Genomic DNA, 55611 nt, shown 5'->3' with positions numbered 1-55611 from the left:
CAAAGCTTCTCGCATCAGCATTTCTTCTGGGGAGATGCTGTCGGTTTCTAGCAAGTCGCCCAACTCTGTATCTTTTTCGTTGCCCACTTTAGTTTCCAAAGAAACAGAACGGGGTACTCGCAACAAAACTTCTCGGACTTGGGGCGCTGTCATGTCCAACTCGACAGCGATGTCTTCGATCGTAGCTGTCCGACCTTTTTCTTGAGAAATTTTGCGCTGGGCTTTTTTGATTTTGTTAAGTTTTTCGGTGATGTGGACGGGGAGGCGAATGGTGCGGCTTTGAGTGGCGATAGCCCGCGTAATTCCCTGCCGAATCCACCAGTAGGCATAGGTGCTAAACCTATAGCCCCGCGTCGGGTCAAACTTTTCTACAGCTCGCTCCAGTCCCAGAGTACCTTCTTGTATTAAGTCGAGCAATTCTAAACCGCGATTTTGATATTTTTTCGCTACCGAAACCACCAGGCGCAGGTTCGCCTTAATCATGTGGTCTTTAGCTTCGACGCCTTCAGCTTGAATTCTTTCGATCGTCTCGACCGTCATCTCGGCTAACTCGGCCCACTGGCGCTTGCCTTCAGACATAATTCGCTTGAGTTCTGGCACGTCACTGACACCGGCGGTTAATGCCCAGCGTTCCAGGGAAGGTTTATGTCCCAACTGTGCTGCTAACCGATCGCGCACCTCAATTAAATGCACGAAGCGCCCAATTAGCCCTTCTTCCTGGGAGGCGACGGTGTTGCGTAATTCCAGCAATTTGATATAGCGCTGAACTTTTTGAGCTTCCGAGACTTCTTCGTCTCTACCCAAGAGACGAACCCGACCTATTTCTTGGAGGTACAGGCGCACTAAATCTGTAGTGCGACGGCTGGCATTTTTTTGCAATTTGGCTGCTGGGTCTGCATCTTCTGTCTCTGCTGGGTCTTGGTCGAGCAGTTCGTCTCCAGCTTCTTCAGCATCTTCATCCAACACATCACCTTGCAAGGGATTGACTCGCAGTTGTTCGTCGAATTCAGCTTCAGCGTAAAAAGAGGTGGCTGGCATAGTGATTTTCTCAGTTGCTCCGGGTGAAAAGATGCTACGCTTAGCGGTTATTTATAATTAAGATGCCCATTTGGTTAAGACGAAGCATCACCGCTTTGTGTTTCTTTAGTAACTTTTCTGACTTTTCTGCTGTTGTTCGATAGAACTTTTGCTGCCCCACTTGTTTTACCAAGATTCTGGAAAACGCTAAGAACTTTCTGATGTAACAGGTTGAAGGCCCGAAAAGTGTGTTGTACTTCTTTGTTTATGTAGCTAGTATAGATAGTGACTGGCTAGAAACAAGTGACGTTAGTCAGAAGTTAAGTTAATCTTCATCACCAATAACCTGGTTCCCGATCACTTCGGAAAATTAGCCATTTTTTTAATAAAACTTTATATAACTCGGCGCTCTTGATTAAATACGCTGTTGTGAGCGCAGAAGTTTAATCCATTACAGCATATGAGCTTCAGAGTTGCTATAGTCCGCAGTACCGAGTTATTGACTGACGCAAAAACCGGGTTTCTTCCTCAAATTTCTGGATTAAAACCTAGAAGTTTGAGCAAGAAACCCGGTTTCTGGATCTCTTTTGCCTAAGTCGCGACTTTGAGGCGGCGATCGGCTGATATTTTTTTTGCTGTTGGCCATTGGTAACAAGTTAAGCTAAGAAAGCATTTGCCAATCAGCAACTAGGCTCAACATTTACTCGGATTTTGGGCATAAAACTGAGATGTGGGCGATCGAGGAATCATGCCTCCCATGATGTTTATACCTACTCCCTCTCAAATCGTAAATTTTCCACTCCTAAAAAAGCTGTTTTTTTGAGTAGTATTACTGATTGACAAATGCAATTAAGTCTTAACTTGTCACCAATGGCTGTTGGCTACTGCTTCCCGCTTAACATCACGCCCCGAACACCAGCATCTGAAACCGGGTTTTTGGCCCTGGGTCTGCATATCAAGCGCAAGTTTTTCCTCGCTGTTACCCGGTTGATCGGGTTTTAGTGAGAATGGTGCGATCCTCTTCGAGGGCTTCGCTAACGGGCGCGAGTCAACTCAAATTAAAATTGCTAGCGTGGGTAAAGTTTCATCAGTTCTCTTACCTGTTCGGCGTGATAGGAACTGCGAGTTAAGGGAGAAGCGACAACCTGCAAGAATCCCAAAGATTCGCCAAACTTTCTCCAAGCATCAAACTGTTCTGGAGGCACAAAGTTTTCTACGTTCAAGTGCTTTTGAGTCGGTTGCAGGTACTGTCCAACTGTTAAAATATCGCAGCCGACAGCCCGCAAGTCTTGCATTGCCTCCCGAATTTCGGCGTCTGTTTCTCCGAGTCCCACCATGATGCCGGATTTGGTGTAAACCCCAGGTGCGAGTTCGCGGCTTCGCTGCAATAGTTCCAAGGTGCGATCGTATTTTCCTTGCGGTCGCACCTTCCGGTAAAGTCGCTTTACGGTTTCGGTATTGTGGTTGAGTACCTCTGGTCGGGCTGCGAGAATGATTTCTAAAGCTTGCCAGTTGCCGCACAAGTCGGGAATCAAAACTTCTATAGTTGTATCGGGCATCGTCGATCGCACTGCTTGAATGCACTCGACAAATTGAGACGCCCCCCCATCCGGCAAATCGTCCCGGTTGACAGAGGTAATCACGACGTGGTTGAGTTTGAGCCGCTGAACCGCTTGCGCCAATCTTTGGGGTTCTGTGGGATCTAAAGATTGAGGCTTTTTCTCAAAATCGATGTCGCAGTAAGGACAGGCGCGGGTACAAGCCGGCCCCATAATCAAAAATGTCGCAGTACCTGCGTTGAAGCATTCGCCGATGTTCGGACACGACGCCTCCTCGCAAACCGTATTTAGGGATAAATCCCGCAAAATTTCTTTGACGTTGCCGACGCGCTCCCACTGGGGGGCTTTAACTCGCAACCACTGGGGCTTAACTGTCACGTCTGTCTCCGCCTGAGTAGTATTTTACAAATAATTATAAAATAATTATATACGAGCTTGCTCAATTTTGACTTGAGTATGATAGGGTAAAAATATAGTGACTAATTTCGGGATGTAGCGCAGCTTGGTAGCGCACCTCGTTCGGGACGAGGGGGTCGCAGGTTCAAATCCTGTCATCCCGATTTACTTTGACTCTTTACAGGTAACGGGTTTCAGATTTATTACCGCGTTGCTGAATCAGTTTATGATGGGCTGAGGAATGGGCACCTCTGGGAACTTGAGGTAGTGAAGTAACAATCGAATTGAATGCGCCAACATTTCTACTGATTTGGAATAACACAATGTCTTCCGATGTAATCGAGCCAGATAATGGCGTAAGCGAGTGTTTTCCCCCTTGCACTCGGGTCATGTAAGTTTTACTCACAATCTGGTCGCCTTCAGGGATAAAACCCGGATAAACAGACCACCCATCGGTGACATAGAAGTAGCACTGCCAGGTTGCCACAACTGTCCACAAAGGCTTGAAGATCTCAGCACGCACGATCGCCTAAAACTCAGCCTAAGATCCCTGGCTTAAAGTGGTCAAACGCCGTCCACAGCCAGATTTTGTTTTTTTTGACTTCACAAAAGTTTCCAGTTCATAGAGTTCACCGACTTCAAGAGCATAGGCATCAGGAAGTAATTCACCCACTTGCTTGACCCAAGTAATCACGGTCGTATGATGAACCCCTTTGACCCGTTCAATCCCTCGAAACCCTAAGCCATTGACGTACATTCTGAGGCACTCACGCTTAAACTCATCCGAGTATCCTGCAGGCGGAGAATAGGTATCAAAGAAATGCCGTCTGCACTCCTTGCAGAGGTGATGAGTGTTTACCTTTCTGTTTCTCATTTTTACTGATATTAGTCGAGCCACATTCTGAACACTGCATCGTTTCTCCCCTGATTTCATAGCTCCATTATGCAACGCCACTACCGCACTAAAATTATTAAAGCCTTTCACAACAGCAGGCAAATTCACCGCATACTGTTTGATTTTTACCGACAAGTGGAGGATAATGTTAATTGGTTGCAGCAGCGAATAGATGAACTAGACAGCACTTTGACTACCGACAATTTACAGGAATTTAAGGACGAGTTGAAAAAGCTACTGAAAACAGCATTGACTTACACTCAAAGGCTGACAAAATTAGAAGATTACAGTAATACAATTGCGATAAATCTTAACAATTATGTTAAGAACTTATATCAAATCTATGCTAAAGTTGAAAGCGATGAGGAAGAACTATCTATATTAAATCACTTCAGTAGAAAAACTGCTCCATATATGCGATCGCAAATAGCAGGCGACTTAGGATATTTCCGACACGGCACAGGCTTAATCGAACAAGCGATCGCCTCATCCGAGGGAGAGTAGAAATAGAACAAGCCCGGAGCGATCGCGCCAATCAAATAGAACTCCGCAAGAGCGAATTAGCAGAGAAAAACCGAGACGATCGCCTAGAAAGCACAATACAGGCGATCGGTGTCGGTTTAGCAGCCGGAGGAATTGCAGCATCAAGCGGCACAGACAAACTCTTCGAGACGCTGCGACAAAACCACGTCCCCGCACCCTTAATCCTGTGGTATCCGTTTGTATTTTCCTTTGTTTTGAGTTGTGCGATCGCCCTTGGATCTGCTGCGATCGTCTTGTGGCGCACTCGGCCAAAGAATTAGCCATTAACCATTAGTTCGCGTAGGCAGACTTCGTTTGTTTTCCCGTAAACTCAGCGATTTCAATCGCCCATTCCTACAAAAAAAACCGACACCAACAACTTATTTAAAGTTATCAGTGTCGGGCACAAATTCAACAAATTACCAGCAAAAGTTTAGGACTTTTTGCCGAAAACTTGTTCTTTCAATGCTTGAATTTCTTGAGCTAATTGTTGCCGGTTGGACGATCGCAGCAAATAGCGGTAGATAAACCACCCCGCGTATCCGATACCAATTAGCTCGAATGTGGGTGCTAGCAGGGGGATGTCGTTGAGTTCGTCTATTACGCCCAAGAGCACTTTCAAAGAGACAATCGAGGCTAAAATTACACCGACAACAGTCAGGGGACTTTTGTACTGTTCGTAAAAGCTGCCGATGTAAGCGGGAAACTCAGACAAAATTGCGATAATTTGTTCTTTGATCTGCTGGGTCTGACTTGGCGGTTCGTCGGTAATTATGACTTTTGTGGTATTGCTGGAACTGTCTGCTTCATTTCCGGCAGGAATTTCGGTGATGATAACGGTTGTTTCTGGTTCGTTTGATGAAGTCATTTCTCCACTCGCAATAGTTTTTTGCTGGTTGGCGGCAGGTATTTCAACTGCTGCTGCGGCTGTTTCAAGAGCCGGTATTTCGACTGCTGCAACCTCCCCGTCGGTTGGTTCAAGAGCCGACACTTCGCCTGTTTCTGAAGTCGGTATTTCGACTGCTGTAACTTCCACTGCTTGTTCGACAGTCGGCGTTTCGACTGTTTCGATCGCAAGTTTTTCCACTTCTGAAACCTCTGCTGCTGATGGTTCAACAACCGGGGTTTCGACTGTTTCAATAGTCGGTGTTTCGACTTTTGAAACCTCCACTGCTGACTGTTCTGTAGCAGAACTTTCGGCGACTGTTTCTGCGTGTGGTTGTTCTGGGGTAGGAGTTTCGTCCGCGACACCAACACCAGGCAAATTCAAGTTGCTAATGGCATCAAGCAAACGGGTTTTAGCCGTTCCTCGCTGGTGAAGGATTACCCAAGATTCTATCAGGTCGGGGCCGTGCATTGCACCTGTCAGAGCGGCTCTGAGCGATCGCATAATTAGCCCTTTGTTAAGATTTTTCTCTTTACTGAGCTTTTTAGTGATTTTCTGAGCTTCCGCTGATGTCAGGGACGAATGACTTTCCATCGCTTCTACAACTGCTTGTAAAGCCTGTGCAGCCCCTGTTTGCTGCAACTGTGCGAGTGCTTCTTCTTCGTATTCCACGGTGGTGGAGAAGAAAACCTTACACATATCCACAGCATCGGTTAAGCGAACGAGACTCGGGCCGATTAAAGCAGCTATTTGTTCGAGCCAGGGGCGGTCTGCCTCCAAGTCAAACTCATAACCGCCTTTCTGCCACCAATAAGGTATCAGCAAATCTGTCAATTGCGGCACTGGCATTTTGTGCAGATATTGACTGTTCAGCCAATTGAGTTTATCCCAATCAAATTTTGCACCGGCTTTGTTGACTCGATAAAATGTAAATAATTCTGCTGCTTCCGACAGTGTAAATATTTCCTGCGTTGAATCCGGCGGAGTCCAACCGAGCAAAGTCATGTAATTAACTAAAGCTTCGGGCAGGTAGCCCATATCTTTGAAGTCAGAAATCGAGGTTACGCCGTCGCGTTTAGAAAGCTTTTGTCCTTGGGAGTTTAAAATCAGTGGCGTGTGGGCAAATTCTGGGATTGTCGCGCCCAAAGCTTCGTAGAGCAATATTTGTTTCGGAGTATTGCCGATGTGATCTTCGCCGCGGATGACGTGGGTGATGCCCATGTCTATGTCATCGACAACTACGGCGAGGTTGTAGAGGGGTTGGCCGATGACGCCGCCGCTGGATGCCCGGGCAATCACCATATCGCCGCCGAGGTCGCTACCTTTCCAGGTTACGGTGTCGCGCACCATGTCGTTCCAAGAAATCGTGCGATCGTCGTCGATGATAAACCGAATCACAGCTTGTCGCCCTTCGCCTTCAAAAGCTGCGCGCTCTTTGCTTGTCAAGTTGCGGTGCCGGTTGTCGTAGCGGGGGGCTTGTTTGTTGGCTTTTTGTGCTTCCCGCATTTCGTCGAGTTCTTCCGACGTGGTGTAGCAGCGGTAGGCGAGTCCATTGTCGAGAAGGGTTTGGACTGCTTGGCGGTATATTTCCAGACGTTGGGACTGAAAACTCGGGCCTTCGTCCCACTCCATACCCAGCCAGGTGAGTCCTTCGAGGATGTTATCGGTGTATTCGCTTTTAGAACGTTCTACGTCTGTGTCTTCTACCCGCAGGATGAATTTTCCCCCTTGGTTGCGGGCAAACAGCCAGTTAAATACGGCGGTTCTGGCGGTACCGATGTGTAGGTTTCCGGTGGGACTGGGGGCTAGACGGACTCTGACATTCATGTAGATTTTTGCTTTTAGATTGGGCGATTTGCTGGTTGGGGAAAGAGCTGATGTTTAAGACTTTAAATTTTATTATATTTTGTTGCCGAATTAACAGTTGTGCTTGGCAGGTGCTTTGCCTCGAATTGTTTGATCATAGGCGATCGTCTTCGAGGGCTTTCCTTCGGATCGCGGAGCTAACGAGCGATCGGGCGAAAGTCTCCGGCAAGGCAAGAAAGGGCATCTTGATGATAATAGCTTGCGGGTGGCCAAGACTGGATTGACCTTTGGGACTATTTTTCACACCACAAATAACTGCTTTAGGAGTACCGAAGCCGCACCTGATAACTATGGATGCTTGTAAAATGTTTGTGTGCGATCGATGACATTAAAATATATTTCCCTATGTCTGCTGCTAAAACTGAGTTTTCCGAATCTGTTGCGCCTTCACCCGAGTCTGTTGCGCCTGCTTGGCAGATTGAGTTACTGTACGACGGTGAATGTCCTCTGTGCGTGCGGGAGGTTAATTTCTTAAAAAAACGCGACGCGGGGCGAGGTTTAGTGTCGTTTGTGGATATTGCGGAGGATGGCTACAACCCGGATGCCCACGGCGGAATCGACTACGAAACGGCGATGGGGCGGATTCACGCGGTGTTACCCGACGGTACGGCAATTAAAAATGTGGAGGTTTTTCGCCGCACCTACGAGATTCTAGGTATGGGATGGATTTATGCAGTTACTAAGTTACCAGTGCTCGGGGCGATCGCCAATTGGCTGTACGGAATTTGGGCAGACTGGCGGCTGAAGCTGACGGGAAGGCCGGATTTAGCAACTATTATGAGCGATCGAACTCAGCGGATCGAGTGCGAAAGTCAGGGCCGCTGCCAACCCAACTCGAAATGAGTCATATTTAATAAGTTCGATCGCCCTATCAGAAGATGTCCGCAGAAACAGACTGCAACTAACATTAAAGATGGACTGCTATTAAAGGTCAAAAAAAATGCAAGATGCAGGCTATACAGTCTTCATGGGCTTCGGTGGTCTCTGGATACTTATGGGAATTGCCGCTGTGATTTTCCTGTTCAAATCGGACGGTCAAAAACTTAGGTTTGGCAAATGGGGATTGCTAGTTGCTATTCCGATTCTCGTCCCCATCGTCCTGGTTTTGACATATCAGATCGCCCGACCCTTTCTTTCCTCGCACCTTTGAGCGCTGCTGGGAGTCGATCGTCGGTGGGAGAAAGGAATTAGTTAAATTAAGTTAAATATTATTGCTCATTTTCGGGCGATCGCAACTGCTCGTTCGCCCATTGACGCAAAGACCGAATTATGGCATTGTCATCTTGAGTTTCTGCCATCTGCAAGAATTGATTGAGCATTGCTACAGAAAGGATGGGAAATGTCGGACTGCGATCGCAGGTAATATATTCCCGATTTTGCAATTGATAAATTTGTACAGTTTGTCCCCGATACCGCCAAACTTCAGGGATTTCTAGCTGTGTGTAAACTACAAATCGATTAGAAGAAGGACTGGTAATATCAACTTCAATTACCAAGTCTGGGGGAGGAGCAGTTGAGATGTCAAGCCTTCTCCCTAGAATGCGATCAACATTTTGGATATAAAAACAGGAATCCGGTTCTGCACCTTGTTCTAAATCTTCACGGTTGAGAGTCGTTGAACCAAATCCCTTAATCTTCAAGTCCAACTCTTCAGTCAAAGCTGTAACAATCCGTTTGAGCAAACAGTTAATAGTTTCATGCAAGTCGGATGGCATGAGAATTTCTAAGACTCCTTGAGAGTATGAAAATCGCGAGGCTCTCTTGTCTCCTGCTTCTGCTAATAAGCTTTCGTAAGTCTGCCAACTGATATTAGATAATACTACCCGTTGTGTAGTTTTTTCCGGTGAGAGGTTAATGAGCGTAACAGTCATATTTCGCTCCTCCTTACTCAATTAATAAAATACTAAAAGCTTAAACTTTGTATTTTAAACTTTCGATTTACGAGAGAACGGGACAGACGGGGCTCGAACCCGCAACTTCCGCCGTGACAGGGCGACACTTCCCGATCAAGTGTCCCTCTGCACTTAGTTGTCCCTGTTAATTTCTCACGCATGAGATCATGATATCTCAATCATCCAGAAAAAATGTGGGGCGATTCCTACTGGCAGTTCCAAGAACAGCGGCGTAGGGGTTGTCGGAAGGACTATGCCACATAGGCCACTCTTTTGCCCTCCAGAGCACTTCATCCTCAAACAACTCTGGGCGGCGCTCATAATACCAAGCCCACGCATCGGGCCACCACTTCCAAGCTTGCCAAAATCCATAGGGAATAATGGATCTGGTTACATAGTAGCCGTTTGTTTCCGTGTGAACTCGATTGTCTACTCGCTCCCACTGAAGCTTGCAAGGAGAAGCATACCCATGCTCGCAGTAAAATTGCAATTCCTCTACAGGAACTTCAACGTCGTAACCGCAAATGAAAGGTAACTGGACGGCTTCAACAAAACCCTTTGCTTCCCATGTTTCCCCCCAACCCAAAACTTTACAGTATCGTTCCTCATCCCATCGCTGATAATAAAGTGCTAGTGGCAAAGATTCAGCTTCAAATTGCTCAACGTCGTACCAACCCAGTACAGTGTCTCCAGACTTGTTGCTACTGGACTCTAGCCAGTAACTACCTAAAACGCAAGTAAATCTTCGATGAATCCAATTAGCCCACTTAGGTATGTCAAGTGAAGTAAGTATCGCGTTTATAGTTTCCTTGATATTACCTTTCTCCTCTTTCTCCCATTGATTCAATATCTTTGTAATTTGGGCTTTACCTACACTCTCGTTATATTCTTGAGCAAGTATTTTGTTTATAGCTACTTGGAACTTGTCTGGGCTGTTTAACGCTTTTTTCACGATCGTACAATGAAGCGAGAAGCGACCTCGCAATGCTACGCTATCAATTTAAATCTTCATTCCCTAAATTATCCACTTCGTCATCATCCGGGTCATCTTCGTCGTAGCCCCAACAATGCTCGCAATGTAAACACTTGTAAAACCCAAAATCCTCATCATACCTAATTTCTTGTGAATCACATTGCGGACAAAATTCATCCAGCACTTTTTGAGCTTGTGTTTTCATTTTTAACCTCATTTTTGACGCGCAATTGCCACCATCATCCCCGCACCCGCTCCACCACACCCTACAGCCAAGACTGCCAAATCTGGCTTAAGAATTTTCCCCGCAGCGCAACCCACAAATAAAGCCACAATAACGGCAATAGGTAAATGTTTGGTTTGCCGTTCAAGGCGGGAAACGCGATCGGTAATTGAAAGTAAAGATACTTCAATTTCATCATGCTGCCAAGCCAACTGCTGTTTGAGCACGGCTTGTTTGGCGGCGCCGTACAAGGGCTTTCCGTTCTTGCTTAAAACTTCCACAATTGCCTCCTAGTTTAACTTTTTTAATTCTTCGTACCAGAATTTTGCCTGATTGAATTTAGCTCCGCCTGTGCCTGTATTAAAAATATCTCGGCTCACGGCGGTTACGCTTTTTCCTAGTAATTGAATGCCCCGCCAAACTGCCATATCTGGATTTACGGGTATCAACCTAATCACTTCGTCTGAAGCGCTTCCCACTTCGCTCAAAAGCCTCAAAATGTTCGATAATGCGGTCGATCGTACATCCTCTGGAAGTATTGAAGTATTACTACTGAAATCGCCGGATTCCTTGCAACGTGGTACTTCTCGCACTTCCGGCTCCACTTCGGATCGTACTTCCGGCACTTCATCCCAAGGCGTAGTATCTGAAGTGTTTTCTACTTCCACTTCGTACACATCATTGAGCCACTTCCTCGCTAATTCGAGAAATTCTCCTCGGTTGTTTGGTCTGGCGAATTGCTGTTCTTGTTTCGCAGCACAATCAAGTGCTTGTACACTTTCTTCGCCACTATTGAACAGGTTGTAAACCCACTCTGGACGAATCCACTCCGCAGCAATAGATACTTTTTGAGCATCGATAAACTCGCCATCAGCATTTTTAATTCCAGATAAAGTCCCCTTGAACAAAGGCTTGTTTTCAGAATCAGAGTAAAGCTCAAGCTGAATGATTCCCCGGTCACGAGATTTACTGAACCCTTCACTGCCACCGAGAGAGGCTAGAGTGTTGGCGTGACCAATAAGGATGGGGCATTCGTTAGCTTTTCTAGGATCGGCTATAACTTTCTGGATTAATTTCTTGGCCGGCTCTTTAGTCCCTTCCTCAAAGGCATACCCCGTAACCTCATCCCAAATTGATGTATAAGGCTTATCTTTCAAAGTCCGAGTCGCAAATCGAGCATACATCGCTTCTAGCTGTTCTCCAACGGCTTTATAATTGTGATGTGCACCATATCCGGGGACGCCTAACTTGAGCAAGTATTTCCAACACGCACCTTCATTTTGATGGAAGTGAGGGTCGGCGATTGAGAAGATTTGATGTCCCCTCAAATAATACCGGCAGAGGCTCAGAAACCCTACAAAATGACCTTTAAAACTGCCCATGTCGCCATAAACAAGTAGTGGCTTCTGCATTAATTGACCGATCCAGCTGCCCTCGTGTCCTTCAATTAACTTAATCAATTTTGCTTTTTTCGCAGCAAACGATTCGCCTTCATCTATAACTTTGGGTTCTTCGACATCTCCCGCCTCAGTCTCTTCAGTTTCGTCGTCATCAGGAGAAGGTTGATTGACATCGGGAGAACGTTGTTGACTAAGCGAGCATCTATCGAGCCGTCCTTTGCCATCTTGAACAGCAATATAGGCATCGCGAACATCGTCAACATAGTCAGCAATCGCGACTTGGATGCGGGCTGCTTCTTTTTGCTTAGCTTCAATCACCAATACTTCCCTCTGAGATTCGGCGATCGCCAATTTGTCTTTAAAAGCTTGCTCTCTCTCAAACTCCGCATCTTCCTCGATTTTTGCCTTTTCTGTGGCAATTTCCTGTTCGCGCTTCTCATCAGCCTTCGCAACACAATACCCGGCTGTAAAGACTCCGCCCCCGATACCAGCGGCCACAGTTCGTAGTAAAGCAAAGTGTTTAGTTGGAATTGGGGCGATCGACAGCAGCAGAAAAACCATGCCACCGACGATCGCGAATGACTTAGCCATTTTCCCCTCCGATCGCCCCAATAACTGCAATCGAAACTCCAACTATCGCAACAATCGCTATCGCGCCAATCCCAAACTGAACCGCTGACAGTTTCCCCAGTAATTCCCAGTTGTTTGTCAGCATCCCGCCCAAAACCCCCACGGCTGACCACCGCCGCAAAATCTCAGTTTTACCGGGAAAACACAGCCCGATCGCAATAACAACGCCCGATATCGTACACAACCAGAAATATTGCGGGATGAGATAGGTGAAATTGCTGAGAAACAATCCCGCGCAAAACCAGCCAGTAAGGAAACAGAAATCACTTTTCACTGTTTACCTCCAATTCCGAAGAATCGGCCAACCTTTCCCAGACCGCGCCCAAAATTAGAAACAGCATTGTTTACAGTTCGCGCCACATTTCTATTTACGGTATCCGTAGCACGTGTGGCGCGCTGCCCCCAAGTCCAAGTAGAGCTCGTCCCTCCAAAAGATGGTTGCTGTTTACCGACACCCGCAAACTTTGGATGAGCTAACCCGTGCGCTCCGCCTTTTAATGCGGCCGTTGCCCAGGCTAATTCCTGAGATTTAGAGGCTTTCCATTCTTCAATCGCCGCTTGAAACTGTGGATTACCTTCTAAAGCGGCAATCTCTTGGTCAATTTTCGCTTTGTAGGCATCGATTGAATGTTGAATTTGAGCGTCTATACCGCGATTAAATTCGGTAGTTTCAGCAGTCCCCCGTTCCTTTTCTTTTTCTAATAAGTATCCCTGTTGCTTTACCGCCTCGGTATGATCATTTTCAGCGATCAAGGCTTTGATTTCGGCTTCCTTCATTTTGGAAGCACCTTTAAAGCCTTTCTCGTTAAGCCAGCCTTGAAATTGCCGAAATTTTACCTGCCCATTAATTACTAATTCAAATTTGCTCTTGATTTCGTCATAGTTGTCAATGAACCATTTTGCTTTCACCGAGCGATCGTGCAGGTCTGCCCATTGCTCGATCGTGTAGGTGGTTATGTCATCGTTGATATTGTATTTTTCCTGCATCAACGATCCGCCAGACTCAATCAACGAGCCACCAACGAAAAAGTCTAAAACCTGGGCGTTTTCCATCACATATCCCCTCTCAAACTTTTAACTTGACCAATTACTTCAATCCCCCGTGCATCTGTGACGCCTTCCGCTCTCAAGTCGGCAGCCGCTGCGCGGATAGCTTGCTGAGAGTTTTTGGCGGTCACCATTAGGATTTTTGGGCTGTTGTAGCAGCGTAAAATCTTGACTTTGTAGTAAGCCATAATTACGATTCCTGAAGTTTCTTAATACCGGCCGCCACTTCTTCAGTGAATCCGAGTTGCAACTCGGCCGCAGCTTGCCTTCCCCATGCCCGCCCCGCTTCTCGGTAATTGCTTAACAACCCCGATTTTAAGGAAGAAATGTGGGACAAATTAGCATCGGCAGCGGTAGCAGCGGTAGCAGCAATTTGGTCATGTGGGGCGACGAATACGATCGCCGCTGATGTCAAAGTAGAAGGTTCAGACACTTTGTCTACTAACTTGCGGAGTTCTGCAAATTTTTGAGCATTTAGCAATTTGATGGCGTCCACAGCGATTTGAGAGTATTCAGTGGCACGAGCCCCCCCACGTCGCAGAATCTTGATATCTAGGGAGTAAATGCTTGTTAGTTTGGCGATCGCCTTCTGTAATGCTGCCTTGTTGTTCAAATCTAGAAGGCGTTGAATTTGTGATGCTGAGTACCAAGCAATCGATTCTGGTTCACTACAATCGATTTGCTCGGAGTCAACATCAATCACATACTCGGTTTCAGGTTCCATCTAGTCCTCTTGTTAAGTGAATCGATTCTGAATCGATTTGAATCGATAACCCAAGATTAGAAGGGATTCAATACCAAGGGTACTAGCCACAGACCAACAATTAGTCACTGACCAAAATCGATTTAAATCGATTCAAATTCACACAAAAAAGCCCCCTCCACAAGGGAGAGGGCTGCAACTATTTAACAGGGTGTAACCGTGAGTATATCTCACCGAATAGTCTTTTTATGTAAATCTTAGGCTCCCGGTATTTCGGATCGGTGGGTTCCTTTAAATAGTTATAAATGCTGTGCACGGGGATTCCAGTTTCCCTTGACATTTTGTAGACAGACCACTTGGTTAACTCTCTAAAAGTTCTTGGATCTATTTGCGGATTTTTTGCTACGGTAAACATATCATCCTTCCTTGTTAAGGTGATCGGCTCCTGGTTGTTGTCGCAACCGAGGAGCATTTTATTTTCTATTTTGTGAAAGCAAGAGCGGCATATCCTTCAACGATCGCCACCTGGAGCACTGCCAACAGCTTAAGCCCTTCATTCCTCTGAATTTTGGCGGGGGTATAGATGCTCATCGGCAGATTGGGATAGGTGCCGAATATCAACGCTAAGCCCTCGTTAAATTCGCAATCAACCCGCAAACAAAAGGCGATCGCCTCTATAAACAAAAGGCGCTCTTTCTGGCTGGCGCGCTCAAACTCCGCACCATAGACATCAGCCAAAACCGTAGAGACAGAATTCGGGACAGTCACGACCATAATAAAAACCTCTAAAAAATAGCGATCGCCCTTGCGAACAAACACGATCGCACAACTAAATGAATGGGGAGAAACACCCGTCTGCCCGGATTGCCGCGCCACTAAGGCAGGTGCCGCCATGAATTTAGAAGGGAATGGGGTCATAAACCTCAGAATCAGAATTCGTAAAATCTTTTTCTGAGTCTGGAGACTTTGGGCTTGTCGTTTCTTCCACCTCACGCCTCACTTCGTTGTGGAAGCGAACTGCCAAAATAGTTGTTAGCTTGACGGCTGCTTCGGCGAGCCTAGGATATTCATCGAGGTCGTATTTGCCCGATGCAATCATTGCGGATAACAACTGCGTCGCCACAACTTCACCGTGAGGTTGATGGCAATCAGGTTCACGAAAATAGTCGCGGATTGTCAGTAACTGTTCCGGCGTGAGCCCTTCCATTTCGATTGAAACTCCCAATTTTTACTATTAACGTCGTACCGATACCCGTGATACTTGAGTTCGGCGAATAACTGGTAAACCCGAATCTGATACTTGGTAGGGTAAATCTCTAGGCTCGTAGAATTTTGACTTTGGTATTTGAAGTCAGACGCCGCCCGATCGTGACAATATTGACTGGCAGTGGGAGATTTTTCGGATCGTCTTCATCCATGCAGGACTGGGAGCGATAATCGGCCGAGTAAATCAGACGCAGATATCGTTTAGCACCGAGTTTCCGGCATTGTAAGTCGGGGTACTCATCATCGCTCTCGAAAAAATCCGGGCATCGAGGAGGGAAATCTGCCATATTTCACCTCATAAGCGACCATTTACGATCGCCCGTACTCCAGCGGTATCCCAATATTCTGAGATTGTTGTAGAGCACTAATTTATCCAAGCCCCTGCATCCAGGGAGGAGTGCCAGAGCCTGTTCATACTTCTTCAGTTTGATTGCCATACGGTATACTGAATAACAACTGGTGAAGGAAGGGTGATCGCAGGATCTACTTTGCGATCACCCGGTGTGCTTGGTTAGAGCGTGATCTTGCCGGCGTCACCCGGCAAGCTTGGAGGCTGAAGCGTTGCCTCAAAATCTAAAATCTAAAATCTGAATTCCAAAACAAAAGTGTCCGAAATTTCGGACACTTTTTGCATGGATGGGATTATTTTCGCTCTGGCCAAGTGGAAAATCAGCCAGGGATTCATCCAACTGTCATCACCTAGTAAAGACCTATTTCTACTTCAAAACCTTGATCATTTACCCAAGGACTAAATTCATCGTCCCCCAAACCAAGACAAATGCAAGCTTCGGTAACAGCTTCACCGATCGAATCTACATCCCAAATAACATAAGACTTGTAGACGAGCTTCGATCCGACTTCATTCTCAATCATTTCTTTCACAACTTGTGAAATGTTTTGAGCATCGCTATTAGTTCCGTATTCACCAGCATCAAGCAATTTCGCATGAGTTGCAACTCTTTCATTAGCCTGGTTTTCGAGTATTTGCCCTTGACTTTTATCTCTAGCTAAAGCAATGTCATCCCTGTCCCCAAAGCCATCAACACTCGCTACTCTAAAGTTCGTCATCTCTATTGCCCCTTGCTTATTTGATTTCAACTATGGCACAATCAAATAGAATATGCAATAGGCAAAATCAAAATAAATGACAAAACCCTCAAAACTCTTAACCAGCAAAGAATCCAAGACGCCCAGAGGACGGAAAGGGGGTCGAACACCGCTCCCAGAAGCCGAAAAAAGGGAACTCGCACAATTTTATCTACCTCGGTGGCTGCTGGCTGCTTTTAAAGAGTTGATACCGGTAGCGGCCGATCGCTCCAATCTGGTCACTAAATGGGTGCGAGCTTACGCAATTAGCAATGGGGAGAGCGATCGCCTATTGGCACAATCTCCAATTGCAAGCGAAGTGCTCGAATATCTTGAGGCAACGAGCGCACCTCAAGAGTTGATAGACAAATTAGAGTCTTTGATAGTGACCAGGGCTTCTGATGAGGAAAGGATTGACAAAGGGGTCACTAAGGCTGGCAACTCCTGGATTGTATAAGAAACCAAAAGTGTCCGAAATTTCGGACACTTTTTAGGCTCCACTGGGATTATTTTCGCTCTGGCCAAGTGGAAAATCAGACCAAAGAAACACACTTAATGCACCGCTTGCTTGTTCCATTGCTCTTTTGCCACTCGATCGCACGTAACTAACTCAGGGGTTGAATTCCGAGGCTTCCATACCCAAGTCACAGGAAAAGTGCAAACAAGAGCATCTAGCAATTCCCACAGATCAAGATTGGCTCTGCGTTTCCAACCTTTCGTCATAGTGTGACAAAGGTATGTGGAATCGGAAACAATTTCAACCTCACAGAGTGAGTGCAATGCTTTCAAGCCTTCAATGGCTGCGGCCAGTTCCATGCGGTTGTTAGTCGTTTGAGCGACACCACCGCTAACAATCTTGGTGTTGGGTCTTCCTGGAACGGTCAGGACAGCAGCCCAACCACCAGGGCCCGGATTTCCCGAGCAAGAGCCATCGCAGAAAATACGAACTAAAGCCATACTCTTTGCCAGAAGGTAGGAGAAAGTGTCCGAAATTTCGGACACTTTTGCAAAAACTTCGGTGGTTGCCCGGTTTCGCCGACGGCTAAAATCGCTTAAAGTCTAGGAAAACCAGGTTTAACATATGAACTTCAAACGGCGAATCGACTGGCGCAAGTGGCTGGGAGTGGCGGGATGTGTGGCACTGGGCTACTTTATGGGCAGGCCTGACCAGTTAGAGCGGCTGGCACGGAATTTCAACAACCAGATGGCTACCCAACGGTTCATAATTCCTGCGACCGTAACGACTATCCATCAACCGGTGTTGATCCAGAGGCAGCCAATCATAGTGGCGGCGCCGCAACCCATCCCCCAGATTCAGACTCAAGGTTGGAGCCAGCTTTCAGACCCACAAGCGCGGTTTTCTGTTCTGGTGCCGGGTGCCGTCGAGAAAAAAGGAAACTCCCAAGAGCAGACTTTCTCCGTGACAACAGCGAATGAGTTTTACAACATCAGACGCCAATTGAGTTTTCAGAATTCCGAACTCATTAGCGATAAAGGGAAACAGATATTCCTAGAAAATGTTGCCGACAGTCTTAACCTTCAAGAGTTTAGAGTTGTCGGCAAGCGAAGTTTTGGGCTAAATGGGGATCCAGGAGTGGAGATCCACTTACAGCATAGAGATGCCAATGTACCACCCACGGTAATGAGGCAAATCATTGTTGGTGATCGCTTTTACTCACTTTGGGTGACAACTCCCTACCCCCAGAATGCTCAAACGTTTTTGAGTTCGTTCCGCCCGCACTAGACAATACTAGGCAACAGCACTAGACAATACTAGACAGCAGCACTAGACAACAGCACTAGACAATACTAGGTGTAATATCAGCCTCTCCGATCGCGCCGATCAGGGAGGCTGAACTATTTAATTTTCAAGGTTCTGTTCAGCAGGCAAAAACTTTTCAGGTGCCTTAACAAACTCATGGAGCTTTTCAGGTGGAACCCCACATATCTGACACAAGGCAAGCCACTGCATTCCACTAAGTGCCAGTTTTTCCCAGCCTTCCCTCCCCTCTCTAGCTCTTCTCCGAAGCGTACTAGCTGACACTTCTTGCCCAGAAATATGGGAAATAGCGCCCGCCAGCCGTTCATGAGAAAAACCTGTTTTTTGAAGAAAGGTTGTCAAAGGGAAATCTCCTACTGTCGGTTGACTTTTTATCTCGTTAGACATACCATAGCAATATCTCGTCAAATTGACAAGCAAATTGACTGCCAATTTGACTAGACCCAGAAACAACAAAAACAGCAGGCCGGTGATTAGCGTCCACGGCCTGCTGACTCAAATATAAGTTTCAAACCCACGAGATCGATCGGACTGAGCGATATAAGTCCTGCGGGCATTCGTTCGCCGAAAAATCCGGGGTTGCCACCCTTGTATCTTGAGTCGCCCCAACTGAGGGCAAAGTATCTCACCCCCCATTTACCAAGCAACGAGGCCAAAAGCCTTTGCGCTGGTTTTGATTGTCGGCTACAGCCTACATTTGGCCGCCACTACACCAGATACTCCGCCACCACCGGGAAGCGGTCGGCGCGAGCCTCACATTCAGGAGGTGGTTCCCATGTAAAGCAGTTCGAGCGCTGAGATTTTCATTGCATTTGACTAATGGCTTCAGCGATCGCTTTTACAGAGGGGCGATCGCTTCCTTCCCCACTCATCCCGGAGGTAATTTCCATGTAGAAGCGATATCGAACTGAGATTTTTCATTTACCTGTAATTGATTCATTGTTGGTTTCGGCGATCTCTCATGGTGGGCGATCGCTTCCCTCCCCCTACCTCACACACAGAAGGATGCCCACTATGGTCATGGCAACCACGAACAGTACCAAACCAATATCAGCACCAGTGTCACCCCCAGTTCGCCTAGCCGATTTGACGCGAGAGGAGGCTAACACCCTCACCGAACAGATTAAGGAAAACTTCGACAGCCTCGGTAATATGCTGATTGCCGCGCGCGATCGTAAAGCTTACAAAGCGCTCGGTTATCGCTCCTTTGAAAGTTATTGTCAAAGTGAGTTTGGGAAGTCCAGCAGCACCGCTTATCAGGCGATTGAAGATGCAAAAGTGCGATCGCAATTAGAGGCCCGCATCTCGGAAAATTATGGCGAAGAAGTAACCCTCAAATTCCCATCTTCACACCTGCGATCTTTGAAAGCTGTAGAAGACATTGATGATAAATTGAGAGCGATTGAGTACGCTCAAAAACTAGCAGAAGGCGAAGGGAAAAAGCCTACCAAGCAACATTTAGAGATAGCAGTATTTGAGATTTCAGGCAAGCGTTCAGAGGATTTCAGAAGTGCTATTCAAAAGCTGGGATTCATTAAAGGGGTACAAGTCGAAACAATATCGCCCATCAAGAAAGACAGAGGCATTATAACCAATCTTGATAAGGCTGGGCTAATTTATGTAGAGCATTATTACGGAAGTAATAAATCCGTGCCCTACCGTCCAACAGAATTAAGAATCTTAACTGACAAAGAGAAACCTGCCAACCCATTAGAAGGCAGCGTCGCCGCCAAGGGTGACAGAGTATTGATTTATGCAGAAGGCTTGCAAGGCAAAAAAGGAAATATTTATTCCTGGAAGGAAGGCAAAACCGCACTGGTAAAAATTGACGGAAGGGAGAAAGATAGCCCGGTTAATATTGCCTATGCAGAAATGGAATTGCTCAAAGAAATTGAACCAAAGAACGCCACATGGGATTCCGATTTGATTTGGAACTCCGGGAAAAATACTTATTACTATTTCCCACAAGAAAAGAGGATAACGTCTAACTTGTGGCCGCTTGGATTATATCTTGAGCCTTCTACACTGGATACAGCATCAGGAAGCCCAATTAATCTCATGCACCAGTGGGAAAGAGATGTTGCGGGCAAAGTCCTTGAGAGTCTGGCAAATCCTGCGAGAACGAAGACACTGGCACTCGCACAGGCGATAGATTTGCCAGAGGAAGAAGGAAAGGAATTCGCCACAGATTTGATCGCAAGCCTACTGCAATTATTCCCCGGTGCCGCCCCCTCACCTATCACTCAAAAAGCACTGGGAATTAGCTTTTCCAAAACTATTACCGAGCTAAAATCTGGCAAAAAAACACAAACTCGACGCGCTTGGCAGGATGATTACGCCAAAAGCTTTATTCGATACTTTGAAGAAGGTATCGCCATCCCAGCACTAGATAAAGGCCGCCATCGTGGCGGGAGTGAACTAGGATTTATCAAGCTTACTCAACGCCCATACCAACAGTATTTGTCAGAAATATCCCCCGCCGACCTGCAAGAAGAGGGCGGCATGGTTGCAACCGCACAAGAGTTTATCGATACATTCTTTGATGGTCAGGACAAATTAGTTTGGGTGCTACATTTTGAATTTCGGCTGACACCTGTAAACCAAGATACAGAGGAAGCAATAGCAGAAAACCACCGACTACGCGAACAACTCGCAGAAGCTGAAACCGTTATCCAGCAAATGATTGCAGCATCCGAACCCTCAGTCCTGGCGTCTCTTGAATTAGTAGAAAATAGCCCCGAAACTTCAACGCCAGGTGAAACCGCAGCGCACCCAGACTTCTTGGCAGAGAATATCTCCGAAACTTCAACGCCAGGTGAAACCGTAGCGCACCCAGACTTCTTACTAGAAAAAACCCTACCGCCCGGAATGGAAGCGCAAGTAGGTTTGCTTGTCAGCATTTATGGATATCCAGAAACGGTGTATGAAATCATAAAGATAGGCCGAGTGCAACACCTTTGCAAAGACATTAAAACCGGTTTAACGGAATGGATCGACAAAACTCCACTCCGCATCAAAGTAGATCAGCCAATGGTTGCCGAATTCTTATCACACGCAGAAAATCCAACCCCAGCGGATACCGCAGCGCACTCCGATTTCTCACTAGAAAATAGCCCCGAAATCGCAAGCCCAGGGGAGACCGCAGACGAATGGAAGTCGATATTAATATCAAATAACTTCAGTCGCAACTATCACTACACCGACGACTGCACAGAAAAGTACCGGGGATGGACTATATACCTAGATCCAAATGGAGGATATAGCTACATTGGCTTAAATCACCCCGAAAAAGGTGCATATTGCTGCGACACCCATTTTCTAGGTTTCAAGTTAGAGGAGGAAAACGAAATAATTAAATGGGCAAAAGGAATTATCAACCAAGTAGAAGATTTTTGTCCTGGTCAGCTAGCACTCGATCTCGACCTCGACATTGAAACAAATACAGAACTACCGCAGTTACCGCTAGCGATTCAACCTGTTAAACCTCCACAGCAAGATATTAACGCGGCTATTGCAACAAAAAGAGCAAATATTAAAGAGGAGTTGGAGCAATTAACGCAGGAATTATTGCAAACCAAAAACGAGAAAAAGACAAATAAAATAAGAGCAAACATTAGACAACTAGAAGCTAGGCTCGAAGATGTCGATAAATTTGAAATCAGCCGAATTGGCGACTCGGTAATTAGGAGCAAATTCCCCGACAAAAAAGGAATCATTGAAAGGCTAGAGGTTTCCGCAACAGGACTACCAACTGCATGGGTAATCTGGCCCCAAGAATATGAAGGGGAACCCAACTCCCCAGAAGAACACAATATCGGAACTTTGACAAATCTTAGTAGCGCTAGCCGTGGTGAGAAATAGCCGCCATGCAGCAAGCTTTGACCGCCAGTGCATCCCTACTAACCTACCCCGCCGATTGGATTGTAGAGCCAGTTGTAGGCAAAAGACCTATTCGCAAAAACTGGACAAAGACGAACCTCGATCGCCTCGAAAGCCTCCGACAATTGGAGAGTGGCAAAGCCACAGGCTTGGGATTGAAGCTGGGAAATGGATTACTGGCGATCGATATTGATGGCCCATCCGCTGCTAAATTACTCGAAAAATTGGCGGGCGAAAATGACCTCTCCGATTTCACGAGAACAACCGCATGGACTAGCGGCCGTCCTGGTAGAAAGCAATGTCTTTTTTCAGTACCCGAAGCTGCTTGGCATCGCATCAAATATCGAAAAATTCTCACCGGCATAACAGGCGATGACGGCAAAGAAGAGTGCCTAGAATTCCGCTGGGTAGGGCGTCAAAGTGTACTGCCGCCAAGCATCCATCCCAGCACCGGCAAACCGTACACATGGATCAATAATCCGCTGCAATCCCCACAGATTCAAGCCCCTGAATGGCTGATTGAACTTTGCGAAAATTGGCATAGCGATGCGACTATCAGTGACTCACAGGCGCAGAAGAGCAAACATATTGCCACCAACCGTGAACCGCACAGCGAGGTCAATGATAACGGGTTGGATCTGGTAAGATTCCCTGCACGATTGTTCGCCCATTTTGGCCGCCAGATGTCGATTTGGCTGTTAGCGCGTCGCTTCGATTTATCGCGCCACAGCCACGCCGGGAAATCCAAAGGATCTGGGATTGGAACCTTCACACTGTTAGCCGCTAGCAGGATACTTGATCGCTCAAAACATCGAGTACGCCGCTTGCTGTGTGAAGCCAAGAAATCAGGCCTTATCCGCAACTTTCATCAGAAAGGGGACTGGGTAAAAGTTTACTACACAAGTTTTGAAAAAGCCGTCGCGCTTACCGACCTGGAAAAAGTCGGACCGATCGCGGCTATCGACATAGATGATCTGAGCTGGCTGCACATCCTCGCCACAGAAATCGAAGCTCAATATCAGCAAAAGCTTGCACTTTATTGTAAACGTCAGGAGGAAATCAAAACACTCAAAGCTCAGGGCTTAGACCCTGACAAAATTCCGAGTTGCATCGTACAACCGGGAGCCCTTCACACCTGCGAATTACCGGCGCGGGTACTGGCACGGGGTTCCCGTTTTTTGTATTGCAGAGGGGAATTTCTATTTTACGGGGGCAAACAGGAGACGATCGCTAACAATCGGAAAGTATCTCCGGGAACTGTTGGCCGCCATCTGTCGAATTCCTACCGTATGAAATCCACACCAGTCCGCCACCAGCGGTCTGACGTCCCACCAATCCTGAAAAAGCAATTATTAGAAAAGTTGCCAGGCCTGGAAGAAATGCCAGCCCGTTTGTTGTCACAGGCGGGGTTGATATTTCTTCAAGATAATTGGTGGGAGCCTCACCCGAACATCTATTTATTGGAGCATCGGCTAATCTCAGCCCGTAGGCGAAGAAGCCGAATCGCTCGCAAAAATAGATAAGAGGAAATTATCTTTGAAATTTCCGAGGCCAAGATTTTTAGACAATAAGTTTTTCTTATTAGAATGTCGTTTTAAAGAATTTTAGATTCTTGAGTTAAAGAAGTTTAAAAAGATTTAAACACACTAATAGTCGCCCAACAAAAAAAACAAACCGGATAAAGGCAAACCAAAAACGATCAGAGTCTAAAAACGTCCGATTTTTCGGACACTTTTGACAGAGTTTTACCATGTCAAAAAAACATGAATTCAACTGCTTTCGCCAAAGTAACTCCTGACGGTATACCTAATCCCCGCAGCATACCCGTTCAATGTCTAAGTTGCTGTTACTACTTCAAGGCTGAGATCCTCTTTGACGGTCAACCTTGGCGGTGTCCACATTGCCAGAGAAAAAATTATTGGTTCCCCAAAGACGAGTAACGGCTGATTAGTTTATCATAAGCTCGCTGTTGTTCGCGCTCATTCAGTGCCAAATGATAAGTCTGCGTGTGAGTCGCGAGGCTATGCCCCATCTGCTTAGCGGCCAGCGTTGCATCTAGGTCAAAACTCATCGCCCGAATTGCCCAAGCGTGGCGCAAAGCATAAGCGCAAAAATCAGCAGGCGATCTAGCGAAAAACTTACAAACGCGATCGCAAAAACCCAAGGCAGATGGCGGGATTTGAACCCACGACCGTTCGATTAAGAAAAGCCTAGCACGAGCAATCTTCCCGAAAAAGCGGGGAGATCGATCGCGTTAGCAGAAAGATTATGAAAATAAATCGTAGCAACGCCCGCTGCCGAAACTATGGCTTGAATATTGAAGAAAGGTAAATTTGTGGGCATCGCCAAAGGAGTGAAGAGCGCGAGGTCGCCAGTGATAGCGCCAGCAATACTTTGAGTGGTTTGCCCAATAGCCCCAGTGGCGATTGATGGCATATCAATAGTAGTAACTACACTAAGTAAGCGCACAATCTGTGCGCCACCACCAACAGAAATATTGGAATTGAATTGAATTAACCCTGCTTGAAACAGCAGAAATCCCATCCCGCTCGACATCCCCCCACCACTGATGCGGAGTCGTACATCAAAATCTTTGATGGTTTCATGGGTGTGAAAATCGAGGTAGTTCACCCCTCCCGGTTGCTCAGCAAATTCTATTCCTATGGGCCTTAAAGGTACGTATCGGGTATCGTGGCTGGAGCTAGCTTCGTGTGCAGCGATCGCGGCAGCCACTTCGGTATCGCTAGCCATCGCCGAATCTATTTGTGAAGCGGGTATGATTCCGCTTAGATCAGTGATTGGCATATTAAATAATTACTACGGATTCTGAGACTTGTAATGTTGCCGCGCCAGCCGCTGTAATAGCCTGAATACCACCTAAAAAACGAAAATTTGCATCGGGTTCCCAAAGCCTATTAGGTGGTAGCGGGTAATTATAATTAGTCGCAGTTACAGCGGGAGTGGTGCCTTCCCTTAGAAACACCGTTGTAGTCCCGCTATTAAAAATAGAGGCACTTGCTCGTGAGGGATTTGCCGGCAAAACTATCGCTGCCGTAGTGGTCACAGTGAAAGGGCTACCTGTTACCGGAGTTAGGTTTCCCCTCACATCTTCAGTAATATTTACATTGGTGATTGGTGTGGCAGCGAGACTTAGATCGTAAATTGCCATAAATTTTCTTTGTTTTTCTAAATTATAATCGCCATTAGCATCCTCCAACAGGTGGCACGAAGCATTGCACTATTTCCGCCAATCCTTCCCCATTTAATTGTGAGATCGCAGCTCGGACACATCTCACGGGTCGCACTGCCGGATCGAGTTTGACGCCGCCCCCTTTAGTGAAGCGCTTTTTCCCCGTCGCCGTGCTCAATTCAGCAATTAAGTCGAGAATGCGATCGGCTTCATCCTCATCCACACATCGCATACCCGATTTAATTTTTGAGTTGCCCCACAACAATCGCCCATAAACATTTCCCTTGATGTAGTTCAGCTTGTCGAAATCGCGACACCACTCCAAATCTTCACGGGGATTAGGAATTTGAGTATGCCATAAGGAGCCTGTTTGTGTGGGATAATTCTCGCCCCATGTCAAAACTAGCTGGCGTGGCACATCGAACTCTGCAAATTCATCTCCCGGCTGCACAGGTACACAAATAGGCGTTTCACAAGTCTTAGCGTAAGTTAGTTTGGCTAGGTGTGTTAGGGCGTCAATTTGGCTGGACAATCCAAGCGAACCGTCACCGCTATAAAGCAAAATTTGGGTGTTGCCTTCACAATCTAAAAAATCAACCCGACCATTAATATCCTCGCTGTCACACACCTCAGCTAAAATCTTGGTATTAACCTTTGTCAACTCCCCAAGTTGATTGCTCAACCCAATCAGCCCAGGACCCGAATATTCGTAATTAGTGATACTCCCGTCACAGATGTAAGTTCCTCCCCCAAAAATGTCAGGAAACGAGAAAGATGGTACCTCTAAATCACAGACTTCACTGAGGATTTTTTTATTGAAATCGAGCACTCTGTCGAGTTGACTTTGCAATCCCAACAAGCCAACCCCAGAATAATTGTATGTGCCGAATGTTTCGTCACACACATAAGTCCCTCCCCCGAAAATGTCAGGAAAAGAAACGGAACTCGTGTCGATGTCACAGACTTTCTTGAGCATCATCTTACTGATACCTAGAATAATATTTTGCTGCTGGTGAATTCCCTTCAATCCCTCTCCAGCGTATGCGTAAGGAATAGTAGCACCATCACACTCGATTAAACCATCGCTCTTGAATTCTGGAAAACGGTCATCGTCATCCTTCTTTTTCTTTTTCATTTTATCCTGAATATCTTTGCAGCATTTAGCTAAATCCTCTGCTGTTTTCTGCAAAGCTTTAATCTCTGTTATATCCGCTGTGGCCGTAAGAGTTTGAGGGAGTTCTGCCAATACAGTTTGGGTTAAGGGAATCTGTGCGGCAGCAGCCATTCCCAGTGGGATTTGTGCCGTAGCAGCCATGCCTACTGGAATTTGTGCAGCCGCTGCCATCCCTATCGGGATTTGCGCTGTAGCAGCCATGCTCATCGGAATTTGCGCGCCCATTACCATGCCTTGAGGGATTTGGATTCCTGTTTTTAGAGTCAGTCCGCTAATGGCTTTACCGATGCCATCCAAAGCCGTGCCAAGCAAAGTGATCAGCAAGAATATTGGCGCGACAAATTCTGCCACGGTCTCACTCGTTGTGCGGGGATTTTTTGCGGAGACTTCGATGCTGGTCGCTGTCAAATTTGCGATCGGTGTCAACAATTCCACAAATCCTTCGAGGATTGGTTTGGTTATTTCGGAATAAGTTTCCGGGATTGCGGAGATTGCCTCCATGATGGGATTTATCATTGTAGATATCCCCTCAAGTAATGGCGAAAAATCAAGCTGGAAATCTTGCAGGCTGAGTTTGATTTGTTGAATATCGATGTCAAGTTTTTTCAGGAAGGTGACAATGGGTGTCAGCAAGTTAACGCCGCCCGTTTGTACTTGATCCAACGAAGAAGGGGTTGTCAGAATTTTGCTGTTGGGGTTTATCGGGGCAAGGATAATTTCTCCTGTGCCCGGATTGGCTACAAAATCGATCGCCCCCATTGGTTCTGGAGCGGGAATGGGGCGCGGCTTGAAAGGTGCAGGCGCTGGTGCAGGCGCTGGCGACGTGATTGGCGCTGGTGCGGGTTTAGGGGCGTAGGGTTCCTCAAAGTCAAAGATTGGAGCGAATGGATCTTCCCGCCCAGAAGTAGTGGGTGATCGCACTTCAGTTTTTGTTTGAGCCTGCGGCTTGGGCTGTGGCGCGGTAGCCACTGGTTTTGCTGGCTGGCTGTAAGGTTGGATGGGTTTTCCTCCCACCATGTCCGAGCCGACACCGGCCGGTCGTGCAAAAATCCCATCTAGCCCCAAAAATCCCGCTGTAGCAGCGAGCAGAGGGGCTGCGCCAGCAACAGCACTAGCAATGGGGGCAACTTTAGAGCCAATATTTGTACCAAATTTGGCAGCAGCGGCAGCCCTTGGTGAGATGGGAGCGGCACTTCTTAAGTTTGTGGGGGTGCTATTGACAACTTGAACTCTCGGCCCGCCCGAATAAGGCCTCGTTGTGGGTGCGCTGAGTTTTCCTCCCGCAGACATATCTACCCCTAGTTTAGGGGTAACAGTTGCCTCGGCGACGGTCGCCGTGACTGTTATGGGTTGAGCTTGAAAATTCAGCGCTGCCATATCAACTCCCTGCTTTTAATAAGCCATTCCAAAGGTTGGCTTCGAGTTCGTTGAGGCGGTCAATTATTGGCTGCAAGTTTAAATCTATTTGCATATTTTGGAGCATTTCGTTGATTTCTCGCAAACCTTCAATCGTCCGCCGATCGATTAATTCTCTTGTCGCCTCGTGTTGTTTTGCTTCGGCTATTATTTGTTCGGCTAAAATAGTAGAGATGGTATTACAGTCGCAACAGTTCATATCTAACGGGGGTGGAGGTGGAGGAGCGGCAATGCCTAGGTATTTAGGTTGTGGTTTATTAACTGAGTTTGGCGGTTCAATATTGCCGTTAGCATAACAAATACCATCTCCAGATGGTCTGTATGAAGCAAAACCTTCATACGTGTGACTCCAGTATTGCCACCAACCATTAAAGTTTGGTAGCGGTATAGCTTCATTCATTTCTCCAATGAAGCCGTAAATTACATCTTCTCTGCCGCTAAGTCCTACTGCACACTGAATTATCCATGTTCCGTTTCCACCATCGTATTGATTGGTAATACCAATGTAACGCCCGCTCCTATCTCGGTAGTCAAAGGCGTATGTAGGCGTCCCTTTTCTTACAATTATCCCAGTATCATACTGAATGGCGCCACTATTTTTATTGATTTCGCGGTAGCGATAAGTTTGTGTGAAGTTCCAAGCAGGGTATTGAGTGTTGAAATTGGTGGCTCTTCCAGTAACTGTGTTGCTCCACTCTCGATATTCATAAAAAGACCATCGTGGGAAAGTAGATTTAGTCCATCCTTCCGAATTTAAAGGAATTTCGCAGTATCTATCGCTTCCTGGTGGAAGTATTACCACATTGTTACTTGTGTTGTTCATCTGCTTATTAATATCCTCCCCATCCTTGGCGAGTCATCCCAGTAAAAACTTTTCGATTATTGTCATTCAAAAAATTAATCAATCCCATATCGGGACTTTCAAACTTAACCGATTTCACTCCAAAAATTTGCTTGAACCCCTCTTCTTTCCCAGTTTGTAGATTGTTATACTTACAGGCCAGATCAAAATTAAGTTGCTCTGAATATCTAACAGTATCTAATCCCGATGAAGGATTCCACACGCCAAAGTTATAGTTACCACCAATACTCATGATTTATTAACTACGGTAAATTTAATTAACGCCGTTCCCTCGGAACACATTACTGACAAAGGTCGCGATGCTTGGGATGTGTTCACGTATAAATGATTATTAGGGATTGCTAACGTAAAATTGCTTTGACTGATACCAGTACCGTGCCGTACCCACAAAACAGCCAAAGGATTTGAATATTCCGATGTATAGATTTTGATGATTTTTCTATTAATATTTGCACTTGATAGGAGTGTGACTGGCGTATCTCCAATGATTATTTCACTGGTAATATCATCTCCGAGTGCTTCGTCAATAGTATTGTTTTTCTGATTAAGATTGGTGTAACAGCAATTGATTATCCGCACCATATCTACACCACGAAATTATAAATCGTATCATTATCACCTTGTAAAAAGCTTGATGTTTCGTCGGCAAACCCAGTGATTGATATATAATCGTTTTGTTGGTTTTCTCCTGTGTTTGTTTGTAGTAGCCCATGCCCCCGATCCACTACCACAACGACTATTTTCCAGCCAAATTGAATCCCGAAGATTCGTAAATCGCTAAAAAATTCATTAACTCCTGTTAGGAAATTTGGTTTAACATTGTACAAATCAATTAATCCCGCTTCATACCTTTCGCTACCCGTTGGACTTTCTAGATAAGCCATTAGCCCTTTTTTTGGTGCACTTCTGAAGAATTGATTTTTCTGTTCTTTCTGTGCCAAAGTATCTGTCGGGAGAATTACTGGCGCGTGAGTTTCGGGGATTGAATCTAAAAATGCACACACCCTGATTCTGGCCATCCCACCGTTGTAATTTACCGTAGTTCCCAATACTGACGCGCTACTTGGAGTGTAGATAGTTGCCGATTGGGGATTACTGGTGGCAAAAATTTTGCCCACAATTTGCCGAGTGCGATCGGGCATCAAGATAGCCACAGATTAATATCTCCTGGTCCCAGAAAAAGCAGCGCGATCGCCAGTAACAGTAGTCGAAGCGGAAGTCATTCCACCACTATAAGCTCCTCCGCTGGAGGGACTGCCACTACCGAACAATCTAGCGCCTTGTTGAGTAGCGGCCTGCCCAGCTTGTCTCAACACTTGCGGAGCTTGATTAATTACTTGTTGGCCCGTTTGACTGGCTTGTTCCTGAAGATTTTTCAGAGTTTTATTGTCCTTGCCGTACAAGTTTTGCGCTGTCTGTCCCGCTAACTTATTCGCAGCCGTGTTCAAATCTCGCATAAATCCTTGAGTGGCTTCTGCCGCTGCTTCTTCCCCAGGGCGGACGAGAGTTTCGATCGCCTGCCTCTTTCCTTCAGCTAATTCCGCATTTGCTAGTTCCATTGTTTCCGCCCAAGATTGGCCGGGAGTCCATTGTTCCCAGGTGTTCGGATCTTGAATTGTCGGGATATATCCAGGCGGGTAAGGTTTGCCCGTTTTTGGATCGAGAATAATTGGCTGACCCGACTCGACAACGGCATAAATTGTGGTGTGTCCGAATTGTTGCCCTAGTGGATAAATGTTTCCATTCATCCCACCCGGTTGCCCCCCAAATCCCTGCATTCCTGGTTGCATCCCCGGCTGCATTGATGCAAAATTGCCTTGCCCTAACTGCGTTGCCTGTTGTTGATTGTAGATTGGTGTCGTTCGTGGCTGGTTAGTAAAAACTGCTGCCATAATTACTCCTTAAATTTGCCTCTTAAATTAGATTAGGATTCGGGTATTCTTGCCCGCGAGGAATCAGCATTCGCACAGTAAATAAATACTGATCGAATGGCTTTAGAATACCATCCGACACCACAGAAACAATAGAAGATTCGGGTGAAAACACGAAAAACTGAGAATCTTGGCTAGTATCCTGATTCTCTGCCGCCTTCATCAGAAGTGCAGAAATAATGCTTTCTGAGCTATTTTCTGCCTGTGGCAGTAAACCTATAAAAGCTGGTGGCGTTTTCGTGCTCACTAAATCGGCTTTTGCAAAAGTTATAGTCGTTGCATCCTGGGTTGCGCCAGGGCCGAAAAAAGCAGTTAATGGTTTGTCGATCGACATAATTATATTAGATTGGGATTGGGAAGTGTAGAAACTGAATCATCTTGCCAAATTTCAATTTCGCTGACATATCTTCGTTGCCACTTATTGAACCTGAATTCTAAACTTTGCTCAAATGGCTTGATAATAAATTGAGAGTCTGTACTCGCATCTTGATTTCGCAGCCAGCGTAATATGAAAGCCAAAGCCGTCTGTTCCGTTCCGTTACTGAGAGCAGGTATAAAATCGTAGGTAGGAGTCAAGCCGACTGGTGCCACCAAGTCGTTTTTCAGAATGATAATCTGAGTCTCGTTCTGTGTTGCACCCACTCCAAAAAAGCTAGTAAATAAAGGTTCGCTTGGCATTTATGTCGCGGGCTGTTCGTCCATAATGAATAATTTTTTCTTGAAACTGACTCCACACAGTTGTCCTTTTTTGAGTCTGTTGAGCACTTGGTATTTACTCAGATAATATTTATCGCAGTAAATTTTGAGGGGGATGCAATTGGATGGATTTACGGGTAATCCCGCAGTTCCATACCAGGTGCGATAATAAGCCCTCGCTCGAATCTTATTCCTCATTTTCTCAATATGATTCATATCTTGCAAAAAACCTAGATAAACACCCGTTCGTAACAAATATTTATCTAGGCTTCTAAACACTTAGCTAACTATTTACTTAGTTAAGTATTTTTGTAGTAATTCTTCAACAATCTTAGACATGGTTTTATGTTCTTCTACGGCTTGTCGCTTCAATTGTCGGTGTAATGTTTCAGGTATTTTTGTCGCCAAGGTCGTGTAAGTCATTTGCGTTTAGCTAGTTATTTAGTTATCTATAATAATACATTGTTATTTTTGTGGTCGCAACCTTCAAGGCCTTTCTGCGAGCTGGTCGTCGAACGCTTTTACCTTTAAATCCGACGAGTGAGTTTTTTTGTGTTTTCGGGTGATTTTCGGCGTGACGCAGCTAAGCTAAGGCCATCACCCACTACAAATACATTCAAAAAAAATGCAGGTATCACCAAGCGAAATTTTCGATGGATACACCTCTGATGGCACTAACATCACTATCCCTTTAGCAGCCCTGCCCGGTTTAACCGCCGCAGAGGCAAATGCAACGACAGGCAACGTAATGGAAGTATCGCGCCAAATTCTCGATCGACTGCACTCAGGTGTGACAGCATTGGCGCCGACAGCTCGGCCGACAAAAGCAACAGTTACCAAACAAAATCCATCAATTGCCACAGGGGCTAATACTACTCCAGGTACATTGCGGCAAGGCTACACCCTGACATTTGACCTGACGCCGACAGCACTTGAATTAGCTTCCGAAGCATAAGAACAGCCAAGCTTAGAGGAATAGTTTTCCTCTCTTAATAAACCTTATCAACCCTGCTAAAAATGGGAATTAAATAGAGATGGCTAGACCTGAAGGAATAATGTTCCGAGGGACTAATTACGTCCCTGATTTTGGCGACCCAGCCGATCCACTTCGATATAGCTATATTTTCCGAGTGCCTGACGGATTGACCGACGACGATATTGAGACGGTTATTACCGCTGTAGGCGGGACGATCGTCAACGAAGTGGGCAAAGGTATCCCCTGCGACGATGAGGATGGATTTCCGTGGACACCACGCAAATTAAGATTTTGGTTTGAAGGGGGTAAAACCGTTTCGATTCCAGTGCCGGTGAAAGACAACATAGTTGCGACTTCAAACGCAATCGCAACTACACTCCAACTCGTTGCCCCGGTAGTGTGTGTAAGCCTCGAAGGGGAAACCTGGAGGAATATGATAGACAAGTTGCCAGAGCCTGCAACTCCTATAACCACGCAAGCGGTCACTATTGCGAATACTCCTGCTGGCCAAAAAGAACAGTCCTATAGTGGCGCGATGACTTACGAGACTGATGGCACAAGGGAAGTTAACAAAGCTTTCCGAATGGCTACAAACGTAGAAAATGCACCCTACGCAGAATATGCCGGAGCGATCGAAGCTTGCCTTGTTGCCGGAGGTGCGCTAAATACTACAAATTCAAGATGCCCTGGATTCCGATCGAAAACTTTCGATCACCGAAGATTCAATGTCACTATGCTGCAAAGCAGACGGGTAATTACGGGTGACGATGGGGCGGAATCTAGCGTACAAGAGGCAAAATCGAAAATGCTAGTACCTATGAGCAGTCGCGCCACGGCGGATATTAGAGCTTGTGCGATCGCTCTCCGAGACGTGTCGGCTACTTTATGCCTCGGTTATAGAGGGGAATGGGATAAAAGATTCAGTAGCAAAAATCCCGGGGCCCTACCCACATAATTGGGCGGATGTGGCGAGCAACTTATGTCACAGATACAGGCAAGCTTTATCCTTATATTTCCCTGGAAGTTTCGGATTTTTTCTTGCCTATAATCTTCACAGCCAATGCCATCCGAGGCGCAGGATTTTGCACTCTGCCTCGAAATATTCAGCCACGACAAGCAATTCTGTGGGATACAGAAGGAGGGGAACACAAAATTGAGTATCCCTTCCGACCCGCTAGCGCCGAATGGATAGAATTTTGGCGAGAGATAAGAACAAACCCTTTGATAATTAGCAGCAAAGGAATCGGAGAAATCAGAGTAATCAAATGAGATATATCATAGTCAAAGTCGAAGCTAAAGCCGATGGAACTCTTTCTTTCTTGGGGGCGCACCAACTCGTTCAGAAAGGTAGTAAAAAATCAATAGAATGGATTGATATTGAGACGGCTATAACCAATACAATAGACCCGGAACAGTGTGACTTATTATCTTTTGAAGACAAAGACACTGCCGAAAGCTTGGTGGAAAGTTTGGAGCCAGAATTAGAAAATATCGCAGTCTTTGAGATAGATGCCGACTAGCGACCAAAAAATCAAAACTCTCAAGACTGTCAGGGGCAAAGATATTAACATCAAATACACCCAAGACAATTTCGAGGAATCGATTGTCACTCAAAGACAATATTTCGATGACAACGGCGCCGAATTAACACCTATAACTCCACTACTTTTAAGTCGGCAAGTAGTGGGGGCAAATAGTCCCACAGCAGCAAGATTTGGCAGCTCTCAACTTCGGCACATTTCTGTCTGTTTCGGCTCATCAAACAACACACTTGGCGAAAGTAATTTTAAAGTTGTTGTCCCTTACGCGCCGGGAGATCCCATCCAAGCCGAACAAATAAGAGAAACCCGCGATTATGTTTCGCCAAGCCAATTTCTAGCCCCCAAAACACCATTAAAATTGGTATATCACGGCGAGAACAATGGTTAATCTTATCACCATCATTGATACTCAGATCGCCCCTTTAACTCCAACTTATACAGACTGGTTTACCAACTCTCAGTTTTTGGTATTTCAGTCTGCCGATACTGGCGAGTATGTGGCAACAGGTGAATTCCTAGAGGTCGCAGTGTCGCTGTTCGCTCAAATTAGTCCAGGGCCGATCGGAATAATTGAGCGTCTAGTAAAAGATTGGCAAGATACGATTAACACCATCGACTTAATCTTAATACCTCCTCAATACCGCAACGATTGTTTTCCTATGCGGTTACTAATAAACCCATCTTCGGGTTTTCATGCCCGAATCTTCGCTATTTCATGTTAGAACCAATCATCAGAACTGAAGCAGCCACAGTATCTCTGAGTTACCGCTTACTACCAGGGTTTAACCTTCAAATGGACTTTAATCCTATTATCGACTGGTTTCGGCTGCGTGGTCAATTTTGTATATTGCATTGGCAAGCCAAGCCTTTTGGGCAACGGCGCTGGGGGCTTTACGATGCTGGAATAGATCGATACATGAGCCTTAAATACTGCGAATTACAACTGCAAGTAATTCCCCAACTGCTGCAAGTTGATGAGAATATAGTAAAAACTGTCCCTACAGCAGTTTTGTATTTTCCTCAAAGTAAACTCACAAAAAACGGTTACTATTCGATAGCCTCAATTTGATTACTGTTGATTGTTTGATGAATCATGACCACCAAAGATTTACTTGAAATTATTTTATTCGCGATTACTGGGGGAAGTGCTCTAGCTACTGGAGGTTTTACGCTTGCCACTTTGCGGGCAGAATCTCGCATGGATTCAAAGCTAGAGTTCTTTCAAACTGAAATTGATGATATGCGAAAATTCGAGCAAAAAGCCAAGCAAAATATTAATCATAGTTTGGTTGAAGTGGGTTTAATTAAAACAGCCATTCGGGATATCAAAACAGTGTTGAAAATGCAGCGGTCCGAAGCGTTACCCGAAGAGAATAAACCCCCTCGCACAGACTTCACCTAGTATGGATTCATCTTATAGATTTGCCGTAAGATGTTTAGCCCTCGGTGTAATCATAGTTGCACTAGAAGGTGGATTGCTATCGTATCTCGACAAAGATACAAGTTTTTTAGCGATTCTTGCTCCCGCTATTTGTACGGGATTACTTGGCTTACTGGTTCCCAGTCGAGCAAAATAATATGTGAATATTCAAGAAGCTTACAACGTCTTAAGCAGCGATGACAATTCCACCTTAGACGAACTATTAACAGCTCATAAAACTTTTGCAGTTGAGCGAGGATATCTTCTTTCGATTGCAATGAGGGAGCCGGGGAATGATATGCAAATTGAGCCCAAATTATGGAAGCTTTTAAGCGCAGAAGTAGCAATAGAATTTAAGATTAAAAACAAATTCAACCAAGTCTAAAATATGCCTAAGATCAAAATCGACGCTAAATACTTTAATCAAGTAGACAACGATCCGCGATATTTTGGCACGGGTCACAGACAGTGCACTCTAACTGCAAACGCGATTGCAGTTGAAGAGATTTTAAAAAAACACAAATTAGAAACGTTGACAGATCGCGCAATCCGACTTGGCTTAATGGAACCAGAATGCGCTTATGGGGTAATACTTAATAAGTACGGCGACACCACAGACCATAACGCCAATACCCAAGCTATACGGGTATTGGAAATTGAAAGTTATTTTTCAGTGTCTTTAAGTGTAAAAACCCTCATAAAAAGTTTAGAGGTAGGAATTCCTATACCTGTAGGTCTCCATTACAAAGAAAGTGGGCACAGCGTAACAATAGTCGGCGTAGATACCGACAATGAATTTTTTTGGGCTCACGATCCTTATGGGGTTAGAGCTGGCATCGCCGATTATTACGAAAAAGTTGGTGGTCAGTCAGGCAAATTTGACAAATATTCTTTCCGCATCATGAAAGAGTTATGGGAATCCATGAACGACGGGTGGGGGCGTGTCTTTACACACATCAAGAGCACGCCAACAGGGTTAAAATAATCATTCCGGGAGTTGGGGCTGATTAATTTGCCGACCATAATGTTCTATAACCATTCGAGAGTTTTTATGCCCAGCCAGAGCAGCGACTTGAGGTACGGAAAATCCACTTTCTAGTGCTGCAGAAAGCAAAGTATGACGTGTCGCAGAAGGCTTCCTATACGTAATCCCCAAAAATGCTAAAGTAGGCTTCCAATAGCTACCGCGAAAATTCCCATGATCAATTTCGCAACCATTTGGAGACAAAAAAACAAGCTCTTTTCCTAAAATACTGTCAGGTTTGATTTTTAGAAACAGGTCATAGATGCGGCGACTCATTTTTAAGAGTCGCCGCGACTGTAGAGTTTTAGGTCGCTTCGCTATTTTTCGATAACCACCCCGCTCACGACTAATACTCTGCTCGATCGCGATCGTCTGCTTGTCTAGATCTATGTCACACCAACGCAATCCTACCGCTTCACCGGTACGAACTCCAGAGAAAAGCAAAAATTCCACAAAAGGGGCATAACTGGGATGTTGATTGTAAAAATACGAAATTATCCGAGAGACCTCAAGAGCGTTAAAAGGGGCTTTTTTAGACTCTGCCTGTTCTTCCTCTGCTAATGTTTGCGATCGCGTTTCAATCCCTGCTAACGGGTTTTTTGTAATTATTTTTCGCTCGACTGCCCAATTTACGCATTTTCGCAACATCGACACGCGACGATTGAAAGTTGATGCTGCTAAGTCCGTCCGGGCAACAACCCAGTCAATTTTTGCTATGACTGGGTTGTTAGCCTTTAAAATCATCGCTCGGACACAAGCATAATGATCGGCAGCAGTAGCAGGAGTAAGTCGGAGAGACGTTACAAAACCGTCCCAAATTTCTAGCCAGCAAATCTTACAGGTTCGCAGCTCTGGGACTTTGCTGCCCGTATTTTGAGTGCATAAAGCATTATGGCGGTATTTCTGCAAAGTCGAGTCAAAGTTACCAGCAAGCACATCATTTTCTATTTTGTTGGCGATCGCCGCAGCTAATTGGCGATCACGTTTATTCTCCCATTTCCCACCGGGCACCGGGGAGAATGAAAAACGGACGCCCTCAATAGTAAATTGAAGGCGAATAGCGTCTCTATTTCTTGAGGGGACAATATTCATTTTGAGTGCAGATTGAGTGCAGATTACAGCAAAGTAGATCCTACAAACTTATCCAAGCTCTCAAAAGCTTACCAGAAAGGAACGGGACAGACGGGGCTCGAACCCGCAACTTCCGCCGTGACAGGGCGGTGCTCTAACCAATTGAACTACTGTCCCTCGTTTTGCCGTTTTTTCAGGCACAATTTCTATTATGCCTATAACTTCACCTTTTGTCAAGAGGTTTTTTGAACTTTTATTTGGAAGCCCAAAATTTGAGTCTCTTGCAGCGGACTGAAGTTGTTGTCACTCACCAAAATCAGACCTCTGCTAGCATCCGCCAGGGCGGGGCCAAATGTCAACCCCTCAATGTTGTCCAGGGGAATTTTCAGGGTTTCCAAATCCAGCAGCAGGCGTTTTTGAGCAGGAGAAACCTCGCTGAGACGGCTTTGGAGGCTTTCGAGTGCTTCAATACGATCGCCCTTTTCCAGAGAAATCTCAAATAGTTTAACAGTAACGCCGGTTTCCAGGGAGAAAGCACGCTCTAAACTCAGCAAGCGGTTATCGTCGATCGCCAACAAATCCACTAAACCGTTGCTAGTTAATTTTCCCACAGGATTCGCACCAGCGGGTAGCGGTTCGGTGATGTAGAGAAACGATGCTTCTGGATTGCCGCTCACCGCATCGTAGCGCAAAATCCGGCACGGACTCCCGGTTTCCAGGGAAACTACGGCGCCATCTTGAACCAAGGCGTTTTCGGTAGCGGTGAATAGGTATTTGCGATCGGGCGTTAAAGTTAAACTTTCAAATGATAGATTGTTGCGGATGCCTTTACTGCCCTTGTCGTCGGGCAAAAATAGTTCAGGAATTGGCAGCGTTTTCAGGAGTTTACCATCAAGGGAAAACTCTTTGATAAAAGGATTTATTTGGCGATCGACATCTCCCTCAGAAGAAACAAACACGCTATTGCCAGTAAAAGCTATCCCTTCCGGATCTAAACTTAATTCAGGAAAACCTTTGCCGTTTTCATCTAATAAAGTAGTAACACCAGTAAAAGTAATTTGCTCTTTTTCCAGTTTACCAGATTGCAAGTTAATTTTGAGAGTATAGAAGCGCGCCGGAGTCTTGCTGCTGCGGTCATCAGAAATGGCATAATAAACTTGTTTCTCGGCATCATAAGTAATGCCCGAAAGTCCGCCAATTTCCGTCCCCTGAAACGGAGAACCTGTAGGAAATATTGCTCTGCCGATAAAATCTATTTTCGTAATAGCGAAAGATTTGGCTGACTGGTTTACCCAAATAGCAACACTTGCTGCCATCAAAAAACAGACAATAAATATAGTTGCTTTTCCTAGCTTTCGCATTTTACCAATAAATACATTATTACCTATCTTCCTCTTCCCTTTCTTCCTTCGCGCCGCGACGAAAGCGGTTCATTAAATCAGAAAATTACGGCTCATGATTCAGCAAAAAATTGGTCAACCAATCTTTAACCACATAAGTAGCACGACAGTCGTCCTCATTGTACCGGACGATCGCCTCCAAGAGCGATCGATCGCCGGTTTTGAGCCAATCGTCGTACCAGCAGACGCACTGAGCACCATTAGCCTTAGCATCTCGCCAGTCAAAACCCAGCCAGCGGGCTATTGGTTTGAGTGCGTAACTTTCCACCGGCATAATCGCCTTTTGCGTCACTTGTTTGTGAATATCTACAAACCGTTTCAGTACGGGTTTCCACAAATAAGCTGGAGTATTGTAAAGTTTAGCCAGCCGCTTAAAAGTCTTGACTTCGTAGTCGCAAAAGTGGAAAATCGGAGCAATGGGATAAGCCCACATTAATTCTAAAAATTGCTCCCAGATTGCACCTTCCTCTGCTGCTGATTCTGCCAAAAAACCGTGGAATTTTTCTGTATTGTTGTACCTGTCAACAACTAAGACTCCGTGGAGGTAATCTAAGTTTAACTCGGGTTCCGCTTCAATGTCAAAGTAGAGTTCGATTGGGGCGATCGGCAAAAAGACAGATTGGGAATAGGGAATTGGTTTCTTGCGGAGAATTGGCGCAGGTATAGAAGATGTGGCAGGTTTATTTTCTCTAATTTTTACTTCCTCAACCGCGATGTCATTCAAGATATTGTCTACAATATCTGGTACGATTTCAGATGAGTTAAGTTCTTCTGAATTCTCACTTCTACCTTCTTCTCGATCGTTAATCCCTGTATCCGTGTCGTGCCTTCCTTCTTCCCTTCTTCCTTCTTCCTTCTTCCTTCTTCCTTCTTCCCGCAACAGCGGTTGATTTAGCAAGTGAGATCTAGCTTGCTGCACCACATCAAAAGCAACTCTGTCGGGGAATTCGGGATACTCAGCAAGCAGTGCGGAACTAGCATTAGCGAGAGCTTCTACATCAGTAATTTCGAGAGTTTTTAGTCTAGCATAGCGGCTGGCAGTAACTCCCGGCAATAACGAAAGATGTTTAATAGATTCGGCGTCGGCGTGACAGATAGTATACCAACCGCAAAGATTGCACTTTTGCCGGGAAATGAACACCTCTGGTTTATCCCGATTTTCTATCATCTGAATGCAATCATCTAAAATCTCGAACATCTGAGGAGTTCGCTGGCCGAGATTCACCGAGTACAGCCCTTTTTTTCGCAGCATCAGCCACGCAGTCTCTGGCATTGTTTCCTGCACGGAAGCTAAAACTTGGGCGTGAAAAGCTGCGATAATTTGATACTCTTGTTTTGGTCGCTTGCTAAGCCAAATATCCGCAGTAATATAACTCCAATTGCCAAATTTTGATTGTACCTGCTGTTTGATTAATAAATGGGGGCGGCTGATTAGGGTAATGTTTGAAGAGGGAAGATTGGAGGAGGAAAGATGAACGGGAGTTTCGGGGATTTCCCCAAATTCTGGGAAATATTGACTGTCAATTCCTACCAGAGAATTTGTGGCGCCGTTGGTTTTGCCGAATTCGCCCTGGATTAGAACTCCTCGGTAAATGCGATCGACCCCTTGCTGCATTAAACTCAATGTAGCGGCCGCGCCGGCTTCCCAATCCCCTCTAGGATAATATGGTTGTTGGTAAGTCTCGTGTTCCAAAGCTTGCTGCTGGTATGTCGCGCTGTCGCGCATCAGTTTCAGCAAAAAGTCGCTGGGGGGATCTAGTTGTTTCCAGTCTCCGCAGGTATCTAAAAATGCTCTGAGATGGCATCGCTGATAGGAAAGTAGTAGTTTGTCAGTTATTAACATTTAGTATTCGCAAGGCATAGAGTATCCGGCAAAAGGTATAAAATTCACAGCATTAGTTATTCAATATTAACGCTATCAATAATTCCCCAAAAAAAATGACAAAGGACAATCACCGGCAACAATTCCCAGCTTTGGCCAATAAAGCTTATTTTAACTACGGCGGACAAGGGCCGCTGCCTGAGCCTGCTTTAGAGGCGATTTATCAGGCTTACAAACGGGTACAGCTTGGAGGGCCGTTTTCGGCGGAGGTGGGGGCTTGGGTGGTTCAGGAGGCGATGCTGACGCGACGTGCGATCGCATCTGAGTTGACGGTACCTCCTGAAACCATAGCCCTGACTGAAGATGTCACGGTCGGCTGCAATATTGCGCTGTGGGGCATTGACTGGAAAGCAGGCGACCATTTGCTGATTTCTGACTGCGAACACCCCGGCGTTGTAGCTAGTGTAATGGAACTTCAGCGCCGTTTCAAGATTGAGGTTTCGATTTGTCCGTTGGCGGCTACTTTGAATGAAGGTGATCCGGTGGCGGTAATTGCTGATAATTTGCGGCCAAATACTCGCTTGTTGGTAATCAGTCACATTTTGTGGAATACTGGCCAAGTTTTGCCTCTGGCTGAGATTGTGAAAGTATGTCATCAAACAAAAGTCAAAGTATTAGTTGATGCGGCTCAATCTGTGGGGGTTTTGCCTTTAAATTTGATGGAATCAGGGGTTGACTTTTATGCTTTTACTGGTCATAAATGGTGGTGCGGCCCGGAAGGTTTGGGCGGGCTTTATGTGAGTGCGGAAGCTTTGGCAGATTTGCATCCGGTGTTTATCGGTTGGCGGGGAATTGTAACGGATGCTAATGCTAAAGTGCTTGGCTGGAAGTCTGGATCGCAGCGCTATGAAATTGCGACTTCGGCTTATCCTTTGTATACGGGTTTGCGGAGTGCGATCGCCCTGCAACATGAATGGGGTACGATCGAGGAAAGGTATGCAGAAATTTGCCGTTTGAGTAAGTATCTCTGGGAGCGTTTGTCGGAACTTCCCGATGTGGAATATTTGCGGAAATCTGCGCCGGAAGCTGGTTTGGTTTCGTTTCGATTAACTAACGGGATGCCGCACAAAAAGCTGGTCGATTTGTTGGAAAAACAGGGAATTATGGTAAGGACTATTCTTAATCCTGATTGTGTGCGGGCTTGTGTTCACTATTTTACAACTGAGGCGGAGATTGATAAGTTGGTTGGGGCGATCGCCATAGCGTAGGGTGCGGCGCCACCGTTAGCTATTTCAACTAGCTGGAAAATCTCACGGCGGCGCACGATACAAATTGGTTGGGGCGATCGCACTCCACTCCGAAAAATATTATTTCAAACTAGGATGCAAGAGGCGTTAGTTTTTTGTGGGATTTACCTTATAATATGGTAAGTATGTTGCCAGCACATTTTTTGAATTTGGTAAGTAAAAGCGTGAAGATAATTTTAGAGTAATTACGGAGGGCAATAAACGATGAATTTAGAGCAAGCAGTTTTAGATAAGTTGCGGGCATTGCCCCCTGAACGACAGCAAGAAGTTTTAGATTTTGCTGAATTTCTTCAACAAAAAACTATGGCTAAACGACCGCTAAAGAGTGCCAAAGGGTTGTGTGCTGACTTAAAAGTAGATATTACGGAAGAAGACATCGCCCAAGCCCGACAAGAAATGTGGGGAAATTTTCCCAGGGAGATTGTTTGATGCCCTCAGTCGTAGCAGATACCCATACCCTAATTTGGTACATTTTTGAACTGCCAAGATTGTCGCCAGCAGCATTAATAGCATTAGAACAAGCGGTTAACGAGGGAAATTTTATCTACTTTTCCGCAATTACAATTGTAGAAATTGCTTACTTGATTGAGCGAGGGCGTTTGGCAGGCGAGGTGCTGACACGAGTTTTAAATGCTGCGGACGATCCAAATGTGGGGATTATGCTAGCACCTTTGGATCGCAATATTTCGGCAACTATTCAACAAATTGACAGGGCAACGGTTCCTGATATGCCAGACAGGATTATTGCCGCCACTGCTTTATCTTTGAGTCTTCCGTTAGTCACCCGCGACGCAAAAATTCAAGCGTTAACTACTATTCAAACAATTTGGTGAGTATGACAGGAAACTTTCTTCGTTCCCTACAGTAATACCTTCGGGTGCGTCGCTCCCCGTAGCTATTTCAACTAGCAGGAAAATCTCACAGCGACGCACCATACAAATAGCAATATTGTGTCACCACACTTCGTTCCCCATAGCAACTCCACTGTCAATCTCATTATGAAGATTCTCAGGCGCGATCGCCTCAACCAACTCCTCAAGGGAATACCGCCGACGAGTTACGGGTTCGATAATTTTCTCAGCGTCAATAGAGGCATCTATTTCCTGAGAGTGGGCTGCATAAAAAGCGAGAACATCGTTCACTTGAGCTTCACTTAAGTCATACTCAGCGGCAATTTGGTTTGGGGGAAAACCCCATTTCTGGGCGGCGATGACTACTGTTTGCACCCGCAAGCGAGTGTCGCGCAAAACGGGTATGAGTTGACCGCTAGCGCCCCGCACATAGGTAATTTCAGGAAAAGCGCGATCGTCATTCTGTTTCATGGAAAATTGGTATTAATTAAGGGTTAAAAAATCGGATATTATGGAAATTTTTGCTTTTCCGATTCCACATTTTAAAGTAGTCAAAAACTTTAGGCTTGTAGGCTTCTTTGTCTTCCTGTATTCCATGATCGCCTTTGCAGTTTTCAAGGAATTAACCTTGTCAAAACTAGGCTGTTGAGCTTTGATGCGCTCTAGTGCTTCCTGTATTTCTTGCTCGGAAGCAACGAGGAGGTTAGTTGCTACTGTTGGCGCAGTAATAACCAGCCCCGCTTCTATTTGTATCTGTTCCAGCATTGGCTCATCAACAATGATACACCAGACGAAATCTTTTTTAGCTAAACGGGCTGCATCTAATATCTGAGTATTGAAAACTGATTGGTAGTTGTCTTCCTCTAAGAGCTTAACTGCAATAGGCAAAATGTTTTTGTCAGTTTTACTCAACTGCTGTGCGAGGGCTTCGATTTGTTTGGCAGGTACATTTGACTCACCGTGAATAAACTTACACGGTAATCGCAAAACTTGTCCCAGTGGAATCTCATTCTCGAATTCTTCTTCGTGAAAAATTGCCATAATTACCTGCTAGTTATCGATAAAGTTGTGCTTGAGAAATACCTCTTGGGCGAGGTTTTTGTATAGTTTGGTAATGGGGGATTTGTGCCAGCAAATTACTGGGGCTTGTGAAAATTCTGCAACTTTAGTCTGAGCGTAAATTTTTAACTCTGTCTTGTAGGGCTTCCCAGTGAAGTTTAGTTCTTTGATTGTATCGTTGATGTGATTCTGGAGGACACTGCCCTTTTCAGCCGGACAATTGCTGAACACTAAACCCAGGTTCCAGGGGACAACAGGTAATTTCTCCTTATTAACTCTTGAATTTCTCAATGTAGGAATGAATTTGTCAACTTCTGCTGCATGATGGAGTGATTTTTTGTCATAATCCACAGGGATCAAAATAGTGTCACAAGAAGCGAGCATCCCTACTGACAAGACATCTATTGTAGGCGCAGCATCAATGAATATGTAGTCGTACTCCTCACTAAGCCGATTAATAATTGTCTTGATGTATGACCTTTTGAGCTGGTCTAGCAAGTTAGTGCTATCTCGAAAACTCCTCAATTCGTCCTCTTCTCCCGGCAAAACTGACAAGGAAAAATGCTGGTTATCAGTAGTCTTGAACTTGCGGATGTGAACGGCCTCGCTCAAAATCTCCTTGGCGGTGTTGTAGTCTTTAATTTCAAGTTTCTCACTGCATTTTTCCAAGTAGTTTTTAACTTTAATGTGGGCTTTCAACCCTCGGGTTAAATCATTTTGCGGGTCTAAGTCAATCAGCAAAACTTTCTTGCCTTCTGTAGCGAGTGCTGCGCCTAGATTTATGGTGTTAGTCGTTTTTGCTACGCCTCCTTTCTGATTCCAAATGGCTGTTACCAAAGCCCGCTGAGGAGTCAAGCAATACTCTAATTGACGCAAAAGCTTAGGAAAATTTGCTGCTGTCACTTTTAGTACAGGAGTTAAAGGGAAAACCAGCCCATCAACACGCCGCCAAACTTGAAAGAAGTCACCATTAAATATCCATCCGTAAGCAGCTAGATAATTAGGCTGCACTACTTTTGTATTGTCGAGGTACTGCTTAATGCCATTGTTCTTTGGGCTAATGGGATAGCCTACTGCCTCTTTATAAAGGTTTTGCTGCTGGCAAAAATCCGAAAACCCTAGGTCTGGAGCGGCATGAAATAAGCTAGTACGCTTTTTAATTTCAACAACTATTCTAGGTGGCTCGTTTAATTTGTTATATATTAAGTAATCTGGTTTTAAGCCTATTCCAGCACCTAAACCTCCAGTTTTTATCTGATTGAAGTTAAGACCTATAGCATCCCATATCAGAGGAATTAAGTGCATTGCCAGATCGTTTTCTGAGTAGTCACTCGGTAGAGATTGCCAGCGATTTATTACTAGGTCAGTAAGACTGCTTCCCATTTTTATCTAACCCCAACAAGATTGTGGCTGCCATTGTTAAGTTTTACAGTACCATAAATTAATAAAGGAAATCGCCCCTTCTTTAAAAAAAGCAAGGGGCGATCGACTTTTTAACTCAACTAATTAATGACTGTGCCCGTGCCCGTGAGAATGGCCGTGTCCGCCATGAGAATGACCGTGTTCACCATGAGAATGACCGTTCCCGTGAGAATGACCGTGCCCGCCATGAGAATGACCGTGCCCTTCATGAGAATGACTGTGCTCGCGCTGCGCCGCAGCCAAACTCGGATTAACAGCAACCGCAGTCTCACTCAACAACGCTTCAATCTGCGGATTTGCCCACTCAGCGGCCATTTTCAGAAACTCTGGATGGTCGTTAACGCAAGGCAATTTGCGGTAAGTAACTCCTTGACGCTGTTTCTGCAAAGACTCAATAATGTGGTCTACATCTAACAAAGTTTCGTGATTTTCTGTGGCAAATCCGATCGGCATAAAGACGATCGCAGTTGCACCCAGATCGATCAAATTCTTCGCAGCTAACGTCGCATCCGGCTGTGTCCATTCAATCAGCGGCGTGTCGTGATTCAGCCAACCCACCGAAATCAAAGGATAGCGGTGCATTAAACGTTCCCGCACGCGATCGTACAAAGCTTGACTTTCCACAATACCCGAAGTAAAGCCCTTGGCCTTGTGCGGACAACCGTGATTCATCAGCACAATCCCAATCTGAGAAGGCAAATGCGCTACAGCTAAATCGTTCTTAATTTCCTCTTCAACCAAATCCGCCATTAGCTGGATGTAAGCAGGTTCATCGTAAAAAGAGGGAATGTAGCGCTGTCCTTTTACCCAATGTTCCTTACCATCAAAGGTTTGTGCTAAAGCTTTATTCACCTGTTCGACTGCAATGCCGCTGGTGAAAACAGAATCAACAACCAACAGCGGATAAATCAGAATTTTGTCAAATCCTTCTGCTTGAATTTGCGGAATTACTTGTTCCGGCAAAAACGGCGCGCAAAAGTTAAAAGCTTTGAACACTTTTACTTTATCGCCCCATTTCTCCTGTAAATTCTTTTCAATTCCAGCGCGCTGCTGTTCAAAAATCGCATTGTGCGGCGAAACGAATTGACCGTGTTGGTGACTCCACTCGTGCAAGTCAAAGATTGCTAAAATCTTCGCCAGCGGCGGATAAATCCAAAGCGGTACTGGCGCAAACTTTGCCGTAAGCAAATTTAAAGCTTGTTCGTTGTAGTTGGCAAAATCGTCGTAGCTTTCGACTTCGCCGTAACCCATCAGCAATACAGCAACCCGATCATTACTTGCGGGTGCTGCAGATGTTTTGAAATCGATTTTTTCTGGAGAAGCAACCACTTTGTATTCCTCAATTTTATTTATTCTAAGAGATCCAGGCAGGATGAAGGGTGAATCTGAGATTTTTCATTTTTTGCGATCGCACGACTGACGTGCGCGGGGCTGATTCCCGATTTCTGCGCCCATACTTCCCGGTCAAACCTCTTATTTATCCTAGAAACCGGATTGATGAGCATCAGTCCTAAGTCGGTTTTTTGACCCTGACCCGAAATTCGTAGGGCAGCTAAGCTGGCAGGCCTCTAATTTTCACAATCCTGTTTCTTTAAGCTTTTGTGGGGTCGGCTTCGACGCCGCCAAAAAAGTTAAATCTAAATACAGAACAGCTTAAAACTAGAATCAGCCTTTGCTAAGCTTGACAGGAGATGGGGCAGGGGGGGATAAGTTTCATGTTTTCTTAAGACTCCCTGACCTTGCCTCAGATTAATGCGGTTTGGAGCGTTCCCAACATTTAACTTGGGGGGATACTCTTCAAACTTCACTCTATTATAAGTTTAACACCCTATCCCCAGGGGTAGTATATGATATAGTAGGCATATGATAAAGTTATGTTGCGAAGTATATTAACTTTCTTGACGAACTATGAGACTGGTAATTTGCCCCGGAGTCCACGAACCAAAGCTAACCGACTGTTTCCTGACGGGACTTTCGGGGCTTTGGGGACTGGCTGCCGATCGCCAAAACCAGCAAATAGTCGATCGTGTCAAGATTTTTCCCGCTCATAAATATCCGCCTTTTTCAGCTCTTGACATATTGCATTTTTTGTGCATGGAAGAGTTAGCAGGAGAAAGTCTAGTATTTGTCAGCTTTTCGGCAGGAGTAGCCGGGGCGATCGGGGCGGCTTGGATGTGGCAGCAACTCGGCGGCAAAGTCGGGGCTTTTTTTGCCTTAGACGGTTGGGGAGTACCCCTGGCGGGCAATTTTCCCATCCACCGAATCAGCCACGATCGATTTACGCACTGGAGTTCGGCAATTATCGGCAGCGGTGGAGAGAGCTTTTATGCAGATCCGCCGATCGAACATTTGGATTTATGGCGAGCTCCCCAAACGGCAAAAGGCTGGCACGTCAGCCAAACCGCCGCCGGGATTGAGACTGTCGCACCCACAACCGCAGCAAAATTTTTAGTCCACCTATTGAAACAATACGGAGTCCAATCAGTTGTTTAATCTTAATTTAGTATCCTCGGCGATCGCACCTATTGCCACCATCGCCCGCCTCGACAATTCTGTCTCTTCAGGCGCAACAAACAGCCTCAAACAGTGGTTAATATTTAGCGCCTCAGCATTTTTAGTCTCAATTCCAGTCTTCGTGCAAGCACCGTTAGTTCGTTTATATCCAACCATCAGTTTGCTGTCAACTATCCCCTGGTTCGTTCTGAGTTTAATTCTAATTTTCCGGCCAAAAACACAACTTTGGGGAGATTTATTATTAGGATTTGCCGGATGTTGGCTCGCAGGTTCTATCTATTGGGGCTGGTTTAGATGGGAACCAATTTTACATCTACCTATAGAATCAATTGGCTTGCCTTTTGCTATTTGGTGCTTGGGCAAATCTTGGGGAAAAGTTGGTGGCTATTTTTATTTAGGTTCTCTATTGGGTACTGCCATTACTGATTTATATTTTTACTTGACTGGGTTGATGCCCTACTGGCGCCAAGTGATGCACGCGGAACCGGAATTAGCTATGCCGATTTTTCAAAGTGCGATCGGTCAAATCGAAACTCCTTGGGGCATAGGCTGTGCTTTAGTTTTAATCGCTGTGTTGCTAACCGTAGGTTTGCTGAGTTTGCGCGGCACGCAACTGCACTGGCGCGCGTTTAGCGGCGCGGTGTTAAGCACGCTTTTAGTAGATGGTTTATTTTGGCTGGCTGCTTCTGCGGCTTAAGATTTATGATTGGTTCCTATGTTGATAATTTTTGACCGCAGATGTGGGCGGATTGACGCAGATTAACGCAGATTTTTTGATAGATGTAGTCTTGAGATTCCTGACTTCTTTAAGAAGTCGGGAATTTTGGTATTCAGTGAACAATTATGAGTTAAAATCTAAAATCTAAAATCTAAGAATCCCAAATCAATATCATGTCTTTCATTTCAATTCGCGGTGTAGAACATTATTACGAGTGGATAACGGCAGATAACAGTGCCCAACCTAGCGGCAAACCCGTGATGGTATTTCTGCACGGCTGGGCGGGCTCAGCGCGCTACTGGGAAAGCACGGCACGGGCTATTGCTGATGATTTTGATTGTTTGCTTTATGATATGAGAGGTTTTGGCCGATCGCCCTTGCCGAAAGAGCCTCCTGAGTCCAGCTACGAACTCGAAACCTATGCCCACGACTTAGCGGAATTATTAGAATCTCTGAATTTAAGCCGCGTCTTTCTCAATGCTCACTCTACAGGTGCTTCAATTGCTACTTTATTTCTCAACCTTTACCCTGAAAAAGTAGAAAAAGCAATTCTCACTTGCAGCGGGATTTTTGAATACGATGAAAAAGCCTTTACAACTTTTCACAAATTCGGTGGCTATGTGGTAAAATTTAGACCATCTTGGCTGGCATCGATCCCTTTTGCCGATCGGCTATTTATGGCCCGGTTTTTGCGCCGTTCCCTGCCTACAGAGGTCAGTCTGGCGTTTCTCAAGGATTTTTTAATGGCAGACGAGCAAGCTGCTATAGGTACAATGGTGACGGCCGTCAGCAAAAGAGCAGCCGAGGAAATGCCCCAAGAATTTGCGCGGCTGAGTGTTCCCACGCTGCTTGTGGCCGGAGAATTCGACCAAATTATCCCCGCCGTCATGGGAGAGCAAGCGGCCTCCCTCAGCAAAAAAGTAGAATTTGTTATAATTCCGAATACGGCTCACTTTCCGATGCTGGAGGATGCCGCAACATACTTGCAGCGAATTCGAGAATTTTTGCCAGCAGCGGCTTAGCTGAGTTATTGTTCATCTAATGTACGATCGGACAAGCAAGCTTTGAGAACGGCTTTTGCTCCGATCTTAATTTTTAATTCCTAATTTCTTAATGCGAAAGGTGGTACAATGAACGACCTCGACCAATACTATAAAGTGCTGGGACTGTTGCCGGGAGCTTCCAGAGAAGAAATTAGCCAAGCCTACAAGGATTTAGCGTTCATTTGGCACCCCGATCGCATCCCCAAAGACAATCCCAGACTACTACAGAAAGCTGAAGAAAAGATTAAGGAAATTAATCAAGCTCGCGAACAATTGCGATCGATTCAACCAAGAGGTCAGAATCAGAACGTTCAGCACAAACATACTCAGCACAAAAACACCCAGCAACAAAACACCCAACACAAACACAGCCAGTACCAAAACACCCAGCAACAAAACGCTCAGTACAGAAACACTCAGCAACAAAACACCCAGCAACAAAATACCCAGTATAGAAACACTCAGCAACAAAATACCCAGCAACAAAATACCCAGTACAGAAATACTCAGCAACAAAATACCCAGCAACAAAATACTCAGTACAGAAATACTCAGCAACAAAATACCCAGCAACAAAATACCCAGCAACAAAACACCCAGCAACCCAATACTCAGTACCAAAACACTCAGTACCAAAACACTCAGCAACCCAATACTCAGTACCAAAACACTCAGTACCAAAACACTCAGTACCAAAACACTCAGTACAGAAATAGTCAGTATCCAAACACCCAGCACCAAAACACCCAGCCACCACCGGCCACCCCAAAAGAACCCCGCTACTCTTCTGAACCCTCTTCAGGAAAATATGCTGGAAATTATGCGGGAAACTATGGGGGAAACCCTGCAGGGCCCTATTCAGAGGCGTCCCGCTACCAATCGCAGCCACCGCCATCTCAGTCCTCTCAGTCTTACCGCCAAGCTGGGCCGCAAGCTCCCGATTTGAGCGGTTCAAACTTCAAAGGAGCTTCCTTAAAAGAAAAGGATTTTTCAGGAAGAAACTTGAGCAATGCAAACCTGAGTGAAGCCGACTTAAGTGATGCTTTTCTACACAACGTCAATCTCACAGGCGCGAATTTGCACCAAGCAAACTTGTTCAGGGCCAATTTGTTAGGAGCTTGTTTGATCAATGCCAACTTGAGAGAAACCAACTTAATCGGAGCCGATTTGAGCGGTGCTGACTTGAGCGGTGCTGACTTAACAGGAGCGAAAATCGGTTACGGCGATCGAGTTATGGTCAAACTTACTCGGACTACATTAACAGGTACAATCTTACCCGACGGTACTGTTCATAGCTAAATTATTTACTTTTTAGTGAGTGGGTATAGGCGCGGGTTTTACCCGCAATATTTGCTGCAATTCCAAATACAAAAAAATTTGCCCTTTGCGAATTTGGGATAAAAACTTATATATTGTCTGCTAGAACAACCGCAATAAAATTGGTTCGTAGTGAGGGCATTAGTCGTCAGAATTGTATGAGGACTTGCATTCCTCGCTGCGTACCCATAATGCTTAAATTACTTGATATGATACTACGCGATCGCGATCGCACAAACCTAGTTTTTTTACCCGGTTCAAGAACGGCAGCGAGGTCTTTTCGTTCATCAAACCCCGTTTCTGTCTCCAACAGGGCTAATCTAGATTCATATTACAGCAACCGCCAAAATGGTTCCTGTTCTGTTTTTTCCTTCTTTCTTCTCCCTTCTTCCCTCTTTCTCCTTCTTCCCTTTTCCCTCTTCCTTCTTCCTTCTTCCCTCTTCCTTCTTCCTTCTTCCTTCCGTTATTAATTACTTCCGCCACGGCGATTGCGTAACTTTCGTCCAGCAGCCAGCATAGCGCCTCCCGCCATCAAACCCCCAATAGTCATCGGTTCGGGAACCGGCTCAGGTTGAACCGTCCCCACAGAACCGCCTTTAATAAATACAGCAGAATCTAACTTCCCATCGCCCACATCTTTAATGCGGATACTGAGAACATTCGTCTGATTTTTCTTGAGCAAACCCTCAAAACCTAAAACTTTAGTAAAACCGTCCAGCTTAATGATGTTAGCAGCAATACCTGTGAAACTTGGGTTGTCAATATAGTCGGGGTGATCTTTAGAGCGATTATTTGGATCTGGAACAAGATTATTAATCGTAACTGTTTTTCCGTCGCTCAATTTTGCCAAATTAGTGCCGTTCAGCAGCAGTTCAAAATCGTCATTATATTTAGAACCGCCGAACTCAGGAAACTCCTCAGAACCAAATACATATTGAAAGAATAACTTTTCAACCGTCCTATCAGCAAAAAAGCTGAGGTTTAGCTGAGTCAGATCCCCCTCTTCACCTTCAGACCCCAAGTCCGTGCTTAAATCGCTGTCCTTTGTCGTGAAGTTATCTTTCCGATTCTTACCCGGTATAGCGGCGACTTTACCAGTGCTCAGAACAACACCTGATGTCAAACCGAAGGGGTCATTAGTGAAAGTACCAAAAGCAGCCGAATTACCCGTAATTGAAACAGAGAAATTACTCAAGCCGGCTGTATTAGTCCCCAATAAATTATTTTTTAAAGTCTCCGTGTTATTAGTTGCCCCTACCGAAAATGCCATTGCTGGCGCTGCCAACAAACTCAGAGCAGTAGTTAATGTAGCTGTTAAGGCAGCAATTTTGTGAGTAATTATCATAAATTTTTCCTGGAAGATACACACCTGATCCTATGCACAACTTAATTTTTACATTATATAAGTATCAATGTCTAGTGCCTTTACAATAACTTTACACATAAGTGTATATACGCTTTCTGTGGTTATTCTTTTTGGTAGTTCTTGGCAATTAGTCAGCCTATAAACCTCAGCGCAAAAATACGGATGCAAAAATACGCGTCCACAGACTAATAATTTCAGGACTTACGCACTGGAGACAAAAAAACCGGGTTTTGAAATCTTTTGCGAGAGCCAAAATGACTAATGACTCATGAAAGATGACTAATGACTCATGAAAGATGACTAATGACTCATGAAAGATGACTAATGACTCATGAAAGATGACTAATGACTAATAGCTAATGACTAATGACTAATAGCTAATGACTCATGAAAGATGACCTCGCCCAAAAAAACCATACAAGCCCCCGATTCCTGTCGTAGAGAGATCAAAATTTTTGACCCTAGTTCAACATCCCAGATTCATCTCTGGAGTAAATCAAAAATCCTTCGACGCTCGCGCGACTCGACGGTTCGCCGAAGTCTAAAATCTAAAATCTCTAATCGACTGACTGATGACTAAAACCCCCTTGCTTCTCCTTCCCCGCGCCGATCGGCAGCCCCTTCCAACCAACCGTCTGCAGTCAAGACGATCGCATTGGCATTGCCCCAGCCGTCACGTTCGACAATCTGGTGTCCCCGCCGCCGCAACTCCGAAAGCGTCGCAGTCTCAAAACCTCCCTGTTCCACCATCAGGCGATCGGGCTGCCACTGGTGGTGTACGCGAGGTGCAGATACAGCATCGCCGACATTCATGTCGTAAACCAATACGTTCAGTACAATTTGCAGCACCGTGGTAATAATCGTGCTGCCTCCGGGAGCTCCCGCAGCGAGGCGAAATTTGCCATTTTCTGTCACGATGACCGGCGTCATGCTCGATAAAGGAGTTTTGCCCGGGGCGATCGAATTTGCCTCCCCGCCCACCAAACCAGACGACAAATTCGGCACTCCCGGCGCTGCGGCAAAATCGTCCATCTCGTTGTTGAGCAAAATTCCCGTACCCGCAGCCACCACCCCAGCCCCAAAACCGCCATTCACTGTAAACGTTAAGCTTACTACGTTGCGCTCTTTGTCAACTACCGTCAGGTGGGTAGTTTCGGGAGACTCCCACAGCAGACGGTTCAAAGTTTCAGCGTTAACAGCCTTTACCTCGCTGGAGGGTGTGGCTTTTGACATTTGGATTTGCGATCGTCTCAATTTGGCATAATTGCTGCTAGTCAGAGCTTTGACCGGTACACTCACAAAATCCGGGTCGCCCAAATACTCAGCCCTGTCAGCATAAGCAATCCTCATGCTCTCCGCCAGTAAATGTAACGTATCTGGACTTTGTTTCCCCAGCCTCTTGAGATCCGAATCTCCCAGAATATTTAAGATTTGCAACAAATGAACGCCACCGGAAGAAGGAGGGGACATCGCGCAAATTTCGTAAGTGCGAAAGTTGCCACAAACCGGATTTCGCCAAATCGGCGTATAGTTTTTCAAATCTTCCAGAGTGATAAGGCCGCCGTTTTTAGCCATATCGGCGGCGATCGCCCGCGCAATGTCCCCGGTATAAAAACTCTGCGGATTTTGTGCAATCTGCCGCAAAGTCCGCGCCAAATCCCGCTGCACCAAAAGCTCACCCGGCTGGTATAAAATGCCACCACGAGTAAAAACCTCCCGCGCCGCCCGGTTTTTTTTGAACACATCCTCTCGTCGCCCGGTAGCCGTGGTAAACCGCGAACTTACTGGAAAGCCATTTTCCGCCAGGGCGATCGCCGGCGCCACCACCGCAGCCCAAGGCAACTTACCATACTCGCGGTGCACCGTATAAAGTCCAGCAACAGTACCCGGAATACCCGCCGCCAAATGCCCGTCCCGACTTGCCCTTGGGCGCACCTTACCTTGCTTATCGAGGTACATATCCCGCGTCGCCCGTTTCGGAGATCGTTCCCGGAAATCCAGCGCTTGCACAGTCCCCGTTTCGGCCCGCCGCAGGAGCAAAAAACCCCCGCCGCCGATACCCGCCGAAAAAGGCTCCACCACAGAAATCGCCAAAGCCGTAGCCGCCGCCGCATCCACTGCATTGCCTCCCTGTTGCAGCACGGCCAGCCCCGCAGCGCTCGCCAGAGGGTGAGCTGAAACTGCCATCCCTTGTTTGCTGCGCTGTTGCTGCAAGGTTGCCTGTAGCTGCTGCTGGCAGCCACCCAACACCAAGACTGTTAGGCAACAAGTATAAATTTGGACTTTGCTCAAGAACTTTGGCAACATTTTTTACGGGTAAAGCGAGGGTTTTGTATAGTATAATTCTACGGTCGTCTTCCCTAAGACCTAACGGTACTGAGTTCAACCGCAGATAAATTACCTGTTATGGCAGAGGGGAAAACGATTTGACCCTGGGAGGCTCTCGCGGTACAAGAGGAAGAGAGAAATCAGGGACAGCTTAGGGCAATTTAATAATTAAACAAGTTTGAAAAATCATTTTTGTTGAGAAAATACAGATTTCACAAAAGCTGATGAACATAGAAAAACGGTGTTCTGGTTTATTGTAGGAAAAACTAAAGATGCAAATCATATAAAACCGTGTTCACAAAGCTTCTGAATTTTCAAATTATTTTTGTTTTTTAGCCTGGTTAAGCAACAGCAAAACAATCATTATTTTATGTGATGGCTATGCTAATCCAACACATATATCAATCCCTGCAAGTCGTAATTTTTTTACCCCACCCCAACCCTCCCCGAACCCGCTTGATCGGGAGTAAGAAATTCACCAATGATGCGAGGATTGCTATAGCATAATTATTAATTAGAGCCGTTTTTGGGCAGGGCGGTTTCATTCGAGCTAGGGACAATTCCCCGTGGTTTCCCCATGTTTAAAACGCCTGTGAAATCGTCTGCGGCGGGTAAGCATTCTTGGCACTACAAGAGTCAAATCGCGATTTTATTAATCATGAAACAGCCCTGTGTTTTTTGGGAGTTTTTCGACTGGTTAGTTAATCAATAAAACAGGATTTACTTACTCTTGATATAGTCGAATTTGATTAATAATTATAATTAAGCTTGTAGTAAAATATCAAACTCCTCGCTCCCGGTTCGGGCGCACGAAAAACAAATTTATGATTAGCGATTAACCGGAATCGAACTGAGTCAGGAACCGTTTTTTTTAGTAGCTGTATAGTTATTAAACCAATAATTTGGGCTGAGACCGGGTTTTTCTGGGTAAGTCTATTTAAGCAAAAAGATGCGATCGAACTTAGGACAACTCCAGTCTCCGAAAAAATCCCTCAATCCCTCGCACCCGTCGCCTTTGTGTCAGAAAAATTGACCGCCAAATAATAGTCTACACTCCGCCTGCTAAGCAGGGTAAACGCATCTAAATTAATTTGACAAACACCTAAATTTGTGCATTGCTAAATAACTAAAAAAACTTTCTAA

General features: G+C 45.6%; 65 protein-coding genes, 3 tRNA genes and 3 pseudogenes (1 of these 71 only partly in view). 25 read left to right on the top strand and 46 right to left on the bottom strand.

Annotated features, from left to right (window positions below; all coding sequences use genetic code 11):
* Both sigC and lipA read right to left on the bottom strand, forming a co-directional pair.
* Positions 1-1038 carry the 5' portion of an RNA polymerase sigma factor SigC gene (gene sigC / locus QUA36_RS21380; RefSeq protein WP_333210576.1) on the bottom strand. The gene continues 228 nt to the left of window position 1, outside the view, so only the first 1038 of its 1266 coding nucleotides appear in the window; it begins with the start codon at positions 1036-1038; its stop codon lies beyond the left edge, outside the window.
* A gap of 1046 nt (positions 1039-2084) precedes the next feature.
* Positions 2085-2960: pseudogene (lipA, locus tag QUA36_RS21375) on the bottom strand (lipoyl synthase); the annotation flags it as partial.
* Positions 2961-3062: 102 nt separating this feature from the next.
* Between lipA and QUA36_RS21370 the strand changes: the two are divergent.
* Positions 3063-3136, top strand: a tRNA-Pro gene (locus QUA36_RS21370).
* Between the two features lie 55 nt (positions 3137-3191).
* Here the strand turns inward: QUA36_RS21370 and QUA36_RS21365 are convergent.
* Positions 3192-3886, bottom strand: a pseudogene (locus QUA36_RS21365) (IS1 family transposase).
* 29 nt (positions 3887-3915) lie between these two features.
* Here QUA36_RS21365 and QUA36_RS21360 point away from each other — a divergent pair.
* Positions 3916-4371 carry a hypothetical protein gene (locus tag QUA36_RS21360; protein ID WP_333459024.1) on the top strand — a complete coding sequence of 152 codons (456 nt, stop codon included), beginning with the start codon at positions 3916-3918 and terminating at the stop codon, positions 4369-4371.
* Here the strand turns inward: QUA36_RS21360 and QUA36_RS21355 are convergent.
* The 3 genes and pseudogenes from QUA36_RS21355 to gltX form a co-directional block, all read right to left on the bottom strand.
* Positions 4354-4674, bottom strand: a complete 321-nt coding sequence (locus QUA36_RS21355; protein ID WP_333459023.1) for a hypothetical protein — start codon at positions 4672-4674, stop codon at positions 4354-4356. The two genes, QUA36_RS21360 and QUA36_RS21355, sit on opposite strands and share 18 nt — an antisense overlap.
* A gap of 148 nt (positions 4675-4822) precedes the next feature.
* Positions 4823-5257: a CAAD domain-containing protein gene (locus QUA36_RS21350; RefSeq protein ID WP_333161778.1), complete on the bottom strand. Its 435-nt coding sequence runs from the start codon at positions 5255-5257 to the stop codon at positions 4823-4825.
* A 402-nt stretch (positions 5258-5659) separates the two neighbouring features.
* Positions 5660-7102, bottom strand: a pseudogene (gene gltX, locus QUA36_RS21345) (glutamate--tRNA ligase); the annotation flags it as partial.
* A 384-nt stretch (positions 7103-7486) separates the two neighbouring features.
* Between gltX and QUA36_RS21340 the strand changes: the two are divergent.
* The gene (locus QUA36_RS21340) at positions 7487-7984 is read left to right on the top strand and encodes a DUF393 domain-containing protein (RefSeq protein ID WP_333459022.1); all 498 of its coding nucleotides are present in this window, start codon (positions 7487-7489) and stop codon (positions 7982-7984) included.
* 97 nt (positions 7985-8081) lie between these two features.
* Entirely contained in the window at positions 8082-8291 is a 210-nt protein-coding gene (locus QUA36_RS21335) for a hypothetical protein (protein WP_333459021.1), read from the top strand.
* Positions 8292-8349: 58 nt separating this feature from the next.
* Here QUA36_RS21335 and QUA36_RS21330 read toward each other — a convergent pair whose 3' ends face one another.
* The 15 genes from QUA36_RS21330 to QUA36_RS21260 form a co-directional block, all read right to left on the bottom strand.
* Positions 8350-9012: a Uma2 family endonuclease gene (locus QUA36_RS21330; protein ID WP_333459020.1), complete on the bottom strand. Its 663-nt coding sequence runs from the start codon at positions 9010-9012 to the stop codon at positions 8350-8352.
* Between the two features lie 78 nt (positions 9013-9090).
* Positions 9091-9176: transfer RNA gene (locus tag QUA36_RS21325), tRNA-Asp, on the bottom strand.
* A gap of 32 nt (positions 9177-9208) precedes the next feature.
* Positions 9209-9985, bottom strand: a complete 777-nt coding sequence (locus tag QUA36_RS21320; protein ID WP_333459019.1) for a hypothetical protein — start codon at positions 9983-9985, stop codon at positions 9209-9211.
* A 43-nt stretch (positions 9986-10028) separates the two neighbouring features.
* Positions 10029-10211, bottom strand: coding sequence for a hypothetical protein (locus QUA36_RS21315; RefSeq protein WP_333459018.1), 183 nt, complete (start codon positions 10209-10211; stop codon positions 10029-10031).
* Positions 10212-10219: 8 nt separating this feature from the next.
* A complete protein-coding gene (locus QUA36_RS21310; protein ID WP_333459017.1) occupies positions 10220-10510 on the bottom strand; it encodes a hypothetical protein in 291 nt (96 codons plus the stop codon).
* A gap of 9 nt (positions 10511-10519) precedes the next feature.
* Positions 10520-12220, bottom strand: coding sequence for a hypothetical protein (locus QUA36_RS21305; RefSeq protein WP_333459016.1), 1701 nt, complete (start codon positions 12218-12220; stop codon positions 10520-10522).
* Positions 12213-12533 carry a hypothetical protein gene (locus QUA36_RS21300; RefSeq protein WP_333459015.1) on the bottom strand — a complete coding sequence of 107 codons (321 nt, stop codon included), beginning with the start codon at positions 12531-12533 and terminating at the stop codon, positions 12213-12215. Before QUA36_RS21300 ends, QUA36_RS21305 begins: the two co-directional genes overlap by 8 nt.
* Complete coding sequence (locus tag QUA36_RS21295) at positions 12530-13315, bottom strand: hypothetical protein (protein WP_333459014.1); 786 nt, start codon at positions 13313-13315, stop codon at positions 12530-12532. Before QUA36_RS21295 ends, QUA36_RS21300 begins: the two co-directional genes overlap by 4 nt.
* Entirely contained in the window at positions 13312-13494 is a 183-nt protein-coding gene (locus QUA36_RS21290) for a hypothetical protein (protein ID WP_333459013.1), read from the bottom strand. Before QUA36_RS21290 ends, QUA36_RS21295 begins: the two co-directional genes overlap by 4 nt.
* 2 nt (positions 13495-13496) lie before the next feature.
* Positions 13497-14030, bottom strand: coding sequence for a hypothetical protein (locus QUA36_RS21285; protein ID WP_333459012.1), 534 nt, complete (start codon positions 14028-14030; stop codon positions 13497-13499).
* Between the two features lie 459 nt (positions 14031-14489).
* On the bottom strand, positions 14490-14927 hold the full coding sequence (locus tag QUA36_RS21280; RefSeq protein ID WP_333459011.1) for a hypothetical protein: 438 nt from the start codon (positions 14925-14927) through the stop codon (positions 14490-14492).
* Positions 14908-15216 (bottom strand): hypothetical protein, encoded by a 309-nt coding sequence (locus tag QUA36_RS21275; protein WP_333459010.1) that lies wholly within the window; start codon positions 15214-15216, stop codon positions 14908-14910. The genes QUA36_RS21280 and QUA36_RS21275 overlap by 20 nt, the downstream gene beginning before the upstream one ends.
* A 109-nt stretch (positions 15217-15325) precedes the next feature.
* A complete protein-coding gene (locus tag QUA36_RS21270; protein WP_333459009.1) occupies positions 15326-15562 on the bottom strand; it encodes a hypothetical protein in 237 nt (78 codons plus the stop codon).
* Positions 15563-15565: 3 nt separating this feature from the next.
* The gene (locus QUA36_RS21265; protein ID WP_333459008.1) at positions 15566-15712 is read right to left on the bottom strand and encodes a hypothetical protein; all 147 of its coding nucleotides are present in this window, start codon (positions 15710-15712) and stop codon (positions 15566-15568) included.
* Between the two features lie 262 nt (positions 15713-15974).
* Positions 15975-16343, bottom strand: a complete 369-nt coding sequence (locus QUA36_RS21260) for a hypothetical protein (RefSeq protein WP_333459007.1) — start codon at positions 16341-16343, stop codon at positions 15975-15977.
* A 76-nt stretch (positions 16344-16419) separates the two neighbouring features.
* Here QUA36_RS21260 and QUA36_RS21255 point away from each other — a divergent pair, with 76 nt between their 5' ends.
* Positions 16420-16818 carry a hypothetical protein gene (locus QUA36_RS21255; protein WP_333459006.1) on the top strand — a complete coding sequence of 133 codons (399 nt, stop codon included), beginning with the start codon at positions 16420-16422 and terminating at the stop codon, positions 16816-16818.
* A gap of 95 nt (positions 16819-16913) precedes the next feature.
* On the opposite strand, the gene QUA36_RS21250 is transcribed toward QUA36_RS21255, so the two are convergent.
* The gene (locus QUA36_RS21250; RefSeq protein ID WP_333459005.1) at positions 16914-17318 is read right to left on the bottom strand and encodes a ribonuclease H; all 405 of its coding nucleotides are present in this window, start codon (positions 17316-17318) and stop codon (positions 16914-16916) included.
* 124 nt (positions 17319-17442) lie between these two features.
* Between QUA36_RS21250 and QUA36_RS21245 the strand changes: the two genes are divergently transcribed.
* Positions 17443-18105 (top strand): hypothetical protein, encoded by a 663-nt coding sequence (locus QUA36_RS21245; protein WP_333459004.1) that lies wholly within the window; start codon positions 17443-17445, stop codon positions 18103-18105.
* A gap of 117 nt (positions 18106-18222) precedes the next feature.
* Here QUA36_RS21245 and QUA36_RS21240 read toward each other — a convergent pair whose 3' ends face one another.
* Positions 18223-18483 carry a hypothetical protein gene (locus QUA36_RS21240; RefSeq protein WP_333459003.1) on the bottom strand — a complete coding sequence of 87 codons (261 nt, stop codon included), beginning with the start codon at positions 18481-18483 and terminating at the stop codon, positions 18223-18225.
* 672 nt (positions 18484-19155) lie between these two features.
* Between QUA36_RS21240 and QUA36_RS21235 the strand changes: the two genes are divergently transcribed.
* Positions 19156-22002 carry a hypothetical protein gene (locus QUA36_RS21235; RefSeq protein WP_333459002.1) on the top strand — a complete coding sequence of 949 codons (2847 nt, stop codon included), beginning with the start codon at positions 19156-19158 and terminating at the stop codon, positions 22000-22002.
* A 5-nt stretch (positions 22003-22007) separates the two neighbouring features.
* A complete protein-coding gene (locus tag QUA36_RS21230) occupies positions 22008-23543 on the top strand; it encodes a bifunctional DNA primase/polymerase (protein WP_333459001.1) in 1536 nt (511 codons plus the stop codon).
* A 392-nt stretch (positions 23544-23935) separates the two neighbouring features.
* On the opposite strand, the gene QUA36_RS21225 is transcribed toward QUA36_RS21230, so the two are convergent.
* From QUA36_RS21225 to QUA36_RS21170, 12 genes are all read right to left on the bottom strand, one after another.
* Positions 23936-24184: a hypothetical protein gene (locus QUA36_RS21225; RefSeq protein ID WP_333459000.1), complete on the bottom strand. Its 249-nt coding sequence runs from the start codon at positions 24182-24184 to the stop codon at positions 23936-23938.
* Positions 24185-24219: 35 nt separating this feature from the next.
* Positions 24220-24825, bottom strand: a complete 606-nt coding sequence (locus QUA36_RS21220; RefSeq protein WP_333458999.1) for a hypothetical protein — start codon at positions 24823-24825, stop codon at positions 24220-24222.
* Position 24826: 1 nt separating this feature from the next.
* Positions 24827-25189, bottom strand: coding sequence for a hypothetical protein (locus QUA36_RS21215; RefSeq protein WP_333458998.1), 363 nt, complete (start codon positions 25187-25189; stop codon positions 24827-24829).
* Between the two features lie 34 nt (positions 25190-25223).
* Positions 25224-27761 carry a hypothetical protein gene (locus tag QUA36_RS21210; protein ID WP_333458997.1) on the bottom strand — a complete coding sequence of 846 codons (2538 nt, stop codon included), beginning with the start codon at positions 27759-27761 and terminating at the stop codon, positions 25224-25226.
* Position 27762: 1 nt separating this feature from the next.
* Complete coding sequence (locus QUA36_RS21205) at positions 27763-28623, bottom strand: hypothetical protein (protein WP_333458996.1); 861 nt, start codon at positions 28621-28623, stop codon at positions 27763-27765.
* Positions 28624-28630: 7 nt separating this feature from the next.
* Positions 28631-28894 carry a hypothetical protein gene (locus tag QUA36_RS21200; protein ID WP_333458995.1) on the bottom strand — a complete coding sequence of 88 codons (264 nt, stop codon included), beginning with the start codon at positions 28892-28894 and terminating at the stop codon, positions 28631-28633.
* Positions 28891-29244 (bottom strand): hypothetical protein, encoded by a 354-nt coding sequence (locus QUA36_RS21195; protein WP_333458994.1) that lies wholly within the window; start codon positions 29242-29244, stop codon positions 28891-28893. Before QUA36_RS21195 ends, QUA36_RS21200 begins: the two co-directional genes overlap by 4 nt.
* Before the next feature lie 2 nt (positions 29245-29246).
* Positions 29247-29816 carry a hypothetical protein gene (locus tag QUA36_RS21190; protein WP_333458993.1) on the bottom strand — a complete coding sequence of 190 codons (570 nt, stop codon included), beginning with the start codon at positions 29814-29816 and terminating at the stop codon, positions 29247-29249.
* A gap of 3 nt (positions 29817-29819) precedes the next feature.
* On the bottom strand, positions 29820-30554 hold the full coding sequence (locus QUA36_RS21185) for a hypothetical protein (RefSeq protein ID WP_333458992.1): 735 nt from the start codon (positions 30552-30554) through the stop codon (positions 29820-29822).
* A 22-nt stretch (positions 30555-30576) separates the two neighbouring features.
* A complete protein-coding gene (locus QUA36_RS21180) occupies positions 30577-30927 on the bottom strand; it encodes a hypothetical protein (RefSeq protein WP_333458991.1) in 351 nt (116 codons plus the stop codon).
* Positions 30928-30929: 2 nt separating this feature from the next.
* Entirely contained in the window at positions 30930-31271 is a 342-nt protein-coding gene (locus QUA36_RS21175; protein ID WP_333458990.1) for a hypothetical protein, read from the bottom strand.
* A gap of 309 nt (positions 31272-31580) precedes the next feature.
* Positions 31581-31712, bottom strand: a complete 132-nt coding sequence (locus tag QUA36_RS21170; protein ID WP_333458989.1) for a hypothetical protein — start codon at positions 31710-31712, stop codon at positions 31581-31583.
* A 202-nt stretch (positions 31713-31914) separates the two neighbouring features.
* On the opposite strand from QUA36_RS21170, the gene QUA36_RS21165 reads away from it, so the two are divergent.
* The 10 genes from QUA36_RS21165 (at position 31915) to QUA36_RS21120 (ending at position 36211) form a co-directional block, all read left to right on the top strand.
* The gene (locus tag QUA36_RS21165) at positions 31915-32244 is read left to right on the top strand and encodes a hypothetical protein (RefSeq protein ID WP_333458988.1); all 330 of its coding nucleotides are present in this window, start codon (positions 31915-31917) and stop codon (positions 32242-32244) included.
* A gap of 79 nt (positions 32245-32323) precedes the next feature.
* Positions 32324-33220, top strand: a complete 897-nt coding sequence (locus QUA36_RS21160) for a hypothetical protein (protein ID WP_333458987.1) — start codon at positions 32324-32326, stop codon at positions 33218-33220.
* A gap of 8 nt (positions 33221-33228) precedes the next feature.
* Positions 33229-33534: a hypothetical protein gene (locus QUA36_RS21155; RefSeq protein WP_333458986.1), complete on the top strand. Its 306-nt coding sequence runs from the start codon at positions 33229-33231 to the stop codon at positions 33532-33534.
* Entirely contained in the window at positions 33531-33785 is a 255-nt protein-coding gene (locus QUA36_RS21150) for a hypothetical protein (RefSeq protein WP_333458985.1), read from the top strand. The genes QUA36_RS21155 and QUA36_RS21150 overlap by 4 nt, the downstream gene beginning before the upstream one ends.
* Positions 33775-34194, top strand: a complete 420-nt coding sequence (locus tag QUA36_RS21145; RefSeq protein ID WP_333458984.1) for a hypothetical protein — start codon at positions 33775-33777, stop codon at positions 34192-34194. The genes QUA36_RS21150 and QUA36_RS21145 overlap by 11 nt, the downstream gene beginning before the upstream one ends.
* Positions 34187-34528, top strand: coding sequence for a hypothetical protein (locus tag QUA36_RS21140; protein ID WP_333458983.1), 342 nt, complete (start codon positions 34187-34189; stop codon positions 34526-34528). The genes QUA36_RS21145 and QUA36_RS21140 overlap by 8 nt, the downstream gene beginning before the upstream one ends.
* The gene (locus QUA36_RS21135; RefSeq protein ID WP_333458982.1) at positions 34522-34875 is read left to right on the top strand and encodes a hypothetical protein; all 354 of its coding nucleotides are present in this window, start codon (positions 34522-34524) and stop codon (positions 34873-34875) included. The genes QUA36_RS21140 and QUA36_RS21135 overlap by 7 nt, the downstream gene beginning before the upstream one ends.
* Before the next feature lie 24 nt (positions 34876-34899).
* Entirely contained in the window at positions 34900-35208 is a 309-nt protein-coding gene (locus QUA36_RS21130; RefSeq protein ID WP_333458981.1) for a hypothetical protein, read from the top strand.
* Between the two features lie 178 nt (positions 35209-35386).
* Positions 35387-35611 carry a hypothetical protein gene (locus tag QUA36_RS21125; RefSeq protein ID WP_333458980.1) on the top strand — a complete coding sequence of 75 codons (225 nt, stop codon included), beginning with the start codon at positions 35387-35389 and terminating at the stop codon, positions 35609-35611.
* A 3-nt stretch (positions 35612-35614) separates the two neighbouring features.
* Positions 35615-36211, top strand: a complete 597-nt coding sequence (locus QUA36_RS21120; RefSeq protein WP_333458979.1) for a C39 family peptidase — start codon at positions 35615-35617, stop codon at positions 36209-36211.
* Here QUA36_RS21120 and QUA36_RS21115 read toward each other — a convergent pair whose 3' ends face one another.
* The 4 genes from QUA36_RS21115 to QUA36_RS21100 all read right to left on the bottom strand — a co-directional run bounded on the left by QUA36_RS21115 (position 36212) and on the right by QUA36_RS21100 (position 40564).
* Positions 36212-37342, bottom strand: a complete 1131-nt coding sequence (locus QUA36_RS21115) for a site-specific integrase (RefSeq protein WP_333458978.1) — start codon at positions 37340-37342, stop codon at positions 36212-36214.
* An 82-nt stretch (positions 37343-37424) separates the two neighbouring features.
* Positions 37425-37498, bottom strand: a tRNA-Asp gene (locus QUA36_RS21110).
* Between the two features lie 56 nt (positions 37499-37554).
* On the bottom strand, positions 37555-38637 hold the full coding sequence (locus tag QUA36_RS21105; protein ID WP_333458977.1) for an esterase-like activity of phytase family protein: 1083 nt from the start codon (positions 38635-38637) through the stop codon (positions 37555-37557).
* 130 nt (positions 38638-38767) lie between these two features.
* On the bottom strand, positions 38768-40564 hold the full coding sequence (locus QUA36_RS21100; protein ID WP_333458976.1) for a TM0106 family RecB-like putative nuclease: 1797 nt from the start codon (positions 40562-40564) through the stop codon (positions 38768-38770).
* 95 nt (positions 40565-40659) lie between these two features.
* Between QUA36_RS21100 and QUA36_RS21095 the strand changes: the two genes are divergently transcribed.
* The 3 genes from QUA36_RS21095 (at position 40660) to QUA36_RS21085 (ending at position 42683) form a co-directional block, all read left to right on the top strand.
* Positions 40660-41811 carry an aminotransferase class V-fold PLP-dependent enzyme gene (locus tag QUA36_RS21095; protein ID WP_333458975.1) on the top strand — a complete coding sequence of 384 codons (1152 nt, stop codon included), beginning with the start codon at positions 40660-40662 and terminating at the stop codon, positions 41809-41811.
* Between the two features lie 243 nt (positions 41812-42054).
* Complete coding sequence (locus QUA36_RS21090) at positions 42055-42279, top strand: DUF2281 domain-containing protein (RefSeq protein ID WP_172189408.1); 225 nt, start codon at positions 42055-42057, stop codon at positions 42277-42279.
* Positions 42279-42683: a type II toxin-antitoxin system VapC family toxin gene (locus tag QUA36_RS21085; protein ID WP_333076440.1), complete on the top strand. Its 405-nt coding sequence runs from the start codon at positions 42279-42281 to the stop codon at positions 42681-42683. Before QUA36_RS21090 ends, QUA36_RS21085 begins: the two co-directional genes overlap by 1 nt.
* A gap of 120 nt (positions 42684-42803) precedes the next feature.
* Here the strand turns inward: QUA36_RS21085 and QUA36_RS21080 are convergent, their stop codons facing one another.
* The 4 genes from QUA36_RS21080 to QUA36_RS21065 all read right to left on the bottom strand — a co-directional run bounded on the left by QUA36_RS21080 (position 42804) and on the right by QUA36_RS21065 (position 46511).
* Positions 42804-43172, bottom strand: coding sequence for a DUF433 domain-containing protein (locus tag QUA36_RS21080; protein ID WP_333458974.1), 369 nt, complete (start codon positions 43170-43172; stop codon positions 42804-42806).
* A gap of 12 nt (positions 43173-43184) precedes the next feature.
* On the bottom strand, positions 43185-43742 hold the full coding sequence (locus tag QUA36_RS21075; RefSeq protein ID WP_333372920.1) for a hypothetical protein: 558 nt from the start codon (positions 43740-43742) through the stop codon (positions 43185-43187).
* Between the two features lie 9 nt (positions 43743-43751).
* Positions 43752-45143, bottom strand: coding sequence for an AAA family ATPase (locus QUA36_RS21070; RefSeq protein WP_333458973.1), 1392 nt, complete (start codon positions 45141-45143; stop codon positions 43752-43754).
* Between the two features lie 123 nt (positions 45144-45266).
* A complete protein-coding gene (locus QUA36_RS21065) occupies positions 45267-46511 on the bottom strand; it encodes a ferrochelatase (RefSeq protein WP_333458972.1) in 1245 nt (414 codons plus the stop codon).
* A gap of 579 nt (positions 46512-47090) precedes the next feature.
* Here QUA36_RS21065 and QUA36_RS21060 point away from each other — a divergent pair.
* The 4 genes from QUA36_RS21060 to QUA36_RS21045 all read left to right on the top strand — a co-directional run bounded on the left by QUA36_RS21060 (position 47091) and on the right by QUA36_RS21045 (position 50756).
* Complete coding sequence (locus tag QUA36_RS21060) at positions 47091-47675, top strand: hypothetical protein (RefSeq protein WP_333458971.1); 585 nt, start codon at positions 47091-47093, stop codon at positions 47673-47675.
* On the top strand, positions 47668-48393 hold the full coding sequence (locus QUA36_RS21055; protein WP_333451418.1) for a DUF3120 domain-containing protein: 726 nt from the start codon (positions 47668-47670) through the stop codon (positions 48391-48393). The genes QUA36_RS21060 and QUA36_RS21055 overlap by 8 nt, the downstream gene beginning before the upstream one ends.
* 194 nt (positions 48394-48587) lie before the next feature.
* On the top strand, positions 48588-49436 hold the full coding sequence (locus QUA36_RS21050; protein ID WP_333161759.1) for an alpha/beta hydrolase: 849 nt from the start codon (positions 48588-48590) through the stop codon (positions 49434-49436).
* Between the two features lie 108 nt (positions 49437-49544).
* The gene (locus QUA36_RS21045; RefSeq protein ID WP_333458970.1) at positions 49545-50756 is read left to right on the top strand and encodes a pentapeptide repeat-containing protein; all 1212 of its coding nucleotides are present in this window, start codon (positions 49545-49547) and stop codon (positions 50754-50756) included.
* Between the two features lie 333 nt (positions 50757-51089).
* On the opposite strand, the gene QUA36_RS21040 is transcribed toward QUA36_RS21045, so the two are convergent.
* The 3 genes from QUA36_RS21040 to ggt form a co-directional block, all read right to left on the bottom strand.
* On the bottom strand, positions 51090-51257 hold the full coding sequence (locus tag QUA36_RS21040; protein ID WP_333161763.1) for a hypothetical protein: 168 nt from the start codon (positions 51255-51257) through the stop codon (positions 51090-51092).
* A complete protein-coding gene (locus QUA36_RS21035) occupies positions 51241-52119 on the bottom strand; it encodes a choice-of-anchor L family PEP-CTERM protein (protein WP_333458969.1) in 879 nt (292 codons plus the stop codon). The genes QUA36_RS21040 and QUA36_RS21035 overlap by 17 nt, the downstream gene beginning before the upstream one ends.
* Before the next feature lie 597 nt (positions 52120-52716).
* A complete protein-coding gene (gene ggt / locus QUA36_RS21030) occupies positions 52717-54447 on the bottom strand; it encodes a gamma-glutamyltransferase (RefSeq protein ID WP_333458968.1) in 1731 nt (576 codons plus the stop codon).
* Positions 54448-55611 lie beyond the last annotated feature (1164 nt).

This window comes from Microcoleus sp. Pol10D4 (genome assembly GCF_036701555.1).
In the GTDB taxonomy this organism is placed as follows: Bacteria; Cyanobacteriota; Cyanobacteriia; order Cyanobacteriales; family Microcoleaceae; genus Microcoleus.
Note: the sequence above shows the minus strand (reverse complement) of the source record. Positions and strands in the feature narration are given on the sequence as shown.

Coding starts and splice junctions, on each gene's coding strand:
- QUA36_RS21095 (WP_333458975.1), top strand. CDS start 40,660: ATGACAAAGGACAATCACCGGCAACAATTCCCAGCTTTGGCCAATAAA.
- QUA36_RS21115 (WP_333458978.1), bottom strand. CDS start 37,342: ATGAATATTGTCCCCTCAAGAAATAGAGACGCTATTCGCCTTCAATTT.
- QUA36_RS21200 (WP_333458995.1), bottom strand. CDS start 28,894: ATGAGTATTGGTGGTAACTATAACTTTGGCGTGTGGAATCCTTCATCG.
- QUA36_RS21360 (WP_333459024.1), top strand. CDS start 3,916: ATGCAACGCCACTACCGCACTAAAATTATTAAAGCCTTTCACAACAGC.
- QUA36_RS21335 (WP_333459021.1), top strand. CDS start 8,082: ATGCAAGATGCAGGCTATACAGTCTTCATGGGCTTCGGTGGTCTCTGG.
- ggt (WP_333458968.1), bottom strand. CDS start 54,447: ATGTTGCCAAAGTTCTTGAGCAAAGTCCAAATTTATACTTGTTGCCTA.
- QUA36_RS21305 (WP_333459016.1), bottom strand. CDS start 12,220: ATGGCTAAGTCATTCGCGATCGTCGGTGGCATGGTTTTTCTGCTGCTG.
- QUA36_RS21235 (WP_333459002.1), top strand. CDS start 19,156: ATGGTCATGGCAACCACGAACAGTACCAAACCAATATCAGCACCAGTG.
- QUA36_RS21085 (WP_333076440.1), top strand. CDS start 42,279: ATGCCCTCAGTCGTAGCAGATACCCATACCCTAATTTGGTACATTTTT.
- QUA36_RS21340 (WP_333459022.1), top strand. CDS start 7,487: ATGTCTGCTGCTAAAACTGAGTTTTCCGAATCTGTTGCGCCTTCACCC.
- QUA36_RS21175 (WP_333458990.1), bottom strand. CDS start 31,271: ATGCCAAGCGAACCTTTATTTACTAGCTTTTTTGGAGTGGGTGCAACA.
- QUA36_RS21330 (WP_333459020.1), bottom strand. CDS start 9,012: ATGACTGTTACGCTCATTAACCTCTCACCGGAAAAAACTACACAACGG.
- QUA36_RS21280 (WP_333459011.1), bottom strand. CDS start 14,927: ATGACCCCATTCCCTTCTAAATTCATGGCGGCACCTGCCTTAGTGGCG.
- QUA36_RS21265 (WP_333459008.1), bottom strand. CDS start 15,712: ATGGCAATCAAACTGAAGAAGTATGAACAGGCTCTGGCACTCCTCCCT.
- QUA36_RS21350 (WP_333161778.1), bottom strand. CDS start 5,257: ATGACTTCATCAAACGAACCAGAAACAACCGTTATCATCACCGAAATT.
- QUA36_RS21100 (WP_333458976.1), bottom strand. CDS start 40,564: ATGTTAATAACTGACAAACTACTACTTTCCTATCAGCGATGCCATCTC.
- QUA36_RS21260 (WP_333459007.1), bottom strand. CDS start 16,343: ATGACGAACTTTAGAGTAGCGAGTGTTGATGGCTTTGGGGACAGGGAT.
- QUA36_RS21035 (WP_333458969.1), bottom strand. CDS start 52,119: ATGATAATTACTCACAAAATTGCTGCCTTAACAGCTACATTAACTACT.
- QUA36_RS21165 (WP_333458988.1), top strand. CDS start 31,915: ATGCAGGTATCACCAAGCGAAATTTTCGATGGATACACCTCTGATGGC.
- QUA36_RS21155 (WP_333458986.1), top strand. CDS start 33,229: ATGTGGCGAGCAACTTATGTCACAGATACAGGCAAGCTTTATCCTTAT.
- QUA36_RS21355 (WP_333459023.1), bottom strand. CDS start 4,674: ATGGCTAATTCTTTGGCCGAGTGCGCCACAAGACGATCGCAGCAGATC.
- QUA36_RS21210 (WP_333458997.1), bottom strand. CDS start 27,761: ATGGCAGCGCTGAATTTTCAAGCTCAACCCATAACAGTCACGGCGACC.
- QUA36_RS21275 (WP_333459010.1), bottom strand. CDS start 15,216: ATGGAAGGGCTCACGCCGGAACAGTTACTGACAATCCGCGACTATTTT.
- QUA36_RS21170 (WP_333458989.1), bottom strand. CDS start 31,712: ATGACTTACACGACCTTGGCGACAAAAATACCTGAAACATTACACCGA.
- QUA36_RS21195 (WP_333458994.1), bottom strand. CDS start 29,244: ATGGTGCGGATAATCAATTGCTGTTACACCAATCTTAATCAGAAAAAC.
- QUA36_RS21180 (WP_333458991.1), bottom strand. CDS start 30,927: ATGTCGATCGACAAACCATTAACTGCTTTTTTCGGCCCTGGCGCAACC.
- QUA36_RS21220 (WP_333458999.1), bottom strand. CDS start 24,825: ATGCCAATCACTGATCTAAGCGGAATCATACCCGCTTCACAAATAGAT.
- QUA36_RS21290 (WP_333459013.1), bottom strand. CDS start 13,494: ATGGCTTACTACAAAGTCAAGATTTTACGCTGCTACAACAGCCCAAAA.
- QUA36_RS21215 (WP_333458998.1), bottom strand. CDS start 25,189: ATGGCAATTTACGATCTAAGTCTCGCTGCCACACCAATCACCAATGTA.
- QUA36_RS21135 (WP_333458982.1), top strand. CDS start 34,522: ATGTTAGAACCAATCATCAGAACTGAAGCAGCCACAGTATCTCTGAGT.
- QUA36_RS21070 (WP_333458973.1), bottom strand. CDS start 45,143: ATGGGAAGCAGTCTTACTGACCTAGTAATAAATCGCTGGCAATCTCTA.
- QUA36_RS21090 (WP_172189408.1), top strand. CDS start 42,055: ATGAATTTAGAGCAAGCAGTTTTAGATAAGTTGCGGGCATTGCCCCCT.
- QUA36_RS21145 (WP_333458984.1), top strand. CDS start 33,775: ATGCCGACTAGCGACCAAAAAATCAAAACTCTCAAGACTGTCAGGGGC.
- QUA36_RS21315 (WP_333459018.1), bottom strand. CDS start 10,211: ATGAAAACACAAGCTCAAAAAGTGCTGGATGAATTTTGTCCGCAATGT.
- QUA36_RS21080 (WP_333458974.1), bottom strand. CDS start 43,172: ATGAAACAGAATGACGATCGCGCTTTTCCTGAAATTACCTATGTGCGG.
- QUA36_RS21075 (WP_333372920.1), bottom strand. CDS start 43,742: ATGGCAATTTTTCACGAAGAAGAATTCGAGAATGAGATTCCACTGGGA.
- QUA36_RS21205 (WP_333458996.1), bottom strand. CDS start 28,623: ATGAACAACACAAGTAACAATGTGGTAATACTTCCACCAGGAAGCGAT.
- QUA36_RS21045 (WP_333458970.1), top strand. CDS start 49,545: ATGAACGACCTCGACCAATACTATAAAGTGCTGGGACTGTTGCCGGGA.
- QUA36_RS21120 (WP_333458979.1), top strand. CDS start 35,615: ATGCCTAAGATCAAAATCGACGCTAAATACTTTAATCAAGTAGACAAC.
- QUA36_RS21185 (WP_333458992.1), bottom strand. CDS start 30,554: ATGGCAGCAGTTTTTACTAACCAGCCACGAACGACACCAATCTACAAT.
- QUA36_RS21140 (WP_333458983.1), top strand. CDS start 34,187: ATGGTTAATCTTATCACCATCATTGATACTCAGATCGCCCCTTTAACT.
- QUA36_RS21255 (WP_333459006.1), top strand. CDS start 16,420: ATGACAAAACCCTCAAAACTCTTAACCAGCAAAGAATCCAAGACGCCC.
- QUA36_RS21230 (WP_333459001.1), top strand. CDS start 22,008: ATGCAGCAAGCTTTGACCGCCAGTGCATCCCTACTAACCTACCCCGCC.
- QUA36_RS21105 (WP_333458977.1), bottom strand. CDS start 38,637: ATGGCAGCAAGTGTTGCTATTTGGGTAAACCAGTCAGCCAAATCTTTC.
- QUA36_RS21130 (WP_333458981.1), top strand. CDS start 34,900: ATGACCACCAAAGATTTACTTGAAATTATTTTATTCGCGATTACTGGG.
- QUA36_RS21160 (WP_333458987.1), top strand. CDS start 32,324: ATGGCTAGACCTGAAGGAATAATGTTCCGAGGGACTAATTACGTCCCT.
- QUA36_RS21285 (WP_333459012.1), bottom strand. CDS start 14,030: ATGGAACCTGAAACCGAGTATGTGATTGATGTTGACTCCGAGCAAATC.
- QUA36_RS21150 (WP_333458985.1), top strand. CDS start 33,531: ATGAGATATATCATAGTCAAAGTCGAAGCTAAAGCCGATGGAACTCTT.
- QUA36_RS21060 (WP_333458971.1), top strand. CDS start 47,091: ATGAGACTGGTAATTTGCCCCGGAGTCCACGAACCAAAGCTAACCGAC.
- QUA36_RS21050 (WP_333161759.1), top strand. CDS start 48,588: ATGTCTTTCATTTCAATTCGCGGTGTAGAACATTATTACGAGTGGATA.
- QUA36_RS21250 (WP_333459005.1), bottom strand. CDS start 17,318: ATGGCTTTAGTTCGTATTTTCTGCGATGGCTCTTGCTCGGGAAATCCG.
- QUA36_RS21270 (WP_333459009.1), bottom strand. CDS start 15,562: ATGGCAGATTTCCCTCCTCGATGCCCGGATTTTTTCGAGAGCGATGAT.
- QUA36_RS21245 (WP_333459004.1), top strand. CDS start 17,443: ATGAACTTCAAACGGCGAATCGACTGGCGCAAGTGGCTGGGAGTGGCG.